At 59.1% G+C, this 41251-nt stretch carries 41 protein-coding genes; 20 read left to right on the top strand and 21 right to left on the bottom strand.

Going from position 1 to position 41251, the window contains the following annotated elements:
• Positions 1 to 250 precede the first annotated feature (250 nt).
• Both iolB and HMPREF3142_RS14090 read right to left on the bottom strand, forming a co-directional pair.
• Positions 251 to 1060 (bottom strand): 5-deoxy-glucuronate isomerase, encoded by an 810-nt coding sequence (iolB, locus tag HMPREF3142_RS14095; protein ID WP_004186731.1) that lies wholly within the window; start codon positions 1058 to 1060, stop codon positions 251 to 253.
• A gap of 18 nt (positions 1061 to 1078) precedes the next feature.
• A complete protein-coding gene (locus HMPREF3142_RS14090) occupies positions 1079 to 2584 on the bottom strand; it encodes a CoA-acylating methylmalonate-semialdehyde dehydrogenase (protein WP_004146794.1) in 1506 nt (501 codons plus the stop codon).
• A gap of 352 nt (positions 2585 to 2936) precedes the next feature.
• Here HMPREF3142_RS14090 and HMPREF3142_RS14085 point away from each other — a divergent pair, with 352 nt between their 5' ends.
• Both HMPREF3142_RS14085 and HMPREF3142_RS14080 read left to right on the top strand, forming a co-directional pair.
• Positions 2937 to 3758, top strand: coding sequence for a TIM barrel protein (locus tag HMPREF3142_RS14085; protein WP_046622696.1), 822 nt, complete (start codon positions 2937 to 2939; stop codon positions 3756 to 3758).
• Positions 3759 to 3856: 98 nt separating this feature from the next.
• Positions 3857 to 5359 (top strand): helicase HerA-like C-terminal domain-containing protein, encoded by a 1503-nt coding sequence (locus HMPREF3142_RS14080; RefSeq protein ID WP_008807119.1) that lies wholly within the window; start codon positions 3857 to 3859, stop codon positions 5357 to 5359.
• A gap of 52 nt (positions 5360 to 5411) precedes the next feature.
• On the opposite strand, the gene lptG is transcribed toward HMPREF3142_RS14080, so the two are convergent.
• On the bottom strand, positions 5412 to 6494 hold the full coding sequence (gene lptG / locus HMPREF3142_RS14075) for an LPS export ABC transporter permease LptG (RefSeq protein WP_008807120.1): 1083 nt from the start codon (positions 6492 to 6494) through the stop codon (positions 5412 to 5414).
• Positions 6494 to 7591, bottom strand: coding sequence for an LPS export ABC transporter permease LptF (gene lptF, locus HMPREF3142_RS14070; RefSeq protein WP_012969078.1), 1098 nt, complete (start codon positions 7589 to 7591; stop codon positions 6494 to 6496). Before lptF ends, lptG begins: the two co-directional genes overlap by 1 nt.
• Before the next feature lie 389 nt (positions 7592 to 7980).
• On the opposite strand from lptF, the gene pepA reads away from it, so the two are divergent.
• From pepA to HMPREF3142_RS14050, 4 genes are all read left to right on the top strand, one after another.
• Positions 7981 to 9492 (top strand): leucyl aminopeptidase, encoded by a 1512-nt coding sequence (gene pepA, locus HMPREF3142_RS14065; protein ID WP_008807121.1) that lies wholly within the window; start codon positions 7981 to 7983, stop codon positions 9490 to 9492.
• A gap of 121 nt (positions 9493 to 9613) precedes the next feature.
• Positions 9614 to 10057 carry a DNA polymerase III subunit chi gene (gene holC / locus HMPREF3142_RS14060; RefSeq protein WP_008807122.1) on the top strand — a complete coding sequence of 148 codons (444 nt, stop codon included), beginning with the start codon at positions 9614 to 9616 and terminating at the stop codon, positions 10055 to 10057.
• Complete coding sequence (locus HMPREF3142_RS14055; RefSeq protein ID WP_070612163.1) at positions 10057 to 12912, top strand: valine--tRNA ligase; 2856 nt, start codon at positions 10057 to 10059, stop codon at positions 12910 to 12912. Before holC ends, HMPREF3142_RS14055 begins: the two co-directional genes overlap by 1 nt.
• A gap of 120 nt (positions 12913 to 13032) precedes the next feature.
• Positions 13033 to 13536 (top strand): GNAT family N-acetyltransferase, encoded by a 504-nt coding sequence (locus HMPREF3142_RS14050; protein ID WP_008807124.1) that lies wholly within the window; start codon positions 13033 to 13035, stop codon positions 13534 to 13536.
• Between the two features lie 283 nt (positions 13537 to 13819).
• Here HMPREF3142_RS14050 and miaE read toward each other — a convergent pair whose 3' ends face one another.
• On the bottom strand, positions 13820 to 14584 hold the full coding sequence (miaE, locus tag HMPREF3142_RS14045) for a tRNA isopentenyl-2-thiomethyl-A-37 hydroxylase MiaE (protein ID WP_008807125.1): 765 nt from the start codon (positions 14582 to 14584) through the stop codon (positions 13820 to 13822).
• Positions 14585 to 14633: 49 nt separating this feature from the next.
• The gene (gene rraB / locus HMPREF3142_RS14040) at positions 14634 to 15056 is read right to left on the bottom strand and encodes a ribonuclease E inhibitor RraB (protein WP_008807126.1); all 423 of its coding nucleotides are present in this window, start codon (positions 15054 to 15056) and stop codon (positions 14634 to 14636) included.
• A 98-nt stretch (positions 15057 to 15154) separates the two neighbouring features.
• Between rraB and argL the strand changes: the two genes are divergently transcribed.
• Both argL and argF read left to right on the top strand, forming a co-directional pair.
• Positions 15155 to 15250 (top strand): putative translational regulatory protein ArgL, encoded by a 96-nt coding sequence (gene argL / locus HMPREF3142_RS30215; protein ID WP_370736902.1) that lies wholly within the window; start codon positions 15155 to 15157, stop codon positions 15248 to 15250.
• Positions 15220 to 16224 (top strand): ornithine carbamoyltransferase, encoded by a 1005-nt coding sequence (argF, locus tag HMPREF3142_RS14035; protein ID WP_012543079.1) that lies wholly within the window; start codon positions 15220 to 15222, stop codon positions 16222 to 16224. Before argL ends, argF begins: the two co-directional genes overlap by 31 nt.
• A gap of 61 nt (positions 16225 to 16285) precedes the next feature.
• On the opposite strand, the gene HMPREF3142_RS14030 is transcribed toward argF, so the two are convergent.
• A complete protein-coding gene (locus HMPREF3142_RS14030; RefSeq protein WP_008807128.1) occupies positions 16286 to 16738 on the bottom strand; it encodes a YhcH/YjgK/YiaL family protein in 453 nt (150 codons plus the stop codon).
• A 194-nt stretch (positions 16739 to 16932) separates the two neighbouring features.
• Between HMPREF3142_RS14030 and HMPREF3142_RS27935 the strand changes: the two genes are divergently transcribed.
• The 5 genes from HMPREF3142_RS27935 (at position 16933) to ridA (ending at position 19023) form a co-directional block, all read left to right on the top strand.
• Positions 16933 to 17037 carry a pyrBI operon leader peptide gene (locus HMPREF3142_RS27935; protein WP_012969080.1) on the top strand — a complete coding sequence of 35 codons (105 nt, stop codon included), beginning with the start codon at positions 16933 to 16935 and terminating at the stop codon, positions 17035 to 17037.
• Complete coding sequence (locus HMPREF3142_RS30210; RefSeq protein WP_227650304.1) at positions 17012 to 17071, top strand: pyrBI operon leader peptide; 60 nt, start codon at positions 17012 to 17014, stop codon at positions 17069 to 17071. Before HMPREF3142_RS27935 ends, HMPREF3142_RS30210 begins: the two co-directional genes overlap by 26 nt.
• A gap of 2 nt (positions 17072 to 17073) precedes the next feature.
• A complete protein-coding gene (gene pyrB / locus HMPREF3142_RS14025; RefSeq protein WP_004206522.1) occupies positions 17074 to 18009 on the top strand; it encodes an aspartate carbamoyltransferase in 936 nt (311 codons plus the stop codon).
• Positions 18010 to 18022: 13 nt separating this feature from the next.
• Complete coding sequence (gene pyrI / locus HMPREF3142_RS14020; RefSeq protein WP_002886927.1) at positions 18023 to 18484, top strand: aspartate carbamoyltransferase regulatory subunit; 462 nt, start codon at positions 18023 to 18025, stop codon at positions 18482 to 18484.
• A 152-nt stretch (positions 18485 to 18636) separates the two neighbouring features.
• Positions 18637 to 19023 carry a 2-iminobutanoate/2-iminopropanoate deaminase gene (gene ridA / locus HMPREF3142_RS14015; protein ID WP_002886926.1) on the top strand — a complete coding sequence of 129 codons (387 nt, stop codon included), beginning with the start codon at positions 18637 to 18639 and terminating at the stop codon, positions 19021 to 19023.
• Between the two features lie 72 nt (positions 19024 to 19095).
• Here ridA and mgtA read toward each other — a convergent pair whose 3' ends face one another.
• Together mgtA and mgtL are read right to left on the bottom strand one after the other, a co-directional pair.
• A complete protein-coding gene (mgtA, locus tag HMPREF3142_RS14010; RefSeq protein WP_070612162.1) occupies positions 19096 to 21804 on the bottom strand; it encodes a magnesium-translocating P-type ATPase in 2709 nt (902 codons plus the stop codon).
• 145 nt (positions 21805 to 21949) lie between these two features.
• Positions 21950 to 22003 (bottom strand): mgtA regulatory leader peptide MgtL, encoded by a 54-nt coding sequence (mgtL, locus tag HMPREF3142_RS30205; protein ID WP_219340445.1) that lies wholly within the window; start codon positions 22001 to 22003, stop codon positions 21950 to 21952.
• A gap of 179 nt (positions 22004 to 22182) precedes the next feature.
• On the opposite strand from mgtL, the gene treR reads away from it, so the two are divergent.
• From treR to nrdG, 5 genes are all read left to right on the top strand, one after another.
• Entirely contained in the window at positions 22183 to 23130 is a 948-nt protein-coding gene (gene treR, locus HMPREF3142_RS14005; RefSeq protein WP_008807130.1) for a trehalose operon repressor TreR, read from the top strand.
• A 130-nt stretch (positions 23131 to 23260) separates the two neighbouring features.
• Entirely contained in the window at positions 23261 to 24679 is a 1419-nt protein-coding gene (treB, locus tag HMPREF3142_RS14000) for a PTS trehalose transporter subunit IIBC (RefSeq protein WP_032741413.1), read from the top strand.
• A gap of 51 nt (positions 24680 to 24730) precedes the next feature.
• Positions 24731 to 26386 (top strand): alpha,alpha-phosphotrehalase, encoded by a 1656-nt coding sequence (treC, locus tag HMPREF3142_RS13995; RefSeq protein ID WP_008807132.1) that lies wholly within the window; start codon positions 24731 to 24733, stop codon positions 26384 to 26386.
• 385 nt (positions 26387 to 26771) lie between these two features.
• Positions 26772 to 28910 (top strand): anaerobic ribonucleoside-triphosphate reductase, encoded by a 2139-nt coding sequence (nrdD, locus tag HMPREF3142_RS13990; RefSeq protein WP_070612161.1) that lies wholly within the window; start codon positions 26772 to 26774, stop codon positions 28908 to 28910.
• A 249-nt stretch (positions 28911 to 29159) separates the two neighbouring features.
• Entirely contained in the window at positions 29160 to 29624 is a 465-nt protein-coding gene (nrdG, locus tag HMPREF3142_RS13985; RefSeq protein WP_022065402.1) for an anaerobic ribonucleoside-triphosphate reductase-activating protein, read from the top strand.
• Between the two features lie 17 nt (positions 29625 to 29641).
• On the opposite strand, the gene HMPREF3142_RS13980 is transcribed toward nrdG, so the two are convergent.
• The 10 genes from HMPREF3142_RS13980 to HMPREF3142_RS13935 form a co-directional block, all read right to left on the bottom strand.
• The gene (locus HMPREF3142_RS13980; RefSeq protein WP_032756354.1) at positions 29642 to 31552 is read right to left on the bottom strand and encodes a BglG family transcription antiterminator; all 1911 of its coding nucleotides are present in this window, start codon (positions 31550 to 31552) and stop codon (positions 29642 to 29644) included.
• A 22-nt stretch (positions 31553 to 31574) separates the two neighbouring features.
• Positions 31575 to 32729: a lactonase family protein gene (locus HMPREF3142_RS13975; RefSeq protein ID WP_070612160.1), complete on the bottom strand. Its 1155-nt coding sequence runs from the start codon at positions 32727 to 32729 to the stop codon at positions 31575 to 31577.
• Between the two features lie 125 nt (positions 32730 to 32854).
• Positions 32855 to 33595: a 2-dehydro-3-deoxy-phosphogluconate aldolase gene (gene dagF / locus HMPREF3142_RS13970; protein WP_008807137.1), complete on the bottom strand. Its 741-nt coding sequence runs from the start codon at positions 33593 to 33595 to the stop codon at positions 32855 to 32857.
• A complete protein-coding gene (locus tag HMPREF3142_RS13965) occupies positions 33592 to 34710 on the bottom strand; it encodes a DgaE family pyridoxal phosphate-dependent ammonia lyase (protein ID WP_070612159.1) in 1119 nt (372 codons plus the stop codon). The genes dagF and HMPREF3142_RS13965 overlap by 4 nt, the downstream gene beginning before the upstream one ends.
• Positions 34694 to 35827 carry an amidohydrolase/deacetylase family metallohydrolase gene (locus tag HMPREF3142_RS13960; protein WP_012969089.1) on the bottom strand — a complete coding sequence of 378 codons (1134 nt, stop codon included), beginning with the start codon at positions 35825 to 35827 and terminating at the stop codon, positions 34694 to 34696. The genes HMPREF3142_RS13965 and HMPREF3142_RS13960 overlap by 17 nt, the downstream gene beginning before the upstream one ends.
• A 113-nt stretch (positions 35828 to 35940) precedes the next feature.
• Positions 35941 to 36585, bottom strand: coding sequence for a DUF4310 family protein (locus tag HMPREF3142_RS13955; RefSeq protein WP_004152267.1), 645 nt, complete (start codon positions 36583 to 36585; stop codon positions 35941 to 35943).
• 13 nt (positions 36586 to 36598) lie between these two features.
• A complete protein-coding gene (locus tag HMPREF3142_RS13950; RefSeq protein WP_002886897.1) occupies positions 36599 to 37375 on the bottom strand; it encodes a DUF4311 domain-containing protein in 777 nt (258 codons plus the stop codon).
• Positions 37376 to 37396: 21 nt separating this feature from the next.
• Positions 37397 to 37696 (bottom strand): DUF4312 family protein, encoded by a 300-nt coding sequence (locus tag HMPREF3142_RS13945; RefSeq protein ID WP_004206503.1) that lies wholly within the window; start codon positions 37694 to 37696, stop codon positions 37397 to 37399.
• A 2-nt stretch (positions 37697 to 37698) separates the two neighbouring features.
• Positions 37699 to 38061, bottom strand: coding sequence for an SFCGS family glycine-rich protein (locus HMPREF3142_RS13940; protein ID WP_004206501.1), 363 nt, complete (start codon positions 38059 to 38061; stop codon positions 37699 to 37701).
• 10 nt (positions 38062 to 38071) lie between these two features.
• Positions 38072 to 38410 (bottom strand): PRD domain-containing protein, encoded by a 339-nt coding sequence (locus HMPREF3142_RS13935; RefSeq protein WP_008807140.1) that lies wholly within the window; start codon positions 38408 to 38410, stop codon positions 38072 to 38074.
• Positions 38411 to 38513: 103 nt separating this feature from the next.
• Between HMPREF3142_RS13935 and HMPREF3142_RS29445 the strand changes: the two genes are divergently transcribed.
• Positions 38514 to 38645 (top strand): hypothetical protein, encoded by a 132-nt coding sequence (locus tag HMPREF3142_RS29445; RefSeq protein ID WP_012543089.1) that lies wholly within the window; start codon positions 38514 to 38516, stop codon positions 38643 to 38645.
• 54 nt (positions 38646 to 38699) lie between these two features.
• Here the strand turns inward: HMPREF3142_RS29445 and cybC are convergent, their stop codons facing one another.
• Positions 38700 to 39086, bottom strand: coding sequence for a cytochrome b562 (gene cybC, locus HMPREF3142_RS13930; protein WP_022065396.1), 387 nt, complete (start codon positions 39084 to 39086; stop codon positions 38700 to 38702).
• Positions 39087 to 39122: 36 nt separating this feature from the next.
• Positions 39123 to 40475 (bottom strand): metalloprotease PmbA, encoded by a 1353-nt coding sequence (pmbA, locus tag HMPREF3142_RS13925; protein ID WP_008807141.1) that lies wholly within the window; start codon positions 40473 to 40475, stop codon positions 39123 to 39125.
• 95 nt (positions 40476 to 40570) lie between these two features.
• Here pmbA and yjgA point away from each other — a divergent pair, with 95 nt between their 5' ends.
• Positions 40571 to 41122, top strand: a complete 552-nt coding sequence (yjgA, locus tag HMPREF3142_RS13920) for a ribosome biogenesis factor YjgA (RefSeq protein ID WP_004177664.1) — start codon at positions 40571 to 40573, stop codon at positions 41120 to 41122.
• The last annotated feature ends 129 nt before the right edge of the window (positions 41123 to 41251 follow it).

Here is a 41251-nt window from a genome sequence, read left to right as displayed (position 1 = left end):
ACCGGCAGTTTCAGCAAGAATGGTGAATAAATTAACGGCAGGTCGCACGAACCGTAGGCCGGATAAGCGTAGCGCCATCCGGCACAAGACGGGTACAGTGCCGGAGGTGTCCTCCCCGGCGGCGCTGCGCTTGCCGGGCGTGGAAGTGGGATTCCGCGGAGCGTTTCGCTAAAAAACACCTGCCGCCCTCAAACAAGAAGGCCGGTTAGCATCGCTAACCGGCCTTTTGTATCCGCTTCTGCACCGCGCGTCAGTCGTGGCGCGGGTACTCCGGCGTGTTGATCCAGGCGTGGTCATCTTCCCAGGTGAACAACCATTTCCGATCCGGCCCGGCCATCACGTTCAGATAGTAGCTGTCGTAACCGGCAATCGCCGCCACCGGGTGGTAACCACGCGGCACCATCACCACATCGTGGTTGTAGGGCGCCATACAGGCGTCCAGGCTACGGTCGTCGGTGTAGACCCGCTGGAAGGCAAAGCCCTGCGGCGGATCGAAGCGGTGGTAGTAGGTCTCTTCCAGCTGCGTCTCTTTGCCCGGCTGGGCGGTATCATGCTTATGCGATGGCCACGAACTGGTGGCCCCCTCGTCGGTGTACACTTCCACCACCAGCAGGCAGTCCGCCTCGGCGCTGTCCGGCAGAATATTATGCACCCGGCGCTGGTTGCGCCCTTTCCCGCGATGCTCTACGCCGACGTCTTCCGGCCGAATGAGGCGTGCCGGGAAGCGGCCTTTGCCCGGCGCGCTGCATACCGCCAGCTCCAGATCGGAATCGGCGGTTACCTCGACTTTATCCTGCGGCGGGACGTAGACCGACCACGGCGGGGTGCGTTCAAACGGCGACATCCGTTTACCGAGATTCGGGAAATCGGCATGCTGCGTTTTCACCGATGCCAGCCCGGCGACCAGCACCAGGCACAGCTCGCGATCGCCGCTCTCCAGCGTCACAGTCTGCCCTTTTTTCAACATCCAGACATCAAAGCCGATATAGCGCCAACCGGCGCTTTGCGGCGTAATATGCTGGATCTGTCCCTCTTTTCGCGATTTAGCCAGTAACGACATGGCGCTCTCCTTCGCCGATTAACCTAATGTCGGCATGCTGAATTCAGATACGGTCTGCTGCCCTGCCGGCCAGCGTACGGTGGCGGTCTTCATGCGCGTGTAGAAGCGCACGCCGTCCGGCCCGTGGACGTTCAACGCGCCAAACACCGAGCGCTTCCAGCCGCCGAAGCTGTGGAACGCCATCGGCACCGGGACCGGCACGTTCACCCCAACCATCCCCGCCTGCACGTCGTGGACGAATTCACGCGCGGTGTGGCCGTTGCTGGTGAAAACGGCGCTGCCGTTGCCAAACTCGTGGCTGTTGACCAGCTCAAGGGCGCTGTCATAGTCCGCCGCGCGCACAATCCCCAGCACTGGGCCAAAGATCTCTTCGCGCCAGATGGTCATCTCCGGGGTGACGTGATCGAACAGGGTGCCGCCGACATAATAGCCCGCGTCGTAACCCGGCACGCGCAGTTTGCGGCCATCGACCACCAGTTTTGCCCCTTCGCTTTCGCCTTTATCAATATAGCCGAGCACTTTTTTCTGGTGGGTATCAGACACCACCGGTCCCATCTCGTTCTCTTCCTGGCCGCGCATGCAGCCCGGGCCTACTTTCAGCGCTTCCACCAGCGGCTTCAGGCGGGCGATCAGTTTGTCGGCGGTTTCATCTCCCACCGCCACCACCACCGGCAGCGCCATGCAGCGCTCGCCTGCGGAGCCAAAAGCGCCGCCCATAATGGCGTTAACGGTGGCGTCGAGATCGGCATCCGGCATCACAATCGCGTGGTTCTTGGCGGCGCCGAAGGCCTGTACGCGCTTGCCGTGGGCGCTGGCGGTCTTGTAGATATACTCCGCCACGCCGGAGGAGCCGACGAAGCTCACCGCCGCAATACGCGGGTCAGTGTACAGCTGCTCAGCATCTTCATTGCTGCAGTGCACGACGTTAAACACGCCGTCCGGCAGACCGGCCTCTTTCAGCAGCTCTGCCAGACGCACGGCGGCCGTCGGCGCCAGCGCCGGCGGCTTGAGGACGAAACTGTTGCCGCAGGCCAGCGCCAGCGGGAACATCCACATCGGCACCATCGCCGGGAAGTTGAACGGGGTGATCCCGGCCACTACGCCCAGGGGCTGCATCAGCGAATAGCTGTCGACGCCGGTGCCGACGTCAGAGGAGTATTCGCCTTTAATCAGGTGCGGGATCCCGCAGGCGAATTCGACCACTTCCATGCCGCGGGTCAGCTCGCCCAGCGCATCCGACCACACTTTGCCGTGCTCGCTGACGATGATCCCCGCCAGCTCTTCCACGTGCTGCTCCAGCAACATTTTGAAGTTGAACAGCACGCGGGCGCGGCGCAGCGGCGTGGTACGGGACCAGCTGTCAAACGCATCGCGAGCAACCTGAATCGCCTCGGAGACTTCCTGCGCGGTTGACACCGTGACTTCGCGCACCGCTTTGCCCGTCGCCGGGTCGTATACCGGCATCGTTTCGTTGCTGCTGCTAATAACGGTTTTCCCGCCAATAAAGTTTCCTGTGATCGTCATGTTCTCGCCTCATAGTGAAGGGGGCCAGCGCACACCGGCCCGTCGCTGATTCTGCTGTGCTATAACCGTAGTAAAATGAAATTTATATTTCAACATTGTCGTGAAATGAAATTTCATTTTGGTGATAACAGTCGCATTTTGCGCCGACGGATTGCCTGTGTGCTTCCCGCATCCCGCCTCGTCGCCTCAAGACGCCCGGCTTCCTGCTGCTGTCGCTCCCGCAGTCGGGGCCGGTGATATTTTGCGAGACAGCTCAAACATTCATCATTTCCATTCTTGCTAATTTTGGAATAAACGTTTTGACTGTTAGCCAATTGAACGAACCTACCCCCTCTTCCGTCAGGAGTGTCCTATGGCCATCGCAATGCAACGTTTTTGTATTAACCGCAAAATCGCGCCAGCGCTCAGCATTGAAGCGTTTTTCCGTCTGGTGAACCGTCTGGGCCTGAATAAGGTTGAGCTACGCAACGATTTACCCAGCGGAAAAGTGACCGACGATCTGAGCCATCAGCAGGTGCGCGAGCTGGCGGCGCGCTACCACATCGAGATCCTGACGATTAACGCAGTCTACCCCTTTAACCGTCGTAGCGAAGAGGTGCGGCAGCTGACCGAATCGCTGCTGAAAGAGGCCCAGGCCATCGGCGCCAAATCGCTGGTACTCTGTCCGCTCAACGACGGCAGCGAAGTGCCGGCCAGCGAAACCCTGAGCGCCCTGCGCGATCTGTCGCCGCTGTTTGCGTTCTATGGCATCCACGGCCTGGTGGAGCCGCTGGGCTTCCCACAAAGCTCGCTGCGCTCTGCGCACCAGGCGCAGACGCTGATCCATGACGCCCGCGTGCCGTTTAAGCTGCTGATCGACACCTTCCATCACCATCTCTACCCCCAGGCGGCGGACGAGTTCAGCCAGGTGGAGGTGGCGGACATCGGTCTGGTGCACCTTTCCGGGGTGGACGATACCCGTCCGCGCGAGCAGCTCACCGATGCCGAGCGCATCATGCTAACCCAGCAGGATCGTCTCGGCACCTGCGAGCAGGTTAAAGCGCTGGAAGCCCGCGGCTATCAAGGGGTATACGCTTTTGAGCCCTTCGCGCCCGAACTGGCGCAGTGGAGCGAAACGGATATCGAGCGCGAAATTGAGCAGAGCATCGCGCTTATCCAGCGCCACTGCGCCTGAAGACTGCTCTGGGCAGCATGCGCGGCGCGTGACAATTTCCCCAACGCCGGACGACGAGGTTGCCTATAATCGTCGCAGGATAAATGGAGGAATCGATCATGAGCTCACCCTTGTTGATTGCGCGCACGCTGGATAACGCGCTGTATTTGCTGCCCGCGATGGCCAACCGCCATGGGCTGATCACCGGTGCGACTGGCACCGGTAAAACCGTCACCCTGCAAAAGCTGGCTGAGTCGTTCTCGGAGATTGGCGTGCCGGTATTTATGGCGGACGTCAAGGGCGACCTGACCGGCATTGCCGCCGCGGGGCAGAGCTCAGAGAAACTGCAGGCGCGGCTGGAGAAGATCGGCGTCAGCGACTGGGAGCCGCACGCCAACCCGGTGGTGCTCTGGGATATCTTTGGCGAGAAGGGTCACCCGGTTCGGGCGACGGTCTCCGATCTTGGCCCCCTGCTGCTGGCGCGCCTGCTCAATCTCAACGAGGTGCAGAGCGGCGTGCTGAACATTATTTTTCGCATCGCGGACGACCGCGGCCTGCTGCTGCTCGACTTCAAAGACCTCCGCGCCATCACCCAGTTTATCGGCGACAACGCCAAAGCGTTCCAGAATCAGTACGGCAATATCAGCAGCGCCTCGATCGGCGCCATCCAGCGCGGGCTGTTAACCCTGGAGCAGCAGGGCGCCGAGCACTTCTTCGGCGAGCCGATGCTGGATATTGCCGACTGGATGCGCGTCGATGCCAGTGGTAAAGGGGTGATCAATATCCTCAGCGCCGAAAAACTCTATCAGATGCCGAAGCTCTATGCCGCCAGCCTGCTGTGGATGCTCTCCGAACTCTACGAGCGCCTGCCGGAAGCTGGCGACCTCGAAAAACCGAAGCTGGTGTTCTTCTTCGATGAGGCGCATCTGCTGTTCAACGACGCGCCGCAGGTACTGCTGGATAAAATCGAACAGGTGATCCGCCTCATCCGCTCCAAGGGTGTCGGCGTCTACTTTGTCTCGCAGAACCCGGCGGATATTCCCGACGCCGTGCTCGGCCAGCTGGGCAACCGCGTGCAGCATGCCCTGCGCGCCTTTACGCCGAAGGACCAGAAGGCGGTGAAAACCGCCGCCCAGACCATGCGCGCCAATCCGGCCTTCAGTACCGAGCAGGCGATCCAGGAGCTGGGCACCGGCGAGGCGCTGATCTCCTTCCTCGATGAGAAAGGCAGTCCGTCGGTGGTCGAGCGGGCGATGGTTATCGCCCCCTGCTCGCGAATGGGTCCGGTCAGCGATGACGAGCGCAATGGCCTGCTGAATCACTCGCCGCTGTACGGCAAGTATGAGGAGGAGGTGGACCGCGAGTCGGCCTTTGAGATGCTGCAGCAAGGGGTGCAGGTCGCCACCGGGCAGCAGTCGGCTCCGCCGGCGAAGGGCCAGCAGAGCGGCGATGACGATGGGCTACTCGGCGGCCTGAAAGATATTCTGTTCGGCAGCACCGGCCCGCGCGGCGGCAAACGCGACGGTATCGTGCAGACCGCGGCGAAAAGCGCGGTTCGCCAGGTCACCAATCAGATCGTCCGCGGCATGCTGGGCAGCCTGCTGGGCGGACGCAAGCGCTAAAAAAAAAGCCCCCTCATCGTTGAGGGGGCTTATACGTTCCGGGCTTAACCCGCTAGGCCTTGCGCATCATCAGCCAAAGGCTTATCAGGAAGAAGCTGGCGCTCGGCAACAGCGCGCCGATGATCGGCGGTATGCCATATACCAGGGTCAGCGGGCCGAAAATCTGGTCCAGCACGTAGAAGATAAAGCCGAAGCTAATCCCCGTCACCACCCGCACGCCCATCGGCACGCTACGCAGCGGACCAAAGATAAACGACAGCGCCATCAGCATCATCACCGCCACCGACAGCGGCTGGAAGATTTTGCTCCACATATTGAGCTGGTAGCGTCCCGGATCCTGGCCGCTGGACTTCAGGTATTTCACATAGTTGTGCAGACCACTGATCGACAGCGCATCCGGATCCAGGGCAACCACGCCGAGCTTATCCGGCGTCAGGTTGGTTTTCCAGGTACCGCTCACCATCTGCGACCCGGTCACCTGCTTTGGATCGGTCAGGTTGGATTCATCCACCTGCGACAGGCGCCACACTTTATTTTCACTATCGAACTTTGCCGAGGCGGCATAGCGCACCGACTCTAAACGACGCTCCGGATTGAAGGCATAGATGCTGACGCCCCCCAGCTCATCGTTGCCTTTCACGCGTTCGATATAGACAAAGTTGTGGCCATCTTTCGCCCACAGCCCTTGCTGAGTCGACAGCAGCGAACCGCCGTACATCTGCTGGGCGCGGTAGTTGCGCGCCATTTGCTCGCCCTGGGGCGCCACCCACTCGCCGATCGCCATGGTCAGCAGCACCAGCGGGATCGCAGTTTTCATTACCGCCAGCGCCACCTGCAGCCGGGTGAAACCGGATGCCTGCATCACCACCAGCTCGCTGCGTTGGGCCAGCATCCCCAGCCCCAGCAACGCGCCAAGCAGCGCCGCCATCGGGAAGAAGATCTGGATGTCCTTCGGCACGCTGAGGATGGTGTAGAGACCAGCGCCCAGCGCATCGTAACTACCCTGCCCGGACTTTTTCAGCTGATCGACAAACTTGATAATGCCGGAGAGCGACACCAGCATGAACAGGGTCATCATGATGGTGTTGAAAATCGTCTTACCGATATAACGGTCAAGTACGCCAAACGCCTGCATCAGGCCGCTCCTTTATTAAAACGGGCGCGGAAGCGGCGCATCGGCACCGTGTCCCACAGGTTTAACAGCACCGCCAGCGCAAAATAGAGCAGGTTAATCGCCCACATCCAGATAGCCGGGTCCATTTTGCCTTTGCCGCCGTTCGACTTAATCGACGTTTGCAGCAGGAAGAACACCAGGTAAAGCAGCATCGCCGGCAGCATCGACAGCACGCGCCCCTGACGCGGGTTCACCACGCTGAGCGGCACCACCATCAGCGCCATAATGAAGACGGTCGCCACCAGCGTGAAGCGCCAGTGCAGTTCGGCACGGGCGCGGTCGGTATGGGTCTGCCACAGAGTGCGCATATCCATCTGTTCGGTGTCGTCCGGATCGGAGGTCACTGCCTGGTGGCCGATAATGGCCTGATAGTTATTGAAGTCGGTAATGCGGAAATCGCGCAGCATCGCGGTGCCTTCAAAGCGGGTGCCCTTGTTGAGGGTCACCACCTGCGAGCCGTCTTTCTGCTGCGACAGCTCGCCGGAATCCGCCACCACCACCGAGGGACGCGCATTGCCTTTCGGACGCAGCTGGGCAAGGAAGACGTCATGGAAGCGGTTGCCGTTGACGCTCTCGATAAACATCACCGCGTTACCATCGCTGGCCTGCTGGAACTGGCCCTGGGCCAGCGCCGCCATGCCGGGGTTGGCTTTGGCTTCGGCCAGCACTTCGTCCTGATGGCGCGACGACCACGGCCCCGCCCACATGACGTTGACCGCCGCCACCGCGCCGGTGAACAGCGCGAGGATCATCGCCGCCTTGATCAGCACGGCTTTGCTCAGACCGCAGGCGTGCATCACCGTAATTTCACTTTCGGTGTACAGCTTGCCCAGGGTCATTAGCAGGCCAAGGAACAAACTTAACGGCAGGATAAGCTGCGCCATCTCCGGGATGCCGAGCCCCAACAGCGAGAGCACCAGATTGGTTGGGATATCGCCATCCACCGCGGCGCCGAGGATCCTGACTAATTTCTGACAAAAGAAAATCAGTAACAGGATGAATAGGATCGCCAACTGGCTTTTCAGCGTCTCACGAACCAGATATCTTATGATTATCACTATAAATACGCCCGTAAAAACCCGTTTTATTGCAGGAAAATTGCTTGTTTCATGGCTTAAACGTCATTTATTCTCTTTGGTCGTTGAAAACATCGCTAAGATTAAATGACTCATCGGTTCTGCATGTCAGGATCTTTTCTGACGAACCCAGGCCTTAATAACGTTAAGATTAACACGAAGTCACCGCAACAGCGGACATGAGTTACGAAAGCTTGCAATTATATACTCAATGGATTTCGAGTTGTAAGAAGGCAGCAGGGCTGTGACCCCTGGCGCGCGCGTTAGGCCCGCATCAGGTAAGCAGGCGCAGCCGGCGCATCTGCAACTTGAAAGGCGACGAGTATAGCCGTAGCCACCACTGTTGTCTTTAAGATTCAGGAGCATAGTGCATGGAGTTCAGTGTAAAAAGCGGTAGCCCGGAGAAGCAACGGAGCGCCTGTATCGTGGTCGGCGTCTTTGAACCACGTCGCCTCTCCCCCATCGCCGAACAACTCGATAAAATCAGCGACGGCTACATCAGCGCCCTGCTGCGTCGCGGCGAGCTGGAAGGCAAACCTGGCCAGACGTTATTGCTGCACCATGTGCCAAACATTCTGTCTGAGCGCATTCTGCTGATTGGCTGCGGCAAAGAGCGCGAGCTGGATGAACGTCAGTATAAGCAGGTCATCCAGAAAACCATCAATACCCTGAATGATACCGGTTCAATGGAAGCCGTCTGCTTCCTGACCGAGCTGCACGTCAAGGGCCGCAACAACTACTGGAAAGTTCGCCAGGCCGTTGAAACCGCCAAAGAGACGCTGTACAGCTTCGATCAGTTGAAGACCAACAAAAGCGAGCCGCGTCGCCCGCTGCGTAAAATGGTCTTTAACGTGCCGACCCGTCGCGAGCTGACCAGCGGCGAACGCGCCATTCAGCATGGCCTGGCGATCGCCGCTGGCATCAAAGCGGCGAAAGATCTTGGCAACATGCCGCCGAACATCTGTAACGCCGCCTATCTGGCTTCCCAGGCGCGTCAGCTGGCCGATACCTACAGCAAGAACGTCATTACCCGCGTGATCGGCGAACAGCAGATGCGCGAGCTGGGGATGAACTCCTATCTCGCCGTCGGCAACGGCTCGCAGAACGAGTCGCTGATGTCGGTCATCGAGTATAAAGGCAACCCGTCTGAGGACGCGCGCCCTATCGTGCTGGTCGGTAAAGGCCTGACCTTCGACTCTGGCGGCATCTCCATCAAGCCTGCCGAAGGCATGGACGAGATGAAGTACGACATGTGCGGCGCCGCGGCGGTGTACGGCGTGATGCGGATGGTTGCCGAGCTGCAGCTGCCGCTGAACGTCATCGGCGTGCTGGCGGGCTGTGAAAACATGCCTGGCGGTCGCGCCTATCGTCCGGGTGACGTCCTGACCACCATGTCCGGCCAGACGGTGGAAGTCCTGAACACCGACGCCGAAGGCCGCCTGGTGCTGTGCGACGTCCTGACCTACGTTGAGCGTTTCGAACCGGAAGCGGTTATCGACGTCGCGACGCTGACCGGCGCCTGCGTGATTGCCCTCGGCCATCACATCACCGGCCTGATGTCGAACCATAACCCGCTGGCCCATGAGCTGATCGGCGCCTCTGAACTGGCGGGCGACCGCGCATGGCGTCTGCCGCTGGCCGATGAGTTCCAGGACCAGCTGGAATCCAACTTTGCCGATATGGCGAATATCGGCGGCCGTCCTGGCGGCGCAATTACCGCCGGCTGCTTCCTGTCGCGCTTTACCCGTAAGTACAACTGGGCGCACCTCGACATCGCCGGTACCGCCTGGCGTTCCGGTAAGGCCAAAGGCGCCACCGGTCGTCCGGTCGCCCTGCTGTCGCAGTTCCTGCTCAATCGTGCGGGTTTTAACGGCGAAGAGTGATTGCCGTCTGATGCCCGGTGGCGCTACGCTTACCGGGCCTACGGAAAGATGCCGTTTGTAGGCCGGGTAAGCGTAGCGCCACCCGGCTTTGCATTTAAATCCACGACAAGAAGCCCCATATATGAAGAATGCAACGTTCTACCTTCTGGACAACGAAAACACCGTCGAAGGCCTGAGCGCCGTCGAGCAGCTGGTGTGTGACATTGCCGCAGAACGTTGGCGCAACGGCAAGCGCGTCCTGATCGCCTGTGAAGATGAGCAGCAGGCGATTCGCCTCGACGAGGCGCTGTGGTCGCGGCCGCCGGAGAGCTTTGTGCCGCATAATCTGGCGGGCGAAGGCCCGAGAGGCGGTGCGCCAGTGGAGATTGCCTGGCCGCAGAAACGCAACAGCAGCCCGCGGGACATTCTGATCAGTCTGCGGCTTAACTTTGCAGATTTTGCCACCGCTTTCACAGAAGTGATAGACTTTGTCCCTTACGAAGAAAATCTGAAACAACTGGCGCGCGAACGCTATAAAGCGTACCGCATGGCTGGTTTCAACCTGAACACGGCAACCTGGAAATAATGGAAAAGACATACAACCCACAAGATATCGAACAGCCGCTTTACGAGCACTGGGAAAAGCAGGGCTATTTCAAACCGAATGGTGATGAAAGCCAGGAGAGCTTCTGCATCATGATCCCGCCGCCGAACGTCACCGGCAGTTTGCATATGGGTCATGCCTTCCAGCAAACCATCATGGATACCATGATTCGCTACCAGCGCATGCAGGGCAAAAACACCCTGTGGCAGGCCGGTACCGACCACGCGGGTATCGCCACCCAGATGGTGGTTGAGCGTAAGATTGCCGCGGAAGAAGGGAAAACCCGTCACGACTACGGCCGCGATGCCTTCATCGACAAAATCTGGCAGTGGAAAGCGGAATCCGGCGGCACCATTACCCGCCAGATGCGCCGCCTCGGCAACTCCGTGGACTGGGAGCGCGAGCGCTTCACCATGGACGAGGGGCTTTCCAATGCCGTGAAAGAAGTCTTTGTTCGCCTGTACAAAGAAGATCTGATCTACCGCGGTAAACGCCTGGTTAACTGGGACCCGAAACTGCGCACCGCCATTTCCGACCTCGAAGTGGAAAACCGCGAATCGAAAGGTTCCATGTGGCACATCCGCTACCCGCTGGCCGATGGCGCGAAAACCGCTGACGGTAAAGATTACCTGGTGGTCGCCACCACCCGTCCGGAAACCCTGCTGGGCGATACCGGCGTGGCCGTCAACCCGGAAGATCCGCGTTACAAAGATTTGATTGGCAAATTCGTGGTGCTGCCGCTGGTTAACCGTCGCATCCCGATCGTGGGCGACGAACACGCCGACATGGAAAAAGGCACCGGCTGCGTGAAGATCACCCCGGCGCACGACTTTAACGACTACGAAGTGGGTCGTCGTCATCAGCTGCCGATGATCAACATCCTGACCTTTGACGGCGACATCCGCGAAAGCGCGGAAGTCTACGACACCAAAGGCAATGAATCCGACGTCTACTCCAGCGAGATCCCGGCGGAGTTCCAGAAACTGGAACGCTTCGCGGCGCGTAAAGCCGTCGTCGCGGCGGTTGACGCCCTCGGCCTGCTGGAAGAGATCAAACCGCACGATCTGACCGTCCCTTACGGCGATCGCGGCGGCGTGGTTATCGAACCGATGCTCACCGACCAGTGGTACGTGCGTGCGGACGTGCTGGCCAAGCCGGCGGTGGAAGCCGTTGAGAATGGCGACATTCAGTTCGTGCCGAAGCAGTACGAAAACATGTACTTCTCCTGGATGCGCGATATTCAGGACTGGTGTATCTCCCGTCAGCTGTGGTGGGGTCACCGCATCCCGGCATGGTATGACAACGACGGCAACGTCTACGTGGGCCGTAGCGAAGACGAAGTGCGTCAGGAAAACAAACTCGGTACGGACGTTGCCCTGCGTCAGGATGAAGACGTTCTCGATACCTGGTTCTCCTCCGCGCTGTGGACCTTCTCCACCCTCGGCTGGCCGGAAAACACCGACGCCCTGCGTCAGTTCCACCCGACCAGCGTGATGGTGTCCGGCTTCGACATCATCTTCTTCTGGATCGCCCGCATGATCATGATGACCATGCACTTCATCAAAGATGAAAACGGCAAGCCGCAGGTACCGTTTAAGACCGTCTACATGACCGGTCTGATCCGCGATGACGAAGGCCAGAAGATGTCCAAATCCAAGGGTAACGTTATCGACCCGCTGGATATGGTTGACGGCATTACCCTGCCGGAGCTGCTGGAGAAACGTACCGGCAACATGATGCAGCCGCAGCTGGCGGAAAAAATCCGTAAGCGCACCGAGAAACAGTTCCCGAACGGCATCGAGCCGCACGGCACCGACGCCCTGCGCTTCACCCTGGCAGCGCTGGCCTCTACCGGCCGCGACATCAACTGGGATATGAAGCGTCTGGAAGGTTACCGTAACTTCTGTAACAAGCTGTGGAACGCCAGCCGCTTCGTACTGATGAATACCGAAGATCAGGATTGTGGCTTCAACGGCGGCGAAATGGTGCTCTCCCTGGCCGACCGCTGGATCCTCGCGGAATTCAACCACACCGTGAAAGCGTATCGCGAAGCGCTGGATAACTTCCGCTTCGATATCGCCGCCGGCATCCTGTACGAGTTCACCTGGAACCAGTTCTGCGACTGGTACCTGGAGCTGACCAAGCCGGTGATGAACGGTGGCAGCGAAGCGGAGCTGCGCGGGACTCGCCATACGCTGGTGACCGTGCTGGAAGGTCTGCTGCGCCTGGCGCATCCGATCATTCCGTTCATCACCGAGACCATCTGGCAGCGCGTGAAAGCGATCTGCGGTATCACCGCCGACACCATCATGCTGCAGCCGTTCCCGCAGTACGATGCTTCTCAGGTCGATGAAGCGGCGCTGGCCGATACCGAATGGCTGAAACAGGCGATCGTCGCCGTGCGTAACATCCGTGCGGAAATGAACATCGCCCCGGGCAAACCGCTGGAACTGCTGCTGCGCGGCTGCAGCAAAGAGGCCGAGCGTCGTGTGAACGACAACCGCAGCTTCCTGCTGAACCTGGCGCGTCTGGAAAGCATTACCGTGCTGCCTGCCGATGATAAAGGTCCGGTCTCCGTGACCAAGATTATCGACGGTGCCGAGCTGCTGATCCCGATGGCGGGCCTCATCAATAAAGAAGATGAGCTGGCGCGTCTGGCGAAAGAAGTGGCCAAAATCGAAGGTGAAATTGGCCGCATCCAAAGCAAGCTGTCCAACGAAGGTTTTGTCGCCCGCGCGCCAGAAGCGGTGATCGCTAAAGAGCGCGAGAAGCTGGAAGGCTACGCGGAAGCGAAAGCGAAGCTGATTGAGCAGCAGGCGGTGATCGCCGCGCTGTGATCCTCCCGCCCCTTGCCACCCGGCAAGGGGCGTTTTTTATGAAACATCCTCGCTTGCGCTCTCCCCTGCCGCGATGTTATTAACATCATCATTCGTCTTTTTTGGGTAATGAGTCATTGTATGAATACGAGCGTCCCCGCGGCGACGTTGCTGCGTCGCATTACGGCGGCAGACAATGCCGCCATCGCCAGGGTCATCCGCCAGGTCTCGGCTGAATATGGCCTGACCGCCGATAAAGGCTATACGGTCGCCGACCCGAATCTCGATGAACTGTATGAGCTGTACAGCCAGCCGGGCTCTGCCTATTGGGTGGTGGAGAAAGAGGGCGAAGTGGTTGGCGGCGGTGGCGTCGCCCCCCTCGCCTGCAGCGAGCCGGATATCTGCGAGCTACAGAAAATGTATTTTATGACCAGCGCGCGCGGTCAGGGGCTGGCGAAGAAGCTGGCGCTGCTGGCGCTGGACTACGCCCGCGAGCAGGGCTTTAAACGCTGCTATCTGGAAACTACCGCCTTCCTGACGGAGGCGATCGGCTTATATGAACATCTTGGCTTTGAGCACATTGACGGGCCGCTGGGTTGCACCGGCCACGTTGACTGTGAAGTGCGGATGCTGAAAACGCTGTAGCGCCTCGATATCGCAGGCGTCCCCGGTAGCGCTACGCTTACCGGGGCTACAGTTCGGTAGCCCGGCTAAGCGTAGCGCAAGCCGGGGTATGTCCCGGATGGAACCCCTTGCACCTTACCCGTGCTCGCGGTGCCGTTTTTTTGTTGGGTGGCGGCTAACGCCTTACCCGACCTACGGCTCGTACCATTGCGGGCTGAAGCTCTCAACGCTATCTCTTTCCCCAGGGCTACTGAAACTGCCAGTGTTAGTGGCTACCGGGGCTGCAGGGCCCGAATACCGAGGGTTACGCCGCCACCGGCACACCGCTGTGAAAGCGGAACTCGGCCTCCGGCCTGAGGATCAGCGCCGCTTCCGCCTCGCCGAGCTGGCGCACCCGCTCGCTAATATCGTCTCCGGCAATCTTCTGCGCCAGATCCAGATAGTCCTGATAGTGACGCGCCTCGGAGCGCAGCAGCGACAGATAAAACTTCTGCAGATCGTCATCCAGCCACGGCGCCAGCGCCGCAAAGCGTTCGCAGGAGCGGGCCTCGATATAAGCGCCGCAGATCAACTTATCGATCAGCATCACCGGCTCGTGCGAACGCACCTCCCGCCGCATGCCACGGGCATAGTTGCTGGCGGTGATTTTGACGTAGGGAATATCACGCGCCAGCATCATCTCCCGCACCTGCCAGAAGTGATGTAGCTCCTCTTTAATCAGCAAAATCATGCTGTCCAGCAACTGGCGGCCCCACGGGTCGTCGGTCTGCGGCATGGCGCTTTTGTTGATCCGCTTATGCAGGGCGACGAAATCCGGCTCCGGCCCCCAGCGGTAGGTGAAGTCTTCATACGGCTTCAGGCAGGCCAGCAGCTCGTCGGCGTCGGCTTTATCCGCGACGTAGCGACGCACCAGCAGCATGGCGTTCTGCGCCGCTTTCAGTTCGCACACCATATGGTCGGTCAGCAGCAGCGGCAGGTTTTCCGGCTTGCGGGCTTCGTCAATCCACGCCTGCGGCGTCGGGCAGTGCAGGAAATTGATAATCGGGGAGAGTATCTGCGGGTAATCCATGGAAGTTCCTTGCTATACGGCGGCAGGCGCCGCCGTATCCATCTGCAGCTTAGTGGCGAACACCATCGTCGTCTTCATCGACAAAATCTTCGTCATCGTCGCCGTCTTCTTCACCGTTCGGGTCCTCATAATAGGTACCCCAACCGTCATACTCGACGTCATATTTTTCTGCCAGCGTCATCAGCTGTTCCACCTGGGCATCGATCAGGTCTGCGTTCAGCGCGCATTCGCTGAGAATATCGCAGCAGATGACCATGTCACCCTCTTCCACTTCCAGCTCTTCGGGCTCGGTCACTTCATAGCCCAGCTTGAACGCTTCCACCGCCACTTTCTCCAGGGTTTCGAAATCGTCTGCAGAGAGGTGATGCTCAATCGTGTACAGTGCGTCCGGATCGCTGCCATCCTCCAGCAGCTCTTCGATAATCAGACGCGTCTCTTCACGCTGTTCTTCCAGGTGTTCCGGGTTTGCCATGGCTCGTTCCTCATAATGTGCGGCATTTGTCCCTATTGTCACATACCGCCGTCATTGCCTCCACTTCTCAGTGAAAGATTTCGATCACAGACTTGCAAATGAATATTCATACATATAAATTGAATTTTAATTCAATTAGTGGCCTATGCCAGGTGAGGGAACCATGTCTGCGTTTTACCAGAAGCATTTTTTAAAGTTACTCGATTTTACGCCTGCAGAAATCACCGCCCTGCTCGAGCTGGCGGCAAAGCTCAAAGCCGATAAGAAAAACGGTATCGAAGTCCAGAAACTGGCAGGGAAAAACATCGCGCTCATCTTCGAAAAAGACTCAACCCGTACACGATGCTCTTTCGAAGTTGCCGCATACGATCAGGGCGCCCGCGTGACCTATCTGGGGCCAAGCGGCAGCCAGATTGGCCATAAAGAGTCGATCAAAGACACCGCCCGCGTGCTCGGGCGGATGTACGATGGCATTCAGTATCGCGGCCACGGCCAGGAGGTGGTGGAGACCCTGGCGCAATACGCCGGCGTGCCGGTGTGGAACGGCCTCACCAACGAGTTCCACCCCACCCAGTTGCTGGCGGACCTGCTGACCATGAAAGAGCACCTGCCGGGCAAAGCCTTTAACCAGATGACGCTGGTCTACGCCGGCGACGCGCGCAACAACATGGGCAATTCGATGCTGGAAGCCGCAGCGCTGACCGGTCTGGATCTGCGCCTGGTAGCGCCATCGGCCTGCTGGCCGGAGTCTCAGCTGGTGGAGACCTGTACCGCGCTGGCCAAACAGCAGGGCGGCAACATCACCCTGACGGAAGATATCGCCGCAGGAGTGAAAGGCGCCGATTTTATCTATACCGACGTCTGGGTCTCGATGGGCGAGGCGAAGGAAAAATGGGCCGAACGTATCGCCCTGCTCCGCGACTATCAGGTTAACAGCGCGATGCTGGCGCTGACCGGCAATCCGCAGGTCAAGTTCCTCCACTGCCTGCCGGCATTCCATGACGACCAGACCACGTTGGGCAAACAGATGGCCGCCGATTACGGCCTGCACGGCGGTATGGAAGTGACTGACGAGGTGTTTGAGTCGGCGGCGAGCGTGGTTTTCGATCAGGCGGAAAACCGGATGCACACCATCAAAGCGGTGATGGTGGCGACGCTGAGCAAGTAGTCCTTCGCGTGTGGCCACATCCCGGATAGCACGGCGCTTATCCGGGATATGGCTCGCCATTTTACGCCATCAGCATCTTCACTACCGCTTTGCGCACCTTCGCCGGGGCGCCTACGGCGCACAGCGGTTTATGCACTTCGCCGGGATAAAACACCACAAAATCCCCTTCGTTGAGGATCACCGTTTTCTCCTGCTGGCCTTCGGCAAGAAAAGCGATGTCTTTCTCCGCCAGCCAGTCGGTCTGCGGCTCTCCAGCCGGCAAGGTACTGAAGGTCATCCCCTCGATGCCGCGGAGCACAATCTGAATATCGAGATAGCGGGCATGGTATTCCGCGCGGCGCGCGGCCTGCGGCTCGGTGGTGTCTTCGGAAATCAGATAAAACAGGTTATTGCCGTCGATATCGTGTTTACCCAGCGGCGTCGCCTCGCTGACATGGGCGATGACGTGCTCAATGGCCTCGCGCAGCGCGGCAGGCAGCCATGGCTGCAGATGGTGGATATTGCCAATAATCATCACTTACCTCGAATATAAAACAGCATTTCATTTTATAACTTTATACCCCCATCGCCACTGCCATACCAGTACAGTTTCACCGTTCTTTGCGCTGGCGCACTTTTCTGTAGGCAAACGATTACCTGTTTGTGAATGAATCGCTTGATCGTCATAACGGTCTGCGTATAATGCCAGTCGTTTTGCCGGGAGGAAGCATGGCCAATTGCGTACGACATTCTGTCTTAGCGCGTCTGAACGCAGACGCTGGCCTGGCGTTTTTCTTTCCGTTGCTCATTGGATTCCCGAAGCCCCTTATTTAAGGGGCTTTTTTTTTGCCCAGGCGTCAGGAGATAAGCATGGCTAACCCGCTATATCAAAAACATATCATTTCCATAAACGATCTCAGCCGCGAAGACCTCGAACTGGTGCTGGCGACGGCGGCAAAGCTGAAAGCCAATCCGCAACCCGAGCTGCTGAAGCATAAGGTTATCGCCAGCTGTTTCTTTGAAGCCTCCACCCGTACCCGTCTCTCTTTTGAAACCTCGATGCACCGCCTGGGCGCCAGCGTGGTCGGCTTTTCTGACAGCGCCAATACCTCGCTGGGCAAAAAAGGGGAAACCCTGGCGGATACCATCTCCGTCATCAGCACCTACGTTGACGCCATCGTGATGCGTCATCCGCAGGAGGGCGCCGCGCGCCTGGCGACCGAATTCTCCGGCGGCGTGCCGGTACTGAACGCTGGCGACGGCGCTAACCAGCACCCGACCCAAACCCTGCTCGACCTGTTCACCATCCAGGAGACCCAGGGCCGCCTCGAAAACCTCAACGTGGCGATGGTCGGCGATCTGAAGTATGGCCGTACCGTCCACTCCCTGACCCAGGCGCTGGCCAAATTCAGCGGCAACCGCTTCTACTTTATCGCCCCGGACGCGCTGGCCATGCCGCAGTACATCCTCGATATGCTGGATGAAAAAGGTATCGCCTGGAGCCTGCATAGCGCCATCGACGACGTGATGGCGGAAGTGGATATTCTGTACATGACCCGCGTGCAGAAAGAGCGTCTGGATCCGTCGGAATACGCCAACGTGAAAGCGCAGTTCGTCCTGCGCGCCGCCGACCTCGAAGGGGCGCGCGCCAACATGAAGGTGCTGCACCCGCTGCCGCGCATTGACGAAATCACCACCGATGTCGATAAAACACCGCACGCCTGGTACTTCCAGCAGGCCGGTAACGGCATCTTCGCCCGCCAGGCGTTACTGGCACTGGTACTGAATAGCGAGCTGGCACTGTAAGGGGGAATGAGAGATGACACACGACAATAAACTGCAAGTAGAAGCCATTAAACGCGGCACCGTGATCGACCATATCCCGGCGCAGGTCGGCTTTAAGCTGCTCACCCTGTTCAAACTGACCGAAACCGACCAGCGTATCACCATCGGCCTGAACCTGCCCTCCGGCGAGATGGGCCGCAAGGATTTGATTAAAATCGAGAACACCTTCCTGACCGACGAGCAGGTTAACCAGCTGTCGCTGTACGCCCCGCAGGCGACGGTAAACCGCATTGATGATTACGAAGTGGTGGGCAAATCCCGCCCGAGCCTGCCGGATCGCATTGACAGCGTGCTGGTCTGCCCGAACAGCAACTGTATCAGCCACGCCGAACCGGTTTCTTCCAGTTTTGCAGTGAAAAAACGCGCTGATGACATCGCACTCAAATGCAAATACTGTGAAAAAGAGTTTTCTCATTATGTGGTGCTGGCCAACTAAATGCGGTTGGTATTGGTGGTAGGCCTCCCTATAATGGCTACCACCCTACGCTTCGTCCTTCAGGCGGCGTCTGCGCCGGCGGCACAGCGCTTACCCTCTGGCGGCAACCTGAATGATTTTGCGTAACATTACTCAGTTCATCTGGAGATAACATGAGCAAAACTATTGCGACGGAAAATGCACCAGCAGCGATTGGCCCATACGTTCAGGGCGTTGATCTGGGCAGCATGATCATCACCTCTGGCCAGATCCCGGTCGACCCGAAAACCGGCAGCGTCCCGGAAGACGTGTCCGCGCAGGCGCGTCAGTCGCTGAACAACGTGAAAGCGATCGTTGAAGCCGCTGGCCTCACCGTCGGCGACATCGTCAAGACCACCGTATTCGTCAAAGACCTCAACGATTTCGCTACCGTTAACGCCACCTACGAAGCGTTCTTCACCGAGCACAATGCCACCTTCCCGGCGCGCTCCTGTGTGGAAGTCGCTCGTCTGCCGAAAGACGTGAAGATCGAGATCGAAGCCATCGCCGTGCGTCGCTGATCGCTTTGGTTGGCAGAAAAAAAGGCAGCCAGTGGCTGCCTTTTTTACGTGGCTCATCCGAAAATGCGCCCTTCACTGCCAGCCGTAGCGACGGCTATAGAAACCTTTAACGGTCTGGGTCAGCACCATATAGCCCGCCAGGATCACCACCAGCCACGGGAAGTAGCTGAGCGGCAGCGCCTGCAGCTGCAGGTAGCCCGCCAGCGGCGAGAACGGCAGGGCAATGCCCACGGCCATCACCACCAGAGTCATGGCGAACAGCGGCCACGCGGCGCGGCTCTGAACGAACGGAATGCGCCGGGTGCGGATCATGTGCACAATCAGCGTCTGCGACAGCAGCCCTTCAATAAACCAGCCGGACTGGAACAGAGTCTGCATCTCCACGGTATTGGCGTGGAACACCCACCACATCAGGCCGAAGGTGAGGATATCGAAAATCGAGCTGATCGGTCCGAAGAAGACCATAAAGCGCCCGAGATCGGTCGGGTTCCAGCGCTGCGGTTTACGGATCTGCTCATCATCGACGTTATCAAACGGGATCGCCACCTGGGAGACATCGTACAGCAGGTTCTGAATCAACAGGTGCAGCGGCAGCATCGGCAGAAACGGCAGGAAGGCGCTGGCCACCAGCACGCTAAAGACGTTACCGAAGTTGGAGCTGGCGGTCATTTTGATGTACTTGAGCATGTTGGCGAAGGTGCGGCGGCCTTCGATCACCCCCTCCTCCAGCACCATCAGGCTTTTTTCCAGCAGAATGATATCCGCCGCCTCGCGGGCGATATCCACCGCGCCATCAACCGAGATGCCAATATCCGCCGCGCGTAACGCCGGGGCGTCGTTGATGCCATCGCCCATAAAGCCCACCACGTGACCTTCGCGTTTCAGCAGCGTCACGATACGCTCTTTATGCAGCGGCGCCAGACGCGCAAACAAAGTGGTGCGCTTCGCCAGCGCCGCCAGGTCATCGTCGCTCATGGCTTCAATCTGGCTGCCAATCACCACTTCGCCCGCATCCAGCCCCACTTCATGGCACACCTTCGCCGCCACCAGTTCGCTATCGCCGGTGAGGATTTTCACCGTGATGCCGCTGGCCTTCAGCGCCTTCAGCGCCGGGGCGGTGGTCTCTTTCGGCGGATCGAGGAAGGCGATGTAGCCTTCGAGGATCAGGTCGGATTCATCGGCGCGCTGGTAATCGCCCTCGCGCGCCGGCAGGTATTTGGTTGCCACCGCCACCACCCGCAGTCCCTGACGGTTCAGGGTATCGGTGACCCGGCGGATGCGGCGCAGCATGGTGTCGTCCAGCGGTACGATTTCGCCGTTGTAGCGCACCTGGGTCGAGACGTTAAGGATCTCCTGCAACGCCCCTTTACAGATCAGCTGATGCGCGTCGCCCTGCTCTTTCACCACCACCGACATGCGGCGGCGTTCGAAGTCGAACGGGATCTCATCCACCTTCTGCCAGCGCTCCGCGAGGCCGCGGGCGGCCTCCAGCTCCACGCCTTCCAGCACCGCGGTATCGAGCAGGTTTTTCAGCCCGGTCTGGTAATGGCTGTTGAGCCAGGCGGTATGCAGCACTCTCTCGCTGGACTTACCGGAGACATCGGTGTGGTTCTCCAGCACGATCTTGTCCTGAGTCAGGGTGCCGGTTTTATCGGTGCAGAGAATATCCATCGCGCCAAAGTTCTGAATGGCGTCGAGGTGTTTGACGATCACTTTTTGTTTCGACAGCTTCACCGCCCCGCGCGCCAGCGTCGAGGTGACGATCATCGGCAGCATCTCCGGCGTCAGGCCGACCGCCACCGACAGTGCAAACAGCGCCGCTTCCCACCAGTCGCCTTTGGTGTAGCCATTAATCAACAGCACCACCGGGGCCATCACCAGCATAAAGCGGATCAGCAGCATGCTGACCCGGCTGATGCCTTTCTGGAAGGCGTTCGGCTCGCTTTCCTGCTCGCTGACGCGCCCGGCCAGCTGGCCAAACCAGGTGTTGCCGCCGGTGGCGTAGACGATAGCCTGCGCCGAGCCGCTCACCACGTTGGTCCCCATAAAGCACAGGGTGTCGCATTCCAGCGGGTTCTGCTGCAGCGGGTCGCGACTGCGCGCGACTTTCTCTACCGGCAGCGATTCGCCGGTCAGCGAGGCCTGAGCGACAAACAGATCGCGCGCCTGAATAATGCGCAGGTCCGCCGGGATCATATCTCCCGCCGACAGCTTGACGATATCTCCTGGCACCAGTTGGTCGATAGGCAGTTCAAGCCAGCGGCTCTCCCCCTGCTCGTTCACCACCCGCAGCACCGTGGCGGTATTGCTGACCATCGCCTTTAGCGCATCCGCCGCTTTGGTCGAGCGCGCTTCCTGGATGAAGTTAAGCAGCGTCGAGATGCCGACCATCAGCGCGATAACGCCCGCGGCGAACAGATCTTCGGTGGAATAGGAGACGATGCCGAGCACCGTCAGCAGCAGGTTGAACGGGTTGCGATAGCAGGTCCACAGATGCACCCACCACGGCGAGGGCTTCTGCGCCGGGATCTGATTGTCACCATGTTTGAGGATCTTTGCCGCCACTTCGCCTTCATTGAGCCCTTCAGGGTGGCTGTCAAAGGCACGCCAGATCTCCTGGTCATCCATCGCCGCAACGTCCAGGCAGCGCTTGCCGAGCGAGTCCGGGATCGGCACGCTGGTCAGGTTACGGGCATCAGGCAGCGGATCGCGCTGGACCAAACGGCGTGGCAGATGGCGGCTAAGCTGCGCGAACAGCTGCCGGGTATAATTTTTCAACATAAACAGTCCCTCCGCGCTCGCGCGAGCGAACGCAGCGTCGCCAACAGGCGTAGCAAAGCCTACCTGTCAGGCATGTAATTTTTATGGCAGGGACATCAAGGACATCACTGCTTTACGCTTTCCGGTAAAGCAGTGTTAAACAGGCTTACCGGAAAGAAAGGTTGCTCCATCGAGGATGAGGAGTGGGATCGGGGTCCATAAATTCTCCGGTAAGTGAATATAAACGGCGCGGATTATAGCGCGCTCGTTGAGACATGTGTGGCATTTATGGCGATGATAAGCCCGCGCAACTAAACCGAACGTAAACCAGACTTTGCTCATTGCGGTTTGGTTGAGTAGCATTAGGCTCACTTCTACCATCCCTGACGAGAATTCCGCATGCAGAACCGGCTGACCATCAAAGATATTGCGCGTTTAAGCGGCGTAGGAAAATCGACGGTATCCCGCGTCCTTAACAACGAGAGCGGGGTCAGCGAACGGACCCGCGAGCGCGTCGAAGCGGTGATGCAGCAGCACGGTTTCTCACCCTCCCGCTCCGCCCGCGCCATGCGCGGCCAGAGCGATAAAGTGGTGGCGATTATCGTCACCCGTCTGGATTCCCTGTCGGAAAACCTTGCCGTGCAGACCATGCTGCCCGCCTTTTATGAACAGGGTTACGATCCGATTATGATGGAGAGTCAGTTCTCCCCGGGACTGGTGGAAGAGCATCTCGGCATGCTCGCCCGGCGTAATATTGACGGCGTAGTGCTGTTCGGATTTACCGGCATTGATGAGGCGATGCTCGCCCCCTGGCGCGATACGCTGGTGCTGATGGCCCGCGACGCCCCCGGTTTCGCCTCGGTGTGCTATGACGACGAAGGCGCCATCACGCTGCTGATGCAGCGGCTCTACGATCGCGGACATCGCCACATCAGTTTTCTTGGCGTCCCGCACAGCGACGTCACCACCGGCGAGCGCCGCCATCTCGCCTACCTCGCTTTCTGTAAAAAGCATCGCCTGACGCCCACCGCCGCTCTGCCGGGCCTGGGCATGAAGCAGGGGTATGACACCGTCGCCAGCGTGCTGACGGCCGAAACCAGCGCCCTGGTCTGCGCGACGGATACCCTCGCCCTCGGCGCCAGCAAGTACCTCCAGCAGCAGGGCCGCGCTGCGCTGCAGCTCGCCAGCGTCGGTAGCACGCCGCTAATGAAGTTTCTCCACCCGGAAATCTTGACCGTCGATCCCGGCTATGCCGAGTCCGGACGCCGGGCCGCCCGGCAGTTGATCGAGCAGATCGCCGGCAGCGTCGAACCCCGCCAGATCGTGATTCCCGCCGCCCTGAATTAATCTCGTTCGGACGATTTATGTGATCGTCGCCGGGTTTCGGGAACGTTCCCATTTTGCAAAGCAAACGAAACGGTTAGGATGCCCTCAAGGTAAAAACGGCATCTCTCCCCTCTGTTTTTGAGGCTTCATCATGAGCAAAGTAAACCAGCAGGACATCGATAAACTGATCGAACTGGTGGGCGGGCGCGGCAACATCGCCACCGTCAGCCACTGTATTACCCGTTTGCGCTTTGTGCTGAACGACCCGGCCATCGCCAAACCAAAAGAGATTGAACAGCTGCGCATGGTGAAGGGATGCTTCACTAACGCCGGTCAGTTCCAGGTGGTCATCGGCACCGAGGTGGGCGATTACTACAAGGCCCTGCTGGCTACCACCGGCCAGACCTCCGCCAATAAAGAGCAGGTCAAGCAGGCCGCGCGGCAAAATATGAAGTGGCATGAGCAGTTGATCTCGCACTTTGCCGAGATCTTCTTCCCGCTGCTGCCGGCGCTAATCAGTGGCGGTCTGATCCTCGGTTTCCGTAACGTCATCGGCGACTTACCCATGAGCAACGGCCAGACGCTGGCTCAGATGCACCCGTCGCTGAAAACCATCTATGACTTCCTGTGGCTGATTGGCGAGGCGATCTTCTTCTATCTGCCGGTGGGGATCTGCTGGTCAGCGGTGAAGAAGATGGGCGGCACGCCGATCCTCGGGATCGTTCTTGGCGTCACCCTGGTTTCCCCGCAGCTGATGAACGCCTATCTCCTCGGCCAGCAGGTGCCGGAGGTGTGGAACTTCGGCCTGTTTACGATTGCCAAAGTCGGCTACCAGGCGCAGGTGATCCCGGCCTTGCTGGCGGGCCTGACGCTCGGCTTTATCGAGACGCGCCTCAAGCGCATCGTGCCTGACTACCTCTACCTGGTCATTGTCCCGGTCTGCTCGCTGATCCTCGCGGTGTTCCTCGCGCACGCCATTATCGGTCCGTTCGGCCGCCTGATCGGCGACGGCGTGGCCTTCGCGGTACGCCATCTGTTAACCGGCAGCTTCGCGCCAATCGGCGCCGCGCTGTTCGGCTTCCTCTACGCGCCGCTGGTGATTACCGGTGTCCACCAGACCACCCTCGCTATCGATATGCAGATGATCCAGAGCATGGGCGGCACCCCGGTGTGGCCGCTGATTGCGCTGTCGAACATTGCCCAGGCGTCGGCGGTGGTCGGCATCATCATCGCCAGCCGTAAACAGAATGAACGTGAAATCTCGGTGCCGGCGGCAATTTCTGCTTACCTCGGGGTTACCGAACCGGCGATGTACGGTATCAACCTGAAGTACCGCTTCCCGATGCTGTGCGCGATGATCGGCTCCGGCCTCGCCGGCCTGCTGTGCGGCCTGAACGGCGTGCTGGCGAACGGCATCGGCGTCGGCGGCCTGCCGGGCATCCTCTCCATCCAGCCAACCTACTGGCAGGTGTACGCCATGGCGATGGCTATCGCGGTGGTGGTGCCGATTATCCTGACCACCGTGGTGTATCAGCGCAAGTACCGTCAGGGCACCTTGCAGATTGTCTAACTTCTTCTTTCGGGGCGCCTTTGGCGCCCCTCGTTGCAGCAGGAAAGCACTATGAATCATCTTCCCCACTGGTGGCAAAACGGCGTTATTTATCAAATCTATCCGAAGAGTTTTCAGGATACCACCGGCAGCGGTACCGGCGATCTGCGCGGCGTCACTTCCCGCCTCGACTATCTGCAGAAGCTTGGGGTCGACGCCATCTGGCTGACGCCGTTCTATGTCTCACCGCAGGTGGATAACGGCTACGATGTGGCGAACTACACCGCTATCGATCCCTCCTACGGCACGATGGCCGACTTTGACGCCCTGGTGGCGGAGGCGAAGGCCCGTGGTATCCGCATCGTGCTGGATATGGTACTGAACCATACCTCGACCGAGCATGAATGGTTCCGTCAGTCGCTGAATAAGGAGAGTCCCTACCGGCAGTTCTATATCTGGCGCGACGGCGAACCGGACGCGCTGCCGAACAACTGGCGCTCCAAATTTGGCGGCAACGCCTGGCAGTGGCACGCCGACAGCGGGCAGTATTATCTGCACCTGTTCGCCATTGAACAGGCGGATCTCAACTGGGAGAACCCGGCGGTACGCGCTGAGCTGAAAAAGGTCTGCGAATTCTGGGCCGACCGCGGCGTCGACGGTCTGCGCCTCGACGTCGTCAACCTGATCTCGAAAGACCAGACCTTCCCCTGCGATGCGGAGGGTGATGGCCGCCGCTTCTACACTGACGGCCCGCGGGTGCATGAATTCCTGCAGGAGATGAGCCGCGATGTCTTTACTCCCCGTAACCTGATGACCGTCGGCGAGATGTCCTCCACCTCGCTGGAGCACTGCCAGCAGTACGCCGCGCTGGACGGCCGCGAGCTGTCGATGACCTTTAACTTCCACCATTTAAAGGTCGATTATCCCGGCGGTGAAAAATGGACCCTCGCCCGCCCGGACTATGTGGCGCTGAAAGCGCTGTTCCGCCACTGGCAGCAGGGGATGCACAATCGGGCGTGGAACGCGCTGTTCTGGTGTAACCACGATCAGCCGCGCATCGTGTCGCGCTTTGGCGACGAAGGCGAGTACCGGGTGCCGGCGGCGAAGATGCTGGCGATGGTGCTGCACGGCATGCAGGGCACGCCCTATATCTACCAGGGCGAAGAGATCGGCATGACCAATCCGCACTTCAGCAGCATCAGCGATTACCGTGACGTCGAAAGCCACAATATGTTTATCGAGCGCGCAGCGCAGGGGCAAAGCCCGGACGAACTGCTGGCAATCCTCGCCAGTAAGTCGCGCGACAACAGCCGCACGCCGATGCCGTGGCACGCCGGGGAGAACGGCGGCTTCAGCGACGGTGAGCCGTGGATCGGCCTTGGCGATAACTACCGGGAGATCAACGTTGAGGCGGCGCTGGCGGACCCCGATTCGGTGTTTTATGCCTATCAGCAGCTGATTACGCTGCGTAAAACCCTGCCGCTGCTGACCTGGGGCGATTACCAGGATCTCCTGCCGGACCATCCGTCGCTGTGGTGTTATCGCCGTCAGTGGCAGGGGCAAACACTGGTGGTCGCCGCCAACCTGAGCCGCGACCTGCAGACCTGGCAGCCAGAGGAAGCCCAGGGCGACTGGAAGATGATCATCAGCAACTATGCAGAAACTACGCCCCGCCCGACCGGTCTGACGCTGCGGCCGTTCGAAGCCGTATGGTGGCTGCAGGCGTAAGGTACTTCTTGCCCGACAGAAACCGGAGCGTAATGCCTGGCATCGGAGGTGGATGCCAGGCATTTTTGCTTATTTTCCAGCCAGATAAATTTACATTTATCGCCAGCGCCCATCATCCGTACTCTCACCTTTTTACCTTGTTCTGGGTCAATAAAATCGCAAACATCTTTGATGCAAATCACTACATATAGAACTTAAAATGCGTCCCGGCCCTACATGTTGTATTAATCGTCTATTATGTCACCATATCTTGTCGATGTCTGGCGGTGATGAGATGTGGATAAAACGGGCCGGATCTGAAGGCAAACAGCACGAGCCGTAGCGTGCAGCGCCTTCGGGATAACCTCCGCCTCTGTGGATAACCTGTTCTATATATGGAGTGATCATGACACCGCATGTGATGAAACGTGATGGCTGTAAAGTGCCGTTCAAATCAGAGCGCATTCAGGAAGCAATTCTACGTGCAGCTAAAGCAGCGGGAGTCGATGACGCAGACTATTGCGCCACCGTCGCAGAAGTCGTTAGCCAACAAATGCAGGGCCGCGCCCAGGTCGACATCAACGAGATTCAGACTGCGGTAGAAAACCAGCTGATGTCCGGCCCCTATAAGCAGCTGGCGCGCGCCTACATTGAGTATCGCCATGACCGCGATAGCCAGCGCGAGAAGCGCGGCCGCCTCAATCAGGAGATCCGCGGCCTCGTCGAGCAGACCAACTCCGCGCTGCTCAACGAAAATGCCAACAAGGATAGCAAAGTCATCCCGACCCAGCGGGACCTGCTGGCCGGTATCGTCGCCAAGCACTATGCGCGGCAGCACCTGCTGCCCCACGATGTGGTGATGGCCCACGAGCGCGGCATGATCCACTATCACGACCTCGATTACTCGCCCTTCTTCCCGATGTTCAACTGCATGCTGATCGATCTGAAAGGGATGCTGACTCAGGGCTTTAAGATGGGCAACGCGGAGATCGAGCCGCCGAAGTCTATCTCTACCGCCACCGCGGTGACGGCGCAGATCATCGCCCAGGTCGCCAGCCATATTTATGGCGGCACTACCATCAACCGTATCGATGAAGTGCTGGCGCCGTTCGTCACCGAAAGCTTCAAAAAGCATCGTAAAATCGCCGAAGAGTGGCAGATCCCGGACGCCGTAGGCTATGCCCGCGCCCGTACCGAAAAAGAGTGCTACGACGCCTTCCAGTCGCTGGAGTATGAAGTCAACACGCTGCATACCGCCAACGGTCAGACGCCGTTTGTCACCTTTGGTTTTGGCCTCGGCACCAGTTGGGAGTCGCGCCTGATCCAGCAGTCGATTCTGCGCAACCGCATCGCTGGCCTCGGTAAAAATCGCAAAACCGCGGTATTCCCGAAACTGGTCTTCGCCATTCGCGACGGCCTGAACCATAAGTTCGGCGATCCGAACTACGACATCAAGCAGCTGGCGCTGGAGTGCGCCAGCAAGCGCATGTACCCGGATATCCTCAACTACGATCAGGTGGTGAAAGTCACCGGGTCGTTTAAAACGCCGATGGGCTGCCGCAGCTTCCTCGGGGTGTGGGAAAACGAGAACGGCGAGCAGGTGCATGACGGGCGCAATAACCTCGGCGTGATTAGCCTCAACCTGCCGCGTATCGCCCTGGAAGCGAAAGGCGACGAAGCCGCCTTCTGGGCGCTGCTGGACGAGCGCCTGCAGCTGGCGCGCAAAGCGCTGATGACCCGTATTGCCCGTCTGGAAGGGGTGAAGGCCCGCGTGGCGCCGATCCTGTATATGGAAGGGGCCTGCGGCGTGCGGCTGAAAGCCGACGATGACGTCTCCGAGATTTTCAAAAACGGCCGCGCGTCCATTTCACTGGGTTACATCGGTATCCATGAGACCATCAATGCGCTGTACGGTAATCAGCATATGTACGACAGCGAGGCGCTGCGTGAGAAAGGTGTGGCCATCGTCCAGCGCCTGCGCGACGCCGTCGATGTGTGGAAGGAAGAGACCGGCTACGGCTTTAGTCTGTACAGCACGCCGAGCGAAAACCTGTGCGACCGCTTCTGCCGTCTCGACACCGCCGAGTTTGGCATAGTGGAGGGCGTGACCGATAAAGGTTACTACACCAACAGCTTCCACCTCGACGTCGAGAAGAAGGTCAACCCGTACGACAAGATCGATTTCGAAGCGCCGTACCCGCCGCTGGCCAACGGCGGCTTCATTTGCTACGGCGAGTACCCGAATATCCAGCACAACCTGAAGGCGCTGGAAGACGTGTGGGATTACAGCTATGAGCACGTGCCGTACTACGGGACTAATACGCCGATCGATGAATGCTACGAGTGTGGTTTTACCGGCGAGTTCGAGTGCACCAGCAAGGGCTTTACCTGCCCGAAATGTGGTAATCACGATGCCGCTCGCGTGTCGGTTACTCGTCGGGTATGCGGTTATCTCGGCAGTCCGGACGCGCGTCCGTTCAACGCCGGCAAGCAGGAAGAAGTGAAGCGCCGCGTTAAGCACCTGGCCAATGGGCAAATCGGTTAAAGACCAATGCGCTTTTCCCGGATAGCGGCGCGCAGCGCCTTATCCGGGCTACTGTTTTGCACCGTCCGGTAGCCCGGGTAAGGCGGAACGCCGCGACCCGGGAAATGGCCGCATTCCTCCGTTTTCGCAAAGCAATTAGCGTCAGAGCAAGGCGGCAAACGAGGGAATCCCCGGGAGCGTACATTCAGTACGTGACTGGGGTGAGCGAGCGCAGCCAACGCGGCTATGGCGTTAATTGAGAAGCGAAAAATGAATTACCATCAGTACTACCCGGTAGATATCGTCAACGGCCCCGGCACCCGCTGCACCCTGTTTGTCTCCGGCTGCGTCCACGAGTGCCCAGGCTGCTACAACAAGAGCACCTGGCGGGTGAACTCCGGTATGCCGTTTACCGCTGAGATGGCCGACCGCATCATTGCCGACCTCAACGATACCCGCATCAAGCGCCAGGGGATTTCACTCTCCGGCGGCGATCCGCTGCATCCGCAAAACATCGCGGAGATCCTCAAGCTGGTTCAGCGCGTGCGCGCCGAATGCCCCGGCAAAGATATCTGGGTCTGGACCGGCTATAAGCTGGATGAGCTGAATGAGGCGCAAATGCAGGTGGTGAACCTGATCAACGTGCTGGTCGACGGTAAGTTTGTGCAGGATTTAAAAGACCCGGCGCTGATCTGGCGCGGCAGCAGCAACCAGGTGGTACATCATTTGCGTTAATCCCCTCCGTCAGCCTCTCAAAACCGGCTGACGCACTCCATCGCCACCGTTTTAAACTCATTGAAGCTGCGGGTCGTGGCAAGGCGGCTCATGGCGCGCTCGCGCAGGAAAGTCACGAAAATATCGTAGATCGCCATCGCCTCTTCGTACTCGCGCTTACTGATGGCGAGCAGGAAAATGATATGGGCGGTTTCGTCGCCCCAGGCGATGCCCTGCGGGGCGATAACCGTATAAACCACCGTCTTTTTGGCCAGCAGTCCCAGGGAGTGCGGCAGCGCAATGCCATCGCCGAGCATGGTGCTGACAATCGCCTCACGCTCCACCACCGAAGCATGAAACTCGGCGTCAACAAAGCCTTCCTCCAGCAGCTGCTGGCACAGCTCGGCGAACAGCGTTTGCTGATCCATCGGCTTATCGACCACCCGGAAGTGGGCGGCATCGAAGTACTTATTCAGCATCCACGGACGGGTACGGTCCACCAGCACCAGCTTGCCAATCTGATCCAGCTGATAGTCGGTGGGAAACGGCGCGATGGTCACCACCGGTTTGTCTTTTTCGCTGATGCGCACCGTGGAGATAACAAAATCCGCCTCGATCGCATCCCGCTGTTCATACTCGCGCTGGGAAATCGTGGCGGCGATCTCCAGCTGCGGATATTTGCGCTGCAGGATCGCTTCGATCATCCGTACCATCGCATTGCTGGTATCGCAGACCAGTAGCACCTGTGGTTGACGCTGGTAGCCAATATTGTAGTGGCGCTCCAGCCCGACGCCGATATGCAGCACCAGGAAGCCAATTTCGTTTTCGCTGATGGTATAAGGCGTGTACTTCCCCCAGCTGGAGACCGCGGCGAGGGTCATATCCCAGGCCATCGGGTAGTGCTGTTTGATGTTATCCAGCAGCGGATTGGGGATCATGATCTGGTAGCGCACGCGGGTGATCATGGTTTTAATGTGGGTCAGCAGATCGGCGTGCAGCTGGGCGTCGTCCAGCAGGTTGTAGTTATACTGGCTGTTGATGTAGCGCAGAATGTAATTCACCAGAGCTTCGTCATCGTCCGCGCTGATGGTTTCCGGGTCGACGTCCTGCACCTGACGGGCGGCGAGATGCACGCACAGCCACTCTTCTTCGGCGGGCGAGAAGGGTTTTCCGGCCAGCCGCTGCAGCTCTCCCGCCAAATCGCGCGCGGCGTCGCGGACGTTTTGCGCCACATCTTCGGCGTTGAAATCGGCCAGCGGATAGCCTTCGCTAACGCGGCGCACCACCACTGCGCCGTAGAGGCAGATAAAACGCTCGCCGACATCGGTGAGGCGAATATGATGCCGGGTGAGCGTCTCCTGCAGCACAGGCTCCAGCAGCGCAGGGACATCTGCTTCCAGCGCCTCGGCGCCGATTAACGGATGAATGCCGCCCTGCAGCGTCAGTTCCCACAGTAGATCGGTCAGGCAGGCGCGAATCGACACCTCGCTACCAAACAGCTTCATGCCGTGGCGCGGGCGGGTTTCAAGGGTGAGCTGATAGCGCTGGAAGCGCTCACGCACCTCGACCATATCATTTTGCAGCGTCGCGCGGCTGACGAACCACTCATCCGCCAGATCTTCCAGCTTGATGGAGAACGCCGACGTCAGGAAGCGCACCAGCAGAAACGTGATGCGATCCTGGGCGGTTCGCGGCACGTGCTGCGTCTTCGGCGCCGTCTCCTCCAGCGCCTGAAAGCTCGCCGGGTTATCAATTTTCAGCTGATAACCGCTGCCGCGGTTGAGGATAAACTGCGCGCCATACTGCGCCAGCAGCGCATTCAGGGCGGTAATATCGGCGCGCACGGTACGGGTGGAAACCGACAGGCGTTGCGCCAGCTCATCCTGCGGCAGCGTTTCATTCCGCAGCAGGGTGAAGAGTTGCGCTAAGCGTTGGTTGGGAAATCGCATGTCAGTTCCTTGTAATTACGGCTCAGGGTTGGGCGGATATCACCATCTGCGATGGGCTACCGACCGGCGTGTAGTCGGAGGCAAAGGTTAATTTGCCATCCTTCGGCGACACGCTGAAGCGGGTAATATTATCGCTACGCTGGTTCATGACGTACAGCCACTGCCCCTGATTATCCAGGGTCAGCGTACGGGGGTAATCCCCACGCGTCCAGATATCCTCCTGGTGGCTCAGGCGGCCATCCGCCTGCACCGTAAAGTGGGCGATGCTGTTATGCAGACGGTTGGCGACATACAGCTGCTTACCATCGTTGCTCAGCGCCAGACCGGCGGCAAAGCTGGTGCCCTTATACTCTTTCGGCAGCGCGGAGACGGTTTTGCCTTCGCGCAGCAAGCCGCTTTGCTTATCCAGATGATAGAAAGTCAGCGTCGACGCTTCTTCGTTGATCAGCCACAGGCCGTCGCCCTTTGGCGTAAAGACGAAGTGGCGTGGGCCGGCGCCCGGCGACGAAGCGGCGATGAACGGCGGATCGTTCGGCGTCAGCTTGCCGCTGGCGCTATCCAGCCGGTACTGATAGATCCGATCCAGCCCCAGATCGGTGGAGTAAACAAATTTCCCGCTGGGATCGGCGGCGATCATATGGGCGTGCGGGCCATTGTGATCGCTGATGGCGAAGCTGCCCTCGACGGCCGCCGCCGGGCGTTCGGCGCCTGCCGGGCCTTCATCCTGATGCTTGTCCACTGCCTCGCCCAGGCTACCATCTTCTTTCACCGGTAGCACGGCGATACTGCCGCTGACGTAGTTGGCCACCAGCAGATGTTTACCATCCGGCGTCAGGGAGAGATACACCGGCCCGGCGCCGCCGGAGGCAACCTGGCTGAGTGCGGTCAGCTCGCCATTCTTCTCAATGCGCCACGCCTGCACGACGCCTTTTTCGACTTCGCTGGCGGCATACAGCGTTTTGCCATCGCGCGACACGGTCAGCTGCGCGACGTTTGGCAACGCGCTCACCAGGGCCCTGCCACGCAGCGCGCCGGTGTTGGCATCGACGGTAAAGCGGTACAGACCTTCGCCATTGGGATTATAGGTACCTACCCAGGCATAGTGGGTTTGCGCGGCGCCCGCGGCGGCGGCAAACAGGGACAGTGAAGCGACAAGCAGATGACGAGCGACAGGCATAGCAACTCCTTGATGGTTCGGTGGGATAAGTTGCCCCTCACCCCGGCCCTCTCCCAAAGGGAGAGGGAGAAAACCAGATGGTTCCCTCTCCCTCCGGGAGAAAGTTAGGCTGAGCGGCAATAGCACTACTTCACTAACTGTTTGGTCATCTCCAGCAACTGGCGCACATCGGCGGGGCGGGTGTTGCCGCTGGCTTTATCGATAATCGAGCTGTAGATATGTGGGATGATTTTGCTCACCCCGGCATCGAGAGCGATTTTCAGGATCTCGCTGTAGTTGTCCAGATCGATACCGCCGGTCGGCTCGAGCCAGAAATCGTGCGCAGCGCAGGCTTTGGCGACGGCTTCGAATTCGGCGCGGTGCTTCAGGCCGCCCATCGGGAAGTATTTGATGGAGCTGCCGCCCATGTCTTTCAGCAGCGCGATGGCGGTTTCCAGCGGCACAATGCCATCCGCCGCGCCGCTGCTCAGCGGGCCGGTGGAGATCTTCACCATTCCCGGCGTACCGGTCGGCGAGACCAGGCCATTCACCACGGTCTCATTCTGCCCGAGCAGCGCGCGGCTGGTAGCCACGCCGGTGAAGACCTGGTTGACGTGCTGCGGCTGCACCTGGCGAGAAATCTCGCTCACCATCGCCGACTGGTTTGGATCGCCTGCGCCCAGCCCGACGGAGAGCGCGTTATCAATAAGCTTCGCGTAGTCACGCATATCGGCCACCGCGCTGGCGACATCCGGATAGTTTTTGGAGAGCACGCCGACCAGGACGTGACCTTCCGCCGCGTCGTAAATTTCGCGGGCGTTGTCTTTGCTGCCCGCCAGGACGTTCAGGCACACGCGATCACGGTAAAAGTTTGGGGTCAGTTTCATGCTTGTTTCTCCTTGTTCAGCACTTCCGCGATGCGGCGGGCGACCACCGCCAGCTGCTCCGCGTTCACGCTGCGGACATCGGCTTCGATAATGCCTTCGTTAGCTTTATAGCCGCGGAAGTAGATGGCGTATTCGCCCTGCTTCAGCGCGTTAACCAGATCGCCGGTATTCACGCCGGTGGTCGCTTCATCAAATTTAATTTCGGCGCGGGCGATATCACGGCCCGCGCTATCCCACACCACCCGCGCGGTCACGCCGTTAAGCGTGTTGAGCTGCTCGATAAACGGCGTCATCTTGTCCACCATCTGCTGACCGCTCTCTTTAGTCGCCGTCAGGTAGTGTTCAATGGCGCAGGTCAGGCCGAGAATGCCCTCTTTACCCACTTTCATCGCCCGGCCAATCCCCATCGACTGGCGTTTAACCCACTCGACGTACTGCGTTTTGCCGATCACCAGCCCGCTGGTCGGCCCTTCAATGGCTTTTGCGCCGCTGTAGATCACCAGGTCGGCGCCCATGCGGTAGTAGCACTGCAGATCTTCTTCCGCCGCCGCATCGACAATCAGCGGCAAGCCATGCTGGCGCGCCACTTCCGCAGCCTGCGCGACGTTGAGCATGCTTTTCTGTACGCAGTGGTGGGATTTGATATACAGGATCGCCGCGGTGCGCGGGGTGATTGCCGCCGCCAGCTGTTGGGCGGAACATTCGTTGGCGTAGCCCGCTTCCACCAGCTTACCGCCGCCCAGCGCCACCATCGTGCCAACCGGCGCGCCGAAGTTGACGTTGTGGCCCTTCGGCAACACGATTTCGTTATTCTCAATCGGCGTAACGTGCAGGTTCTCCAGCAGCCAGTCGCTGTCTTTCACCAGCACCGCCGCCACCGACTGGGCAATCCCCGCCGACGCGCAGGAGACAACGGTCGCCCCTTCCACATCCAGCAACCTGGCGATGTACTCGCCGGTTTTATTCACCAGGTCTTTCATTTCAAAGTACTGGTTCATACCGGCCATCGCGGCTTCCACCACTTCCGGGCGCGGCGTGGAAACGCCCAGCGCCGTCATGCGGCCCGAAGTATTAATCACCTGTTTTAAATGGTATTTCTCAAAAATCGAAGGCATGTTCCGCGCTCCCTTGTTCGGTCAGATAGCCTTTGCCCGCGCGGATCGCGGCCAGCGGCACCAGAATGTTGTCAGCCTGGAGGCTCTCTTTTTCGGCATCCACCAGCAGCGTGGGCCGGTGCTCCAGGCGAAATAGCGTTAAATCGGCGTCGAAGCCCACTTCCAGCCGCCCTTTACGCGACAGGCGCAGCCCCTCGGCGGCGCTGACGGTCACGCAGGCAATGACCTGCGGCAGGGTCATGCCGATGGCGAGGAATTTCGACATCACCAGCGCCAGCGAGCGCACCGGGCCATCGATACGGTTACGGCAGTAAATATCGGAGCTGATGGTGTGCGGCAGAATGCCCAGCGCAATCGCCCGCCGCGCCACTTCAAAGCTGAAGCTGGCGGTGCCGTGCCCAACGTCGAGGCGCACGCCGCGCTGCAGAGCGCGAGTAATCGAGCTACGCAGTTCGCCGGCGGGATTCAGAATGCGGTTCGGCTTGCCGTTATAGCAGTGGGTAATGATGTCGCCGCGGCTCAGCAGATCGGCGATTTCATCGAGGTTCGGCGGGTTATTGCCGATGTGCACCATCAGCGGCAGATCGCCGTTTTCCTGCTGAATGGCCTTGGCGCGCGCCAGCGGCGTAATGCCGTTTTCGCCGACGACGCTGCTGCTCATCCGCGCCTTCAGGCCGACGATAAAATCAGGATGACGCTGCACCGCCTGCTTCACCGCAGCGGCGTCGATATTGGCCATATTCGCCAGTTCATTCTGCGCAATCAGCCCGACGCGGGAGATATTGAGCAACGCATAAACTTCCGTCGCCGCGTTACGGGTCAGTTGATAGAAGTCATCGACGTCGTCGGCGCCGGTGCTGCCGGCATCAATCACGGTGGTGACGCCGGTGGCGATGCCGACGCTGTCCGGCTCATCGTGATAAATCGGCGAATTCGGGTAGCAGTGAACGTGGGAGTCAATCCAGCCGGCGCTGACGTAGCTGTTGCCGTGCAGATCGAGGGTGTTGCGGGAGGGCGCGCTAATCTCGCCCAGCGCCGCGATTTTCCCGTCCTGGATGGCGATATCAGTCAGGGTATCGTCGACGAGGCGCGCACGGCGCAGGAGTAAATCAAACATAGCTATCTCCTGATGAAAAGGGTGAATCTGTTGCCGGATGGCGGCGTACCGCCTTATCCGGCCTACCAATCGCGCTGACGTGTAGGCCCGATAAGCGCAGCGCCATCGGGCGATTAGCTAATCGCCACCGGGAAGATGGAGCCGAGGATCATCGCGCCGAGGATGGCGCCGCCGGTGATCGGTTTCTGCCAGATGTAGAACAGCAGTGCGCCAACCAGCGAGCCAATCCCGATAGGAATCGAGGCGGTCATCGCGCTGAGGATAATCAAGGGACCGAGGAAGCGGCCGGAGGCATTACCGGCCCCCATCATCACGTCGGCGCCGTAAGTGGAATCGCTCTGGTTAATGGTGAACTTACGCGCCAGAATGATGATGTAACCCACTGCCAGACCAAGGACCAGGCCGGTGACCAGCGAGGCGGCGAAGTTCGCCACCGGGAAGACAAAGCCCGCGCCGAGCAGCAGCGCCGGTACGCCAAGACCGATACCGGTCTGTATCGCTCCGCCGATATCGAGGATCCCCACCAGCGACCCTTCGATGATGCGGGCGAACAGGAAGCTGGCGCCAAACGCCGCCACCGCGCCGTAAACGCCGGTATCAATCCCCGACTTCAGCATGGCCACGAAGGCCACTTCGTTAAAGGCGCCGATGCCGTACAGGTAGTACATGTGCGTCCCGGCGAAGACGCCGGAGGAGAGCAGGCCAACAAAGATCGGGAACGACCAGTCGGCATACCAAAAACCTTTATTCTGTTCCATTATCAGGCTCCCGTTACTTGCCGCTGAGTGAGTTGTGGATCATGTCCAGCCAGTTCGGCACGGTCAGATGGAAGGATTCGATCATCTTCATGTCGAAGCCGCGGAAGAAGCCGCTGAGGACAAACAGCGCGACGATGGCCACCATCATCACTTTAGTCACCCGGTTCCAGCCGCTCTCTTCGACGCCTTTACCGATCAGGATCCCCAGCACCAGACCCGGTACGGCGTTACCCATAATCAGCTGCGCGGCGCCGCCGAAAATCGTCGCCCAGAAGCCTGATTTCTTACCGGCATCGATAGCCGCCAGCCAGAAGATCACCGGCATCACGGTGTTCACCAGCAGGTTTGCCGCCGGCACCAGGACCTTAACCGCGGTCACCTGCAGCGCTTCCGGTACGGACGAGGCGGTGAGGTTGAGGAAGGCGACGACAATCATGCCGATGATGCCGCAGGAGATGGCCATTTTTTTCGGATCGTGCAACGTTTCGCCGACGTTACGATTTTTCAGCATTAGCGCCGCCGCGCCCCAGTTGGGGATAATGCGGTGGTCAACATCCTGGGTGAAGGAGCCTGCTGCCACGGAAGAGGCCCAGGCGTTAAAGAAGAAACCGAGGCCAAAGGAGAAGTGGGAAGCCGGATCGCCTTCGCAGGAATTCAGCTCGCCCAGGGTTCGAAACGCCCCCATCCCCTGGGTGGTAGGGGCGTGAAACATGCGTGCCGCTCCGGCGCCCACGCCGACGCCGACCAGGCCGCCGATGATGAGCGATTTTATTAAAATTATCAGGAACATAGTCAGACCCTTTGCTAACAATCAGGTTTGCGTGACGAAATCCACTTTATCGAGATCGATGGCGGTCACGTTGACGGTGACGTCCAGCTCCACGCTGTAGGTCCGTCGTTCACGGCGCAAAAAGAAGAACAGGAAGGCCTCTTTTCGTACCGCTTCGCGCGCATGAACAACCGTCACGTCCTGTGGCTCAATACGCAGCAGAATGTGCGATGAGGTTTTCATCACCGCAGCCTGCACATGGTTCAGGGCATCGGCGAAGGCCCGTGATTTGCTTTCGCCTTTGCCGGCAACCCTCACCGTGGTGGTGAATTGCTCTTTCATACTTATGCGCCGTATTTCTTTTTCCAGGCTTCTACCAGGCGCTCGCCCAGCTCTTCTTTATCCATAAAGCCGAAGCCCAGCACATTGCAGCCTTCGTTGATGGCAGTGACGCCCTCTTCCACCGAACGCATGCCATATTTCGCTTTGTAGCCGTATTTGGTCTGGGCGGTGATGGCCCCGGCGCCGCCGCTGCCGCAGAAGGAGATGCCGAAGGTAGCGTTTTCCGCTTTCATCATGTCGCCAAGCTTCATATCGGCAGCAACGCCAGGGACGACCACAGCACGTGCGCCCGCTTTCTCAGCGCCTGCAGCGACTTTTTGGCCTTTGCCCAGGCGGTCGCCAATGACTACGGTGATTTGTTCCATGTTTTGCTCCTTACAGGTTTTCTTTTGCGACTTCGAAATGGACGGACAGCAGCCAGGCCTCTTCATCGGGCAGGTTGCCGAACTGCGCGACCACTTCGCGGGCCAGCGTCATTGAATCTGGTGAAATCTCTTCGAACAGGCTGGCATCCACTTCCGGCAGCGGTTCACCACTGATTGACCGGTGGGCCATGGCCCGCACGTGGGAAGTCAGCATTTGCTCCTGAACGTCGTTAGGGACGATGCCGTGACGGTTTAACAAGGCGTAAACCTGCTGCAGCATCTTGTCAGCCAGCCGTTCGGTCTGCGCTGCCTGCTCCCCTTCGTCGTGTATTACCGCTCCGTTATTCACTTCTGATACCCCGCTGATGTCTCTGGAAATCAAGGTAGCGCCGGGGGATGGGAGTTTGTAGCGAGTTGTTTTCCACTTCGAAGTGGAAAGGGAGACGGCAGGCGTGATCGACCCCACATATTCACAGGGAAAAGGCAAAAACGACGGCTATGACGTGAGATGTATCACAACAATGAGCGTGGACAAGGCGCCCGCGGCAGCGGAAAGGCCGGAAAAAGAGAGTGGAAAAATGTGATATCGGTAGGCTTTCAGGCGGGAGGCATCGGCTGATGCCTCCCGAAAAGAACGGTTAGCGGTACTTCTTATGGTAGGTGTTGCGGGTGGTTTTAAACTCCTCCGCGGCGGCCTGCGCCTCTTTCACCTTGCCTTCGTTCGCCAGCTTCAGCGCACCGTCGATCTGGCCGATCAGAATATCCAGACCATGACGGTAATCTTTCATCTCAGCGCTGTCGGCCGCTTTGCCTTCCAGCTTCGGCGGGGTCTCTTTCTGGGCATCGACCGCGGCGGTACGCATCTTATTCAGCGCCGCTTTCAGCTCGCCGGCGTCGGAGGACTTCTGTACCACTTGCAGGTTTTCTGCCAGAGTGTCCATGTCTTCGCCCAGGTCGGCGAAGGCCGACGCTGAACCGAGCGCAAAAGCAGAGACAGCCAGCATCGCTAACAGTTTTTTACGCATTGCTCACTTCCTTTTTATTATTTAAGCAAACAGGTGTTATTGCCCGGCGATTTTCATCTCCGGCAGCAGCACAGAACCGCACTGAATGTTGCTGCGCGTTTCAATATCATCGCCAATGGTCACGATATTACGCCACATTTCTTTCAGATTTCCTGCAATGGTGATCTCACTGACAGGATATTGAATTTCGCCGTTTTCTACCCAGAAGCCGGATGCGCCGCGTGAGTAGTCGCCGGTGACGCCACTGACACCCTGCCCCATCAGTTCGGTAACCACAAGACCGGTGCCCATCTCTTTAAGCATCTTTGCAAAACTCAGGCCGCGGCCGTTAATGCGCCAGTTGTGGATGCCCCCGGCGTGGCCGGTGCTTTTCATCCCCAGCTTACGCGCCGAGTAGTTGGTCAGCAGCCACTGGGTCAGCACGCCGTCTTTGATGATGTCACGACGCTCAGTGCGCACGCCTTCGCTGTCGAACGGCGTGGAGGCCAGCCCTTTCAGCAGGTGAGGATGCTCTTCGATGGTCAGCCACTCTGGCAAAATTTGTTTGCCCAGCGAATCGAGCAGGAAGGTGGATTTGCGGTATACCGAACCACCGGCAATCGCTCCGACCAGGTGGCCAAACAGCCCGGTCGCCACTTCGTTGGCGAAAATAACCGGCGCCTTCATGGTCGACAGCTTACGCGGCGCCAGACGCGACAGGGTGCGGCGAGCGCACTCTTCCCCGACCCATTCCGGGGACTGCAGATCCTCGATCGCCCGGCCAATGGTGTAGGCGTAGTCGCGCTCCATATCGCCATCATCTTCCGCGATGACGCAGCTGGAGAGCGAATGGCGAGTCGAGCAGTAACTTTGCAGCATGCCGTGACTGTTACCGAACACTTTGATGCCGTAGTGGCTGTTAAAGCTGCCGCCTTCGGTGTTGGTGATGCGTTTATCGGCCTTCAGCGCCGCTTGCTCCGCGCGGGCGGCCAGTTCGATGGCTTCGTCCGGGGAGACCTCCGCCGGGTGGAACAGGTCCAGATCCGGGGCGTCAAAGGCCAGCAGCTCTTTATCGGCCACACCGGCAAACGGATCCGGGGAGGTGTAGCGCGCAATATCCAGCGCCGCCTGTACGGTGCGGGCGATGGCGTCCGGGCTAAGATCGGTGGAAGAGGCGCTGCCCTTGCGGTTCTGATGGTAAACCGTAATGCCTAACGCCCCATCGCTATTGAATTCTACATTCTCCACTTCGCCATAGCGGGTGCTGACGCCGATGCCCGTCGTTTTGCTGACGGAGACTTCCGCACCGTCAGATTTACCTGCCGCCAGTTCCAGTGCCGTGGTAACGGCTTCTTCCAGCGTCTTACGCTGCTGTGCAACTTGAGAGATGACTTTCATTGCTAATGCCATAATGTAAGAAGGAGTTAACTGAAGTCTAACAGAGAACCGTTTTTCAGTGCGCGCCTTAACTGGTAACATTAGCCTCTTTTTTTAAGGAGCCTGAGATGACAAAGCAGCCCGAAGACTGGCTCGACGACGTGCCCGGTGATGACGTTGAAGATGAAGATGATGAAATCATCTGGGTCAGTAAGAGTGAAATTAAGCGCGACGCGGAAGAACTGAAGCGTCTTGGCGCGGAACTCGTTGACCTGGGGAAAAACGCGCTGGATAAAATTCCGCTGGATACTGACCTGCGCGACGCCATCGAACTCGCCCAGCGAATCAAAAAAGAGGGTCGCCGCCGCCAGCTGCAGCTTATCGGTAAGATGCTGCGCAACCGCGATGTCGATCCGATTCGTCAGGCGCTGGACAAGCTGAAAAACCGTCACAACCAGCAGGTTGCGCTGTTCCACAAGCTGGAGCAGATCCGCGATCGACTGATTGACGATGGGGATGACGCTGTCGCTGAAGTGCTGAACCTGTGGCCAGATGCTGACCGTCAGCAGCTGCGTTCGCTGATCCGCAATGCGAAGAAAGAGAAAGAAGGCAACAAGCCGCCGAAATCGGCGCGCCTGATCTTCCAGTATCTGCGTGAACTGGCGGAAAACGAAGGCTAAGTCCCGCTGTTTTTGCCCGCAATCGTCTCCCGGATGGCGGCGCGCTGCGCCTTATCCGGGCTACAGATCCCTGTATATCAACCGGTTAATCTGTTTCGTAGGCCCGCGCAAGCGCAGCGCCGCCGGGCA

Source organism: Klebsiella sp. HMSC16C06 (genome assembly GCF_001808325.1).
GTDB classification, from domain to species: Bacteria; Pseudomonadota; Gammaproteobacteria; order Enterobacterales; family Enterobacteriaceae; genus Klebsiella; species Klebsiella variicola.
The sequence above is the reverse complement of the archived record's forward strand: the minus strand, read 5'-3'. Positions and strand labels throughout refer to the sequence as shown.

Excerpts from the sequence above, each read along its gene's own strand:
- yjgA (WP_004177664.1), top strand. The coding sequence starts at position 40,571 with ATGACAAAGCAGCCCGAAGACTGGCTCGACGACGTGCCCGGTGATGAC.
- iolB (WP_004186731.1), bottom strand. The coding sequence starts at position 1,060 with ATGTCGTTACTGGCTAAATCGCGAAAAGAGGGACAGATCCAGCATATT.
- treB (WP_032741413.1), top strand. The coding sequence starts at position 23,261 with ATGAGCAAAGTAAACCAGCAGGACATCGATAAACTGATCGAACTGGTG.
- dagF (WP_008807137.1), bottom strand. The coding sequence starts at position 33,595 with ATGAAACTGACCCCAAACTTTTACCGTGATCGCGTGTGCCTGAACGTC.
- HMPREF3142_RS14030 (WP_008807128.1), bottom strand. The coding sequence starts at position 16,738 with ATGATTATTGGCAATATCCACCATCTGCAGCCATGGCTGCCTGCCGCG.
- HMPREF3142_RS14085 (WP_046622696.1), top strand. The coding sequence starts at position 2,937 with ATGGCCATCGCAATGCAACGTTTTTGTATTAACCGCAAAATCGCGCCA.
- HMPREF3142_RS14055 (WP_070612163.1), top strand. The coding sequence starts at position 10,057 with ATGGAAAAGACATACAACCCACAAGATATCGAACAGCCGCTTTACGAG.
- HMPREF3142_RS13975 (WP_070612160.1), bottom strand. The coding sequence starts at position 32,729 with ATGCCTGTCGCTCGTCATCTGCTTGTCGCTTCACTGTCCCTGTTTGCC.
- pmbA (WP_008807141.1), bottom strand. The coding sequence starts at position 40,475 with ATGGCATTAGCAATGAAAGTCATCTCTCAAGTTGCACAGCAGCGTAAG.
- HMPREF3142_RS13940 (WP_004206501.1), bottom strand. The coding sequence starts at position 38,061 with ATGGAACAAATCACCGTAGTCATTGGCGACCGCCTGGGCAAAGGCCAA.
- pyrB (WP_004206522.1), top strand. The coding sequence starts at position 17,074 with ATGGCTAACCCGCTATATCAAAAACATATCATTTCCATAAACGATCTC.
- HMPREF3142_RS13965 (WP_070612159.1), bottom strand. The coding sequence starts at position 34,710 with ATGCCTTCGATTTTTGAGAAATACCATTTAAAACAGGTGATTAATACT.
- treC (WP_008807132.1), top strand. The coding sequence starts at position 24,731 with ATGAATCATCTTCCCCACTGGTGGCAAAACGGCGTTATTTATCAAATC.
- pepA (WP_008807121.1), top strand. The coding sequence starts at position 7,981 with ATGGAGTTCAGTGTAAAAAGCGGTAGCCCGGAGAAGCAACGGAGCGCC.
- treR (WP_008807130.1), top strand. The coding sequence starts at position 22,183 with ATGCAGAACCGGCTGACCATCAAAGATATTGCGCGTTTAAGCGGCGTA.
- nrdG (WP_022065402.1), top strand. The coding sequence starts at position 29,160 with ATGAATTACCATCAGTACTACCCGGTAGATATCGTCAACGGCCCCGGC.
- HMPREF3142_RS13955 (WP_004152267.1), bottom strand. The coding sequence starts at position 36,585 with ATGGAACAGAATAAAGGTTTTTGGTATGCCGACTGGTCGTTCCCGATC.
- mgtA (WP_070612162.1), bottom strand. The coding sequence starts at position 21,804 with ATGTTGAAAAATTATACCCGGCAGCTGTTCGCGCAGCTTAGCCGCCAT.
- holC (WP_008807122.1), top strand. The coding sequence starts at position 9,614 with ATGAAGAATGCAACGTTCTACCTTCTGGACAACGAAAACACCGTCGAA.
- HMPREF3142_RS14050 (WP_008807124.1), top strand. The coding sequence starts at position 13,033 with ATGAATACGAGCGTCCCCGCGGCGACGTTGCTGCGTCGCATTACGGCG.
- pyrI (WP_002886927.1), top strand. The coding sequence starts at position 18,023 with ATGACACACGACAATAAACTGCAAGTAGAAGCCATTAAACGCGGCACC.
- argF (WP_012543079.1), top strand. The coding sequence starts at position 15,220 with ATGTCTGCGTTTTACCAGAAGCATTTTTTAAAGTTACTCGATTTTACG.
- HMPREF3142_RS14080 (WP_008807119.1), top strand. The coding sequence starts at position 3,857 with ATGAGCTCACCCTTGTTGATTGCGCGCACGCTGGATAACGCGCTGTAT.
- lptG (WP_008807120.1), bottom strand. The coding sequence starts at position 6,494 with ATGCAGGCGTTTGGCGTACTTGACCGTTATATCGGTAAGACGATTTTC.
- cybC (WP_022065396.1), bottom strand. The coding sequence starts at position 39,086 with ATGCGTAAAAAACTGTTAGCGATGCTGGCTGTCTCTGCTTTTGCGCTC.
- HMPREF3142_RS13960 (WP_012969089.1), bottom strand. The coding sequence starts at position 35,827 with ATGTTTGATTTACTCCTGCGCCGTGCGCGCCTCGTCGACGATACCCTG.
- HMPREF3142_RS27935 (WP_012969080.1), top strand. The coding sequence starts at position 16,933 with ATGGCCAATTGCGTACGACATTCTGTCTTAGCGCGTCTGAACGCAGAC.
- HMPREF3142_RS13980 (WP_032756354.1), bottom strand. The coding sequence starts at position 31,552 with ATGCGATTTCCCAACCAACGCTTAGCGCAACTCTTCACCCTGCTGCGG.
- HMPREF3142_RS14090 (WP_004146794.1), bottom strand. The coding sequence starts at position 2,584 with ATGACGATCACAGGAAACTTTATTGGCGGGAAAACCGTTATTAGCAGC.
- argL (WP_370736902.1), top strand. The coding sequence starts at position 15,155 with ATGAATATTCATACATATAAATTGAATTTTAATTCAATTAGTGGCCTA.
- ridA (WP_002886926.1), top strand. The coding sequence starts at position 18,637 with ATGAGCAAAACTATTGCGACGGAAAATGCACCAGCAGCGATTGGCCCA.
- HMPREF3142_RS13945 (WP_004206503.1), bottom strand. The coding sequence starts at position 37,696 with ATGAAAGAGCAATTCACCACCACGGTGAGGGTTGCCGGCAAAGGCGAA.
- rraB (WP_008807126.1), bottom strand. The coding sequence starts at position 15,056 with ATGGCAAACCCGGAACACCTGGAAGAACAGCGTGAAGAGACGCGTCTG.
- nrdD (WP_070612161.1), top strand. The coding sequence starts at position 26,772 with ATGACACCGCATGTGATGAAACGTGATGGCTGTAAAGTGCCGTTCAAA.
- HMPREF3142_RS13950 (WP_002886897.1), bottom strand. The coding sequence starts at position 37,375 with ATGTTCCTGATAATTTTAATAAAATCGCTCATCATCGGCGGCCTGGTC.
- miaE (WP_008807125.1), bottom strand. The coding sequence starts at position 14,584 with ATGGATTACCCGCAGATACTCTCCCCGATTATCAATTTCCTGCACTGC.